We start from the raw sequence: 57058 nt of genomic DNA, 5'->3' as shown, positions 1-57058 counted from the left end.
TCACTGCTCGTATATCCGCCGCGAGCCCCTGGGAGTGTGCGCTCAGATGGCGCCGTGGAACTACCCGCTGCTGATGGCGGTGTGGAAGAGCATTCCGGCCATTGCCGCAGGTAACACGGTGGTGCTCAAACCGTCCGAACTCACCCCGGTAAGCGCGATTCGCTTCGCCGAAATCGCCGCGGAACATCTGCCGCCGGGCGTGCTGAACGTAGTGTGCGGAGACCGCGACACGGGCCGGTGCATGGTCGAACACCCCATTCCCGCAATGGTTTCGCTGACGGGCAGTGTCCGTGCCGGCCGGGAGGTAGCCGCAACGGCGGCGCTCGGGATCAAGCGGGTGCACCTGGAACTGGGCGGTAAAGCACCCGTGGTCGTCTTCGACGATGCCGACGTGGACCGGGCCGCCGCCGGTATCGCCGAGGCCGGATATTTCAACGCCGGCCAGGACTGCGCCGCGGCTACCCGGGTGCTCGTTGCGTCGTCGGTTCACGACGAATTCGTTGCGGCACTGGCCGAATGCGCCGAGGCGATCGTGGTCGGCCCACCGGACCGGACGGAGGCGACCTGTGGCCCGCTCATATCGGCGGGGCAACGGCAGCGGGTGGAGGGATTCTTGGAGCGGCTGCCCGAGCACGCGCGGGTCCACACCGGAGGCAGCCGGGTCGGCCGGACCGGTCACTTCTTCGCACCGAGCATCGTCACCGGTGTTCGGCACACCGACGAGATCGCCCGGGCCGAGGTTTTCGGCCCGGTGATCACGGTGGAGCGGTTCACCGAGGAAGACGACGTCATCGAGAAGGCGAACGGCGTCGAGTACGGGCTGACCTCATCGGTGTGGACCCGCAACCACGGCCGCGCATTGCGCATGTCCGCAGCGCTCGACTTCGGGTGCGTGTGGATCAATACCCATATGCCGCTGCCCGCCGAAATGCCGCACGGCGGGTTCAAGAAATCGGGATACGGGAAAGACATGTCGATCTACGCCCTCGAGGACTACACCTGGATCAAGCACGTCATGTCCGACGTGCGGGTCTGACCGATGCCCGTATCACCGCGTTTGTCGCCCCGGGGCACGGGTATGCATGAGTCATGCATACTGCTCGCACCCGTAATCTTCTCGGCGCCGCCGCGCTGACGATCAGCGATCTGATGCTGGTCGGCGCGACTGCCGCTGGGAAGACAAGTGCCAGCGGGGCGTCCGCCCTCGTCATCCTGTTCACCGCGCCCGGGCTGTCCGTGACGGAGTTGGGTCGGCGCATCGGCCTGAGCCAGTCGGCGGCGACCCGGATGGTCGACGCGCTGGCGGCGCAGGGTCTGGTGTCTCGGAAGGGCACCTCGGCCAGATCGGTGCAGGTCCACCTGACCAGTGAGGGAAGGAGGGCCGCGGAACGAGTGCTGCGCGCCCGTGACGATGTGCTGGCGGGCCTCGTGCGCACCCTCGACGACACCGAACAGGACGCCCTCGCAGAGCTTTTGGGCAAGCTGCTGGCGAGCGCCTACACCCGGTTGCCCAGTGCGGCGCGGCTGTGCCGGTTGTGCGACCGCGCAGGCTGCGTCGCCGACGACCGGATCTGCCCGGTCGGGCAGGCCGCGCGACGAACGGAGGTGACCGGCAATGGGTGAACTGATGGCGCTGTCGGCGGCCGGGTGTTTCGGTGTCACGCACTTCGTCAGCGGCCTGGCATCGCGCCGGGCACCGGGGATGCTGGTATCGCTGTACGCCCAGCTCGGTGGGACCGCGATCGTCATGGTCGCCGCGCTGTGGTGGCACCACAGTTCCGCCTCGATACCGGCCCTCGGCTGGGGAACCCTGTCCGGTGTCGGAACGGGGATCGGGGTGGCGTTCCTCTACCGCGCAATGAGTTCGGGCGCGTTCAGCGTGGTGGTGCCGATCAGCGATGTCGGCGCCGTTGCCATCCCGGTCCTGGTGGGCTTGGTCCTGCTCGGCGAACGTCCCACCGCGACAGGGCTGCTCGGCATCGTGGTGGCGTTGCCGGCGATCTGGCTGATCTCGTCCGGACCGTCCTCGGCCGATCGGAAACGCTCCACCGGAGCTGCGGCATTGCGCGACGCGCTGATCGCCGGGGTGGGATTCGCCGTGCAGTTCCTGGGCATGACACGGATTCCGCTGTCGGCCGGGCCGTGGCCGATCGTGGCCAGCCGGGTGGTGTCGGTGGTGGTGATTCTGTCGTTGGTGTTGGCCACTCGCACCGCGCGACGTATGGAGACGGGGTGGGGTTCGGCGGCCGCTGGTGCGGGGGCGGTCGGCAGTATCGCGATCGTCTTGTACTGGCTGGCCACACATCACCAGTTGATGGCGGTCGCCACGGTGCTGGCCGCCCTGTACCCGGCCATTCCGGTGCTGCTGGCGCTGATCTTCCTGCACGAACGGGTAAACCGGCGCCAGACGATCGGCCTGCTCGGCGCCGCATCCGCCATCACACTGCTGGCCTTGCCGTAAGCGGAAGGCGCGCAGGGGATCCGAGCGTACGGGGACTAGATCCAGCCCTTGTCACGGGCTTTGAGGGCGGCCTCGTAGCGGTTGGAGACGCCGAGCTTGGCCATGGCCGAGGACAGGTAGTTGCGCGTGGTGCCCGGCGAGAGGTGTGCGCGCCGGGCGATGTCCTCGACGGACGCGCCGTCGATGGCGTACTCGAGGACGTCGGCCTCGCGTGCGGTGAGGACGGTGTCGCCGGCGCTGATGGCCTCGGCGGCCAGTTCGGGGTCGACGTATCGGCCACCGCCGTGCACGGTGCGGATCACCTCGGCCAGCGTCGCCGCCGAGGTCGTCTTCGGGAGGAAGCCACGCACACCGGCGGCGAGGGCGCGTTTGAGATAGCCGGGCCTGCCGTGGCTGGTGACGATCAGGGTGCCCGCACCCGGTGTGAGCTGCTGCAGCTGCACGGCGGTCTCGATACCGTCGATGCCGGGCATCTGCAGATCGATGACGGCCACCGCGACAGGCCCGCCATTGTCGCGGTGGCGCCGCCACGCGGCGATCAATTCCTCGCCGGAGCCCACGTGGTCGACCACCTCGATGTCGGCCTCGAGATCGAGCATGGTCGCCAACGCGGCTCGGATGAGCGTTTCATCGTCGGCCAGGAATACGGGGATCATCTATTCTCCCAATGAATTTCGAGCTTGAACTCCTCGCGTGACGCGCTGATGTCGAGAGTCGCGCCGACGGCCTCGAGCCGCTCGGCGACGCCGCGCAGCCCCGAGCGCTCGCCCGGTGCGCCGTGCGGGCGGTCGTTGCGCAAGGACATTCCCGCATCCCCGAGCGCGAGAATCGCCGATGTCGCCGCCGAGTGTTCGACGATGTTCGTGGTGCCCTCACGCACCACCCAGGCGGCGACCTCGTGAAAGCGCGCCGGGACCTTGGCCGGATCGCCCTCGACGTCGAGCCTGCAGCCCACCGCCGACAGTAGCGAGCGCGCGCCCGCCACCTCGCTCATCAGATCGATGCCGCGGTAGCCGCGTACCAGCTTGCGCATCTGCGCCATCGATTCGACGGCGAGTGTTTTCACCTCGTCCATCTCCGTGGCCGCGCGGTCGGTGTCCCCGGACCGCGATAACACCGCTGCGAGTTCGCTTTTCACCGCGATCGCCGAGAAGCTGCGGCCGACGACGTCGTGCAAATCCCGCGCGAAGCGGAGCCGCTCCTCGGCTACCTGTAATTCGGCCTCGACCACCTTCGCGCGTTCCAACTCGTCGATCACTCGCAGTCCCCACGCAGTGAGCAGTGTCATTCCGACGAAGAAGCTGCCGACCATGAAGGTCACCGCGGCCGTGCCCAGTCCCCTCAGCGGTGACAAACCGAGGGCCAGTCCGGTGGCGATGCTGACACCGAGAACTGTCCACCATTTGTGCCGCATGAACGATACGACGGTGAACAGCGCTAGCACTGCCGAGTAGAGGCTGATCAGATATGACTGGGTGACGGTCACATCGTGGGTGGAGGTTCTGGTGACCACGGCGTAGGCAAGCCACACACCCGCCAACATCGCGATGGCGGCAGGTAGCGCCCATCGACGCGGCACCACTCCCGACGACAGGGCGAAGTCGGGTTGCGCTTCCAACGCGACGATGGCCGCGACAACGGCAACCACGATCCCAGGCGCCGACCACGGCGAGCGCGCGGTGGTCACCATTATGATGACCACCGCGACGGTGATGCTGTGGAGTGAGGCCCGTGTGTAGAGCCGGTACTTGGCCGGTCCCGACAGCTCGTTCCACCAGGACGTCCAGCGGCTCAACCGCGGTCGTCCCAGCGGAAGCTCTTGCGGGTCAACACGAGCGCCAGGACGGTCCATATCGCCAGTGTGGCAAACGGGCGGCCGAGTTCGGCGAAGGTGCCTGCGAAGCCGAGCGCCGCATCGGAGGCGGTGGCGGTGGAGGGCTTACCGGACGCCCCGAGGGAGACGAGATCGGACACGGCCGCGAAAGGTGTCCAGTCGGCCAGATCGGCGAACCGATCGGGCAGGACCTTCCGGATGGACGCGAGGCCGAGCATCGCGATCGTGATCACCGGCAGCGAGGTGATCTGCGCGGCTTCGGCATTCTTGGTGACCGCACTGGTCGCCAGGGCAAGCAGTGAGAACAGGACGACTCCGCCGAGGACAGCGAGCGCTATCGCGAAGGGGTTGACCGGGGCGGGTGCGCCCGCGCCGTACACCGCCGCAGCGACGACGAGGGTGCACGAAATCGTCACCAGCGCACCGGGAACGGCCGGGGCGGTCAGGATCTGCCAGTCGGCCGCCTCCCCGGTGCGCAGCCGTTTCAACACGCCCTCGCTGCGGCGTGTGGTGACCATCGACAGCACCGAGTAGTACTGCACGAACAGCAAGGCCGACAACGCGAGCAACTCGAACGCCATCGCCGCCGCAGCCGACGTCGGTGCCTCATCCCCGATGGCGATGAAATACATGGCCAGCGGGATTCCGACCGGAAAGGCGGTCGCCATCCAGACCAGCGTCTTGTTCCGCCGGAACTGCAGATACTCGGCCTTGGCGAGCGCGGCGAGCGGGCGGCGGCGAAAACGTGTGGTAGGTGTCGCGAGGGTGGTCATCGAGATGCTCCGATCAATTCGGGGGTGGCCGCCGACGCGTCGGCCGGATCGTTGGCAATGTCCAGGAAAACCGACTCCAGGGAGGCCGCACGGGCCTCGAGCCCGCCCAGCCGAAGACCGTGCGTACGCGCCCAGCCGAGCAGTTCGAACAGGTGACCCTGCAGGTCGTGTGTGTCGACGGTGACGCGTGCCTGCGCGTCGATCCGCGCGTCGCGCAGCTGCGGCAACGGCAGCCCGGGGTGGTCGAAGACGATCCGCGCCGGATGACCGTCGACGATCTCGCGCAGCGTGCCCGACCGTGCGATCTCGCCCCTGTGCATGATCGCTATCCGGTCGGCCAGCGCCTCCGCCTCCTCCAGATAGTGCGTCGTGAGCACGATGGTCACGCCGGACGAGGTGAGATCTGCGAGCAGCCGCCACGTCGCACGGCGGCTCTCCGGATCGAGCCCCGTCGTCGGCTCGTCGAGAAACAGCAACCGAGGCCGCCCCAGCAGGGCACACGCCAGATCGACGCGGCGCTGCTCACCGCCCGACAGCGCACCGACACGAACGTCGGCACGATCGGCCAGGTCGACCTGTGCGAGGACCGTGTCGGTGGTCGTGGGGTCGGTGCACGTCCCGCGCCACATCTCGAGCGTTTCGAGGACGGTCAACTCGGCAGGCAGCCCGCCGGACTGCAACATGATGCCGACCTGGGCGCGGACCTGGGCGCGGTCCCTGCGCGGGTCGAGGCCGAACACCTCGACGGCACCCGCCGACGGGGCGGCCAGCCCCTCCAGCAGGTCGAGCGTCGAGGTCTTACCGGCACCGTTCGTGCCCAGCAACGCGAAGACCTCTCCCTCGGCGACCCGGAGATCCACGCCTTTGACCGCCTCGAACGCGGTCTTGCCGTGCCCATAGGTCCGGCGCAGGCCGCGTGTCGTGATGATGTCGTCATTGCGCCCCGGACCGCGGAGGTCTTGCGGGCTGCGACTTGTGCTGTTCATGACTTCTACGATCACGGACACAGGTCGGCGCCAGTAGTAAGCCCAGTCACCGAATTCCTATGGGTTACACCATGGTCCGGCAATGACAAAAGTCATTACCGGCACACTCAGCGCTGGCCGATGGGTTGTTGCACCGCCGCGGCGAGCAGGGTTCCCGCGCTCTGGAGCCAGGCCGGCCAGCTCGCGGGGTCCAGGAGCATCGAGCCCTCGTCGCGGATCTCGCACCCGGGGGCGACCGGGACGCCGTCGAAGCGATCCTTGAGCCAGATGAGTTCCTGTGCCACGGCAACGTATTCGGCCGTGATGTGCTCGCTGAAGTGGTCGCGGGTGTACAGCACGCGCGCTTCGGGATCGTGGCAGTAGTAGTCCACCAGGGCGTTGACCGCGCCGATGGGCATGACCCAGTCGGGATTGGCGTTGAACATGAACATCGGCACCTTCGGCACGGCATGGCCCATACTCAGCGCGTCGAAGACCTGATCGGGTACCGGGCCGTGGAAGGGATCGGGGATGTCGAACATCTGCTCGTAGGGCAGGAAGGGGAGAACGGGGAGCGAATACAGGTAGCACAGACCGGATTTAACCGACCCCAGCGCTTTCAAGGCCGGATTCATGTGCTGGTCGAGGTAAGCCGCCAGCTCGTCGTATTCCCGTGCGGCACCGAATATTCCGCTGAGCAACAGTCCGGAGGCCAGATTGCCGTTGGCCAGCTCCACCACGGCCCGCAGGTCTGCGGCGATGCCTCCCTCCGCGACCCCGACAATATTCAGCTCGGGCGCGTAGGACGGATGCATTTCGGCGGCATGGCCGGACGGGATCGCACCGCCGGAGTATCCGGCCAGGGCCACCTTCGTATCCGTGCCTCGCAATCCCAGCGGCAGGAAGTTCTCCGCCGCGCGCACGCTGTCGAGCGTGATACGCCCGTTGAGCGGTCCCGCGCCGAATGCCATGTTCGGTCCGTCGAAATCGGGCATGTTCACCACCCACCCGGCACCGACGGCCGTGATCGGGAAGAGGAACTCGGTGCCCACGAGGAGTGAGCCGGTCAGGGGTGGGGGCACCGCGCCTTGCTGGAGCGCGTAGGACGGTGAGCAGTACCGTGGGCCATCGGTGTCCACCGCGAACTGATAGGACAGCAGGTTCCACGGTTGGCCGCCGTCGCCGCCGCGCGGTTTCATCACGGTCGTCACGGCCGCGATCGGCCGGTCCAGATGGTCGGTCGAGCGAAACGACAGCTGCCAGGCGTCGACATTGATCGGCAGCAGCGCTTCGAACCCCACGTGCACCTCGCGCGCGGCAATGATCTCCCCGGGCTGCTTCGCCGCGACCACCTCGGCGGGCGGGTTGTAGAAGGCGGGATCGGACTCCGGCGGGGCGGGCAGCACCCCGAACGGCAGGACCGGCTGTACCGGCACCGGCGTCGGTTCCGCGGCGACGGTTCCGGTCGTCGCCGTCCCGACCGCGACCGCGACGATGGCCCAGCGCACTACTCGCGAAGCCAGATATCCCATGGCAACCTCGTATTAGTGGTGTTGAGGGGACAATTTGTCGAGAATTCCAGCTGAGCAACAACACCATAGCTAACTCGAGGTATGGGTGTCCGCTGCGGACGCCGCATGTCGCCCGCAGCCTGGTGCGCCCACGCTGCCGAGTGAGCGGGGGGTAGCAGGTTTTCGGAAGCGCGCGGGGCTCGCTCAGGGGACCGAAATCAATATGGGCCCGTAGGGAATTCACCGGCCGAGTGGTAAAATATCTGCTGCTCGGGGGGCATAAGGAGAAGCCATGTCAGCCGATCACACGAGGCACGATCGGCGTCGCTCTGCCCGCCCGATCCGGGCCGCTACAGTTCTCGCGGCGCTCACCGCCCTGACCCTGACTCCCGCCGACGCCTCCGCGCAGCCTTATCCGATCTACGGAGCCATACGGGTCGAATACGACGAAGTCGGTGGCTACGCCTTCTTCGGCTATCCGATAAACCCGGAGTCCGATGCCGCCCGCGGCGGCCGCTGGCAGGCATTCGAGAGGGACAGCTCGATCTATTGGCATCCCCTGGTATCCGGTGGGCACGCCAATCAGATCGGCGGTGCGATTCGAGCCAAGTGGGGCGAACTCGGCTGGGAGAACGGGGCGTTGAGATACCCGACCACCAGAGAGCTCGCGACCCGTAAGCCGGGACGGTTCAACCACTTCGAGGGCGGGACGGTGCACTGGTCCCGCACGACCGGAGCACACAACACCTGGGGAGCGATCCGCGACAAGTGGGCCACCCTGTCCTGGGAGGACGGCAGGCTCGGCTTCCCGGTCATCGACGAGTTCCGGGCCAGGGACAACGGGGCAGGGCAGCATTTCGAAGGCGGCTCGATCTACTGGTCGGCCGGCACCGGCGCCCGCGTGGTAGTCGGCGCAATCAGAGACATCTGGGCGAGCCAGAACTGGGAGAACGGGCGGTACGGATACCCGATCAGCGACGAGTACGACTACAACGGCGGCAGAGCGCAGGATTTCCAGGGCGGCCGCATCGAATGGTATCCGTCACCCCGCTGACCCGGTCTCGCCGTCAGCCCGCCAGCTGAGCCAGTTCGTCGGGAGTCAAGGGCAGGCCCACGCGCCGGGTGATTATCGAGCCCAACTGGTTGCGTCCGATCCGGGTGACGATGTCGCGGTCGGGAAACTTTTCGACCAGGGTGTCCCGGGACAGGATCAGGCGGACGTCGGCGCCGCGTCGTTGCACCACCGGTTGGGTGACGAACGGAGACCGCGGGTGGGTGGAGGTCCAGTGGCTGGCCACCTCGAAGTCGATCGGCAGCGACGGTTCCTCGGTGATCCGATACATCGGGCGTGCCTGTTCATTCGGCCGCCGGACGGTGAGCTCCCAGGCGTCCGGATGGCGCCGGATGCCGTGCAACCAGCCGTCCGGATCGGCATATTCACCCTCGCGCCAGGGCACCGGATCGACCAGGCCCTCCGCGCCGAGCCCGACATCGGCGAGGTACACCGCGTCCCCTGCGGCGACTCGCAGCGCGATATGCGTCCGGGGCTGGCGCCGCGCCGCATTTCCGCTCAGAATCCGGGCGCTGAGCCGAGTGACGGTGAAACCGAGGCGTTCCAGCGCCGCCGCGAGCAGCAGGTTGTGTTCGTGGCAGTATCCGCCGCGGCCGCGCCGCACGAGTTTGTCCTGGAGAGAGTCGATATCGAGCCGGATACCGCGACCGAGCAGAATGTCCAGGTTCTCGAACGGGATCGATAGGCTGTGCGCGCGATGGACGGCTCGCAGCAAATTCTCGTCCGGCGCAGCATCTTTCAGGTCGGTGCAGCCGATTCGGTCGAGGTAGGCAGCCACGTCGAGCCGCTCGATTTGGAACTGATCAGATGACAAGGCAGGCCTTCCCTGAGTCGACTTCCGTGAGGTCCACATGACCGTAGAACCTCAACTTCGATTGAAGTCAACCGTCGGTTCGGCTATCAGCTCAGCAGCACCTGGCCCTCGCCGAACTCGATGGAGTGGCCGTTGATACTGCATCCGAAGCGGCCGGTGTGGAACTCGATGCTGCTGCAGGTGGCGCCGCCGAAATCGAGTTGATGGCTCATCGGGCCGCGCTCCTGAGAGACCGAGTACCAATCCGGGTTGCCGCCCGGCAGCGTATGCGATGTCCCGGGGCCGAGCGTGGGATGCGCGGGCAGGGCGGGCGAATCGATCACCACTTCCCGGACCTTGAACGGATACGGCAGGTTGAATTCGGGTGCGCTCCCGGAGTCCAGCGCCGGGATGCGCTGCGACACGTAGCTGACGTTATCGCCGAGATCGCACCCGACGACACCGGCGCGTGTGATCGAGCAGTTCACATCGCCGTAGCGGAAGAAGACCGCGTCCGGGGTGTCGGCCTGGGCCGAACCGGCCGACACGAGAGGCGCGACCGTGGCGACACCGATGATCCCGATACATTTGGCGAGCAGGCGACCAGACATTGCGCGCATAAGGGACTCCTTTGCAGTCGGACGGTTGTGCACACGCTTGGTGTCATTACTCCGACCCTATCGGATGGCAAATCTTCAGCGTTACGCCTTCCGGCCGGTGAAAATCGAGCAAGCGGCCGTATTCGACCCGCATTCGGGTCGACACTCAGGCGAACTCGAACAATGGGCAAATACTTGGTTACGCGGAAGCCCGAAGTTCCTCTGGCGAAGGTCCTCCCGTGTCGACGCCTTCTCGATTCGCTGTTCCGTCGGAGTTCAGGCTCGCGGCAGTGAGGTTCCGGGCGGCGAAGCGGGCGATGCTACGCGCTTGGCGCGCATAGGCTTCCGGGTGCGCGGTGCGCTGCTCCAGCACGGCGCGGATCCGATCCAACGATGCGGCGGCATCGCTCGCCGCGCGGAGAAGCAGGGTGTGCTGGTGGTCGAGTTCGTGATAAGCAAGGTCGATGTCGCAGCAGCGGCGCCGTAGGTCGGCTATATGGTTGAGCAGGTCTGCAACCTCGCGCGTGGTCAGGGTCAGGGTGGGATGCTCCTCTCCCGAGAGGACCGCCTCACCCGCGACCTCGGCGCAGCGAGAGTGCAGCACATCGAGAATGTCGGCCACACAGATCACCTCCCCTACTGCGGCATTCCCACGATACGTGCGAGTAACACCCGCACGCCGTGCACGGACGTGGAATGAGGGTGCACACTACGCGGTGCCGGGAGTCGTCAACCCATCGCCCGACCGGGCCAGTGCTGTGGAATGGAAGGAGCTGGCGAGTGTTCAGCCGTATCGCCATCGTGAACCGGGGTGAGGCCGCTATGCGCCTCATTCACGCCGTCCGGGATTTGGCCGCGGAGACCGGACAGCCGATCGAAACCGTAGCCCTGCACACCGACGTCGACCGGAACGCGACGTTCGTGCGGGAGGCCGACATCGCCTACGACCTCGGTCCGGCGTCCGCGCGCCCGTATCTGGATCTGAAGGCCCTCGAGCGCGCGCTGAAGGCCACCGAGGCCGACTCCGCCTGGGTGGGCTGGGGTTTCGTCGCGGAGGATCCGGCGTTCGCGGAGCTGTGCGAGCAGATCGGGGTCACCTTCATCGGCCCGAGCCCGGAGGCCATGCGCAAGCTCGGCGACAAGATCGGCGCGAAGCTGATCGCCGAGGAGGTCGGCGTGCCGGTGGCGCCGTGGAGCCGCGGCGCGGTCGAGTCCGTGGAGGCCGCCGTGGCGGCCGCGAACGAGATCGGCTATCCGCTGATGCTGAAGGCGACCGCGGGTGGCGGTGGCCGCGGCATCCGGGTGATCACCAACGAGGCCGAGCTCGTCGACGCCTACGACCGCACCAGCCAGGAGGCCGCGCGGGCGTTCGGCAGTGGTGTCGTGTTCCTGGAACGGCTGGTCACCGGCGCCCGGCACGTCGAGGTCCAGGTGATCGCGGACGGCCAGGGGACCGCGTGGGCGCTCGGTGTGCGCGACTGCTCGGTGCAGCGGCGTAACCAGAAGGTCATCGAGGAGTCGGCGTCACCGGTGCTGAGCCCCGAGCAGGTGGCCGAGCTGAAGGCGTCGGCCGAGCGGCTGGCGGTCGCGGTCGGGTATCGCGGTGCGGCAACCGTCGAATTCCTCTACCACCCCGGTGAGAAGCTGTTCGCATTCCTCGAGGTCAACACCCGGCTGCAGGTCGAGCATCCGATCACCGAATCCACCACCGGTTTCGACCTGGTCCGGGCGCAACTGCTGGTGGCGTCCGGGGGCCGGCTCGAGGGTGCGCCCCCGGCCGAGCGTGGGCACGCCATCGAGGCCCGGCTCAACGCCGAAGACCCCGACCGCGACTTCGCGCCCGCCCCGGGCCGCATCGCGCGGCTGGACCTGCCGGCCGGACCGGGCATCCGCGTCGACACCGGTGTCAGCGAGGGCGACACCATTCCCGCCGACTTCGACTCGATGATCGCCAAGATCATCGCCTACGGCCGTAACCGCGACGAGGCGCTGGGCAGGCTGCGCCGCGCGATGGTGCAGACCCGGGTGGTCATCGAGGGCGGCGCCACGAACAAGAGCTTCGTGCTCGACCTGCTGAACCAGCCCGAGGTGATCGACGCCAGCGCGGACACCGGCTGGATCGACCGTGTCCGCGGCGAGGGACGTCTCGTCTCGCACCGCCACTCCGCCGTCGCCCTGGCCGCCGCGGCCATCGATGCCTACGAGGAGGAGGAGCGGGTCGAACAGCAGCGGCTGCTGTCCACGGCATCCGGTGGGCGTCCGCAGGTGCAGCACAAGAGCGGCCGTCCGCTCGACCTCAAGCTGCGCGGGGCGGGCTACCGCGTCCGCGTCGCACGCGTCGGCGCGCATCGGTTCCGGATCGGCATCGAGGCGGGCGGCGACATCCGCGCCGCCGATGTCGATCTCGAGCGCTTCGACCACCACACCGCGCAGATCGTGGTCAACGGCACCCGGTACCGCTTGATCACCGGCACGCACGGGCCGATCCACCTGGTCGACGTCGACGGTGTGACCCATCGGATCAGCCGCGACGAGGGCGGTGTCGTCCGCGCACCCGCCCCCGCGCTGGTCGTGGCCACGCCGCTGCAGATCGGCGCCGAGGTCGAAGCCGGTGCGCCGGTGCTGGTGCTGGAGAGCATGAAGATGGAAACGGTGCTGCGCGCGCCGTTCCGGGCGCGGTTGAAGGAATGCAGTGTCTCCGTCGGCACTCAGGTGGAGACCGGTGCGCCGCTGCTGCGGCTGGAACCGCTCGCCGAGGACGGCGCGGCCGCGGAGGGCGCGGCGGTCGGCTCGGTCGAGCTGGACCTGCCCGACGAGCCCGCCCCCGTCCAGCCGCACGAGCGGCTGACCCGCTGCCTGCAGGGACTGCGCAGCCTGCTGCTCGGTTTCGACGTCGACCCGCACGACGATCGCCGCGTGGTCGAGGACTACCTCACCGCGCGCCGGGCGGCCATCGCCGACAACCATCGGCCCCTCGCCGAGGAACTCGAACTCGTGCAGGTCTTCGCCGACCTCGCCGAACTGAGCCACAACCGGTCGTGGGACGAGGACGGCAGCCACGGCCATGTGCACAGCGCCCGCGAGTACTTCCACACCTATCTGCAGAGCCTCGACGTCGAGCGGGCCGGGCTGCCGGAGTCGTACCGGGCCAAGCTCGCCAAGGCGCTCGGACACTACGGCGTCACCGAGCTGGACCGCTCGCCCGATCTCGAGGCCGCGGTCTTCCGGATCTTCCTGGCCCAGCAGCGTCCGTCCGACACCGCCGCGGTCATCACGACACTGCTGCGGGAGTGGCTGGGGGAGCCGGTGCCGGACCGGGCGCTGCGCGAGCCGGTCGGCCTGGCGCTCGAGCGACTGGTGGCCGCGACGCAGGTGCGCTTCCCGGTGGTCGCCGATCTCACCCGCGGCCTGGTGTTCGCATGGTTCGGCCAGCCGTTGCTGCGGCGCAACCGCGCCCGCGTGTACACCAACGTCCGCAGGCACCTGCGCCACCTCGACGCGCACCCGGACACTGCCGATCGCGCCGAGCGCATCTCCGACATGGTCCGCAGCACCGAGCCGCTGGTGCGACTGCTCGGCCAGCGCCTGGTACGCGGCAACCCGGACAACACCGTCATGCTGGAGGTCCTGACCCGGCGGTACTACGGCAACAAGGGACTCACCGGCGTTCGCACGCATGAGGTGGGAGGCTGCACCTTCGTGATCGCCGAGCGCCGCGGCTTGACCCTGGTGTCGGCCGCGGTGCGTTTCGAGGCACTCGACACCGTGCTGCGCGGGCTCACCGAGCTGGCGAGCGGCGCGATGTCCATCGAGGCCGACATCTACCTCGGCTGGGAGAAGCAGCCCGAGGACCACGACGCGATGGCCGCGGCCCTGCAGGATGTGCTCGGCGCGCAACGGCTCCCGAATCAGGTGCACCGGATCACCACCACCGTCGCGGGTAGCGGCGGCGCGGTGATGCACCACCACTTCACCTTCCGTCCGTCGGCCACCGGTATGGCCGAGGAGCGACTGATCCGCGGCCTGCACCCGTACATCGCCGAGCGGATGCAGATGAAGCGGCTGCGCAAGTTCGACCTCACCCGGCTGCCGTCCTCGGACAACGACGAGGTCTACCTGTTCCGGTGCGTCGCGAAGGAGAATCCGTCCGACGAGCGACTGGTCGCGTTCGCGCAGGTGCGCGACCTGACCGCACTGCGCGAGCAGGACGGCCGGCTGCTGGCGCTGCCGACGGCCGAGAGCACCATCGCCACCTGCCTCGACTCGATTCGCCGGGCACAGTCGCGGCGGCCGTCGTCGGCCAGGCGCTTCAACACCAACCGCATCGTCATGTACATCTGGCCGCCGATCGACATGACCCCCGACGAGTTCGAGACCATCGTCGAACGCGTGGAGCCGACGATCGCGGGTGCCGGGCTGGAGGAGATCCTGATCATCGCGCGGCAGCGCGACCCGAAGACCGCCGGTTGGTCAAGGTCGCCGTGCGCATCCGTTTCGACGCCACCGGCGGCACCGAGGTGATCGTCGGCGAGCGGTCCGACGATCCGGTCGAGCCGCTCGACGAGTACCGGCAGAAGGTGCTGCGGGCCAGCAGCCGCAACACCGTGTACCCCTACGAATTGACCGGTTTCCTCGGCGAGTTCACCGAGTACGACCTCGACGCCTCCCACGCCTTGGTCCCCGTCGACCGGCCCAAGGGGCGCAACACCGCGGCAATCGTCGCGGGCGTGGTCACCACGCCGACCGAACGGCATCCGCAGGGCGTCACCCGGGTGGTGCTGCTCGGTGATCCGACGAAATCGCTCGGCGCCCTGTCGGAACCGGAGTGCCGCCGCGTGATCGCCGCACTGGATCTGGCCGAACGGATGCGGGTGCCGCTGGAGTGGTACGCGCTGTCCTCCGGCGCCCGGATCTCGATGACGTCCGGCACGGAGAATATGGACTGGGTGGCGGCGGCGCTCAAGCGGATCGTCGAATTCACCCAGGACGGTGGCGAAATCAACATCGTGGTGTCGGGCATCAACGTCGGCGCTCAGCCGTACTGGAACGCCGAGGCCACCATGCTCATGCACACCAAGGGCATCCTGGTGATGACCCCGGATTCCGCGATGGTGCTCACCGGTAAGCAGGCGCTGGACTTCTCCGGCGGCGTGTCGGCCGAGGACAACTTCGGCATCGGCGGCTACGACCGGGTGATGGGCCCCAACGGTCAGGCGCAGTACTGGGCGCCGAATCTGACCGCGGCCCGGGACATCCTGATGTCGCACTACGACCACACCTACATCGCGCCCGGCGACCGATCGCCGCGGCGGGCGCAGACCAGCGACCCCATCGATCGCGACGTCTCCGACTTCCCGCACGTGATGGCGGACAGCGACTTCACCACGGTCGGCGAAATCTTCTCCGCCACAGCCAATCCGGATCGCAAGAAACCCTTCGACATCCGGATCGTGATGCGGGCGCTGGCCGACCAGGACCACCCGGTGCTGGAACGCTGGGCGGGGATGGCCGATGCGGAAACCGCGGTGGTGCAGGACGCGCATCTCGGCGGCATCCCGGTGTGCCTGCTCGGCATCGAGTCACGGGGTGTGCCGCGGCGCGGCTTCACGCCGACCGACGGCCCCGAAACCTACACCGCGGGCACGCTGTTCCCCCAGTCGTCGAAGAAGGCCGCGCGGGCGATCAACGCCGCCAGTGGCAATCGGCCGCTGGTCGTGCTGGCGAACCTGTCGGGCTTCGACGGCTCGCCGGAGTCGATGCGCAAGTTGCAGCTCGAGTACGGTGCCGAGATCGGCCGCGCGATCGTGAACTTCCAAGGGCCCATTGTGTTCTGCGTGATCTCCCGGTATCACGGTGGCGCGTTCGTGGTGTTCTCGAAGGCGCTGAATCCGAATATGACCGTGCTCGCGCTGGAGGGCTCGTTCGCGTCGGTGCTCGGCGGTGCCCCGGCCGCTGCGGTGGTGTTCGCCGGTGAGGTCGACACCCGCACCGCGGCCGATCCGCGGGTGCGGGAGCTGGAGGCACGTGCCGCGAACGCCTCCGGTACCGGCCGCGCGGCCCTGATCGCCGAACTCGACGAGCTCCGGTCCTCGGTCCGCACGGAGAAACTCGGTGAGGTCGCCGCGGAGTTCGACCGCGTGCACAATATTCAGCGCGCCGTCGAGGTCGGCTCGGTCGACGCCATCATCCGACCCGCCGAACTGCGCCCGCGCATCATCGAGGCCATCGAGGCCCGCCTGCACGGCTGACGCCGCCCGCGCGGAGCCCCTCGCTCGTAAAAGATCGGAGCGAGGGGCTTTCGGCGTTATGCGGTTACGAGGCGACCGCGGCCGCCGCGTCGACGATGCCGAAGCCGTACACGGGGTTGTAGAGCCCGCGAATGGCGCCGCCGAGGAACGGCAGGCGTGCGGTTCTGAGGATCGCGCTGTAGATCTCCGTCCGGCTCCGTCCCTGAGCGGCAAGCAGGGCCGCGACACCGGAGACATGCGGGGCCGACAACGACGTTCCGGAGAACGCGTCGTAGTCCGGTTGCCCGCAGGCGGCCGAGCCGGTGCCCTGCGGGACCGCAGACCACACGTTGTCGTCGCAGTTGATCAGGCCCGCACCGCCCGGAGCGGAGACGATCTTCAGATCCGCCTTGAGGCCGAACTGTGAGTACCAGCTCTTGAGCTCGTAGCGGTCGGTGGCGACCACGCAGATCACGTCACGGGTGAACGCCGGATCCGAGCACAGCGGGATCGCGGTGTTGCCCGCCGCGGCCACGACCGCGACATCCTGGCTCAGCGCGTACGCGATCGCGTCGGACAGGCGAGTCTCGAGCCCGAGCAGCGTCAGCAACTGGTCGTTGGGGAGGCCTGCGAGGCTCAGGTTGACGACGTCGGCGCCGTGGTCGGTGGCCCACCGGACACCATCGGCGACGTCCTCGTAGGTGCCGGTCTCCTCCAGCACCTTTACCGGCATGATCTTCGCGTCGGGCGCGACACCGGCAATGCCGATCCCGTTGCCCGTCGCCGCGGCCGCAATGGCCGCAACGTGGGTGCCGTGCACATCGACCGCGTCCCCGATACCGTCGGTTCCCTTCCAATCGCCGTTGCCGCACGGCCGCTGCCCCGGGGGACAGTCGGTGAAGGTGGCGCCTGGGACGAGTTTGCCCTGCAGATCCGGGTGAGTCAGATCGACGCCGGTGTCGACCACCGCGATCACGGTGCCGACCCCGGTGCTCATCGGCCACGCTTGCGGCGCGTTGATCTGGGTGAGCCCCCACTGCTTGCCGATCAGGGGGTCGTTGGTCGCGGCGTTCGAGGGCGTCGCCAGGGCGACCACCGCGGCGGCAACCGTACCGAGTGTCAACCCGGCCGTCAGAGAGGTCCGGGTGCGCGAGATTCGCATGATGTGCTCCACAAATCGAGCCCAGCGGCCAGAACTGAGCCGTGTATCGGTTATCCCGATACGGCGGCAGCCTGTTACCAGGTCATTGCCAGCCGCAGGTGGAGATTTGATAAATACCTTGTGGCTAGCTGTTACTTCCGCACCGCACGGGTTGCTGCGCGGAGCTACTCGCAGCTTGTGGGCTCAGTGCGGGCTTCGGCGAGCACGAGCCCGGTCCAGGCGGCGGCGCGGTGGGCGGCGACGTTGAAGACCCGGCGGGTGGTGAGGTTGACGGCGTAGACGGTGCGCTCGGGGACGCCGCCGTTGTAGGAGCCGAACCAGGCGACCGGTCCCGATCGCGGAGTGTCGCAGCGCTGGATGTCGGCGAATGCGTCGGCGGGAAAATTGAGCTGGTCGACGGTGGCGGAGGTGAGGGCGGCCAGGGTGCCGCCCGCTGCGGCGGCCGCCGCGGCCGCCGCGGCTTGGGTCACACACTCGGTGACGACGAAGAAGCGGCCGTTGGCGCTGGTGACTGTGGGCATGCGGATGCTCCGATCGGGACTATCGGGCGGGCGGCTCGAAGCCGTCTATACCGAGCTTCTGGCCGATGGCCGAGATGGCGTCGACGAGGGTATAGCCACCCAGTTGAGGCCAGCCCTCGCCGTTGGGACCCAGCATCTGGATCCATTCGTCCCGGATGCGTCCCTGGGTGTCGTGGGGCATCGGCACCTGGGTCGGCCCCGGTGGGGGTGCGAACCCGGGGATGTCGAGTTTTCGACCGACCGTAGCGACCCCGTCGACGAGGGTACGGTCGGCCAATTGGGGCCAGCCGTTGCCGCCCGGGCCCATGAATTGGATCCACATGTCGGCGACCGGATCCACCGAGACCGTCCCGACACCGACGTCGTTGGCGAACCTCTCGGGCGTGTATCCGTAGGCGATGTTCATATCGCAGTTGCCGAACGGCGGGGCGCCCTCGGGCAGGCCACCACCGTAGCCCTGGCCGTTGGTGTACTGATGGGCGATCTGGCCGGGCAGGTTGGGATTTCGGCCGTACCCCGCCCCGATTACGCGAAGTCCCTCCGGGCGAACCGGCCACATTTCGAAGAAGTCGGACCTATTGGCGTAACCGATCACCCGCAGGGTCGCGCCGAGCCAGTCGGCCAGCCTCCAATAGGCGCGGTTGATGCCGTCGGACTGATCCCCGCGAGGGTTTCCGCCGGATTCCACATCGACCATGGAGACCATCTTCGGGTGCGGACCACCCGCCCGCCCGACCATATCTCTGTGGGTGTCGACGGTGTCGCGCCAGTTCGGCCGCCAGTACATGTAGACGATGAAGCAGGAGATCCGCCCGGTGTTCGCGGCGTTGGCTGCCCAGGCGTAGTTCTGATAGAAGTTGCGGTCCCGGTAGGTGCCGTCGTTGGATCGGAACGAGAAGATTTGATACGGGTACGAGTCGTCGACCGGCACCCGCTGCCATTCGGATACGTCCGCGAAAAGCGAATCGACCATTGCTGCCTCCGCTGAGGTCTATGTCCCTCGATTTTCCTGCCGCCGCGGTGGTTACGGACCGGTAAGTGCACGACCTGTGATGGCGTCGTGATGTGCGGCTCTAGGGGTTCGGACTACTGGCCGGTGGGGCCCGCCACGATCGCGCGGACCCTCAGCTGGGTGGTGCTCGCCTGTTCGAGGCTGCAGGCGGTTCCGTCGTGCTCGAGGTACAGCGACGCGGTGTTGTCGGGCGGGTAGATGCGCAGCCCGGGCACCGGCACCGGCCGACATTGCTCCTCCGGAATGTTGCCCACGTCGGTCGCGAAGACCAGCGCCGACGCCTGCTCGCCGGGCGACAACAGGACCGGGCCCGACGCGGCACCGTCCCGCGCGGCGGGCGCACCGACCGGTGCACTGTCCGGACCGGTCGCGTAGGAGACGCCCGGGAATCCCTGGAGTACGCACGGCCTCGATCCGGCGTTGGTGAACACGATCGGGAACGCCATCGTCCCGGCGGCGCCGGTTGCCGGACCGAATCCGACCGTGAGATCCGATGTGCGGCACAGCACCTCGGCCCTGTCGCCGGTCTGCGGGACCGACGGTCCCGGTACCAGCGGCACCGTCGCCCCCGTAGGCAAACTCGTGCCGGAGGTCGGCGGGGGCGAGGTCGGCGGGGCCGACTGTTCGGAGCCACACCCGGCAGCCACCGTCGTCCCCCAGACGCCAAGCAACACCCACCCGATCCATCGTCGCCTCACATCGATTCACCGTACGCCGCCGCGGCACGTCTGGATCGTGGTTCGCGCTGTCGGTGCCCGTCGATATTCTGCGCGCAACAACGGCGGAACGGGTGGGCGATGAATCGAACGGACCGGCTGTATGCGCTGGTGGAGCATCTGCGGGCGGTGGCGCCGCGACGGCGCACAGCGCGGGAGTTGGCGGCGCACTACGAGGTGAGCGTGCGCACCATCGAACGGGATATCGCGGCGCTGCAGCAATCGGGGGTGCCGATCCACGCCGATGTGGGGCGCGGCGGCGGCTATGCGCTCGACAAGCGAATGTCGTTGCCGCCGTTGAACTTCTCGCCCGCCGAGGTGGTCGCGGTGGGCGTGGCGCTGCGGTACATGCGCGGCACCCCGTTCGCCGCCGCCGGTGCCGGTGCGCTGGCCAAGATGGTGGCCGCATTGACGGATGAATCGGCAGGTGCGGCACGGGATCTCGCTGCACGCGTGCAATTGGTGGAGGCGGTGGAGGAGCCGGATTCCGCCGCCTGCTCGGGCGTGGTGCACGAGGCCGTGGTCGAACGCCGGGTGATCCGGATGTCGTATGCGGACCGCTTCGGGGCCGTCACCGATCGCTGCGTGGAGCCCATGGCGCTGATGTGGGGTGCCGAAGGCTGGTATCTCGTCGGCTGGTGCCGGCTGCGGGAGGACGCGCGGGTGTTCCGGCTGGACCGGATCGTGCACGCGGAATTGGGTGAGCGGGCCGTGGCGGCTCGCCGACTGCGCGAAATCGACCACCTGCCGGCGGATCGGGTGGTCCGGACGGTCGGCTTGTGACGCTCGGCGGGTCCGTTGGAAAACACCGACATAGGGTTGTCGCCCCGGTATCCGAGGCTGGACGAGTGCAGCCGCCCGGGCTGCACTGCGATTCGAGGAGGCCCCTTCCATGACCCCAGCTTTCGACACCGTGGCCTGGTTCCAGATCGGCACCCCCGATCCCGCTGCCGCCCAGCGGTTCTACGGCGAGCTGTTCGGCTGGACCTACCGCACCGATCCCGGCAGCGGCGACGGCTACCAGCTGATCAGCTATCCCGGCGCCACCGTTCCCTCCGGCGGAATCGCCGAGGAGCAGCCCGGAACCGGATACGCGGTGTTCTGCGTGATGGTCCGCGATGTGGCAGCCACCTGCGACCGCGCGACGGAACTGGGAGGCAAGGTGCTCGCGCCGCCCGCCACGACACCGGACGGCTTGGTCTCCGCCGACCTGCTCGACTCCGACGGCAACCGTTTCATGGTGTTCACCCCGGCGCCGCGGTAAGCAGAGGGCAGATGTGGGGAGCGGCAGCGTTCGGGTTAGGGCCAGCACCACCGGAAAGAAGGGGGGTTGCCATATGGGAGAGGTGTTCGGGCTTCTCGTAGCGTGACTGATTCGGCAGCAGAAAGGAATCACCTTGCGCACCAGGGCATGTCATCGATCGTGGGCCACCGTGTTGGTGGCCGGAGCACTGATGGCCGTCACGGCGGGTTGCAGTGCCACGGGGACCGATCGGGGCGAGCCGGTCGCTGTCGATGCCGGATGGGTGGAGGTTACCGAGGCCCTGGGCCGTTTGGTCTCGGAAGACCACCTGCCCGGTGCCCAGGTCGTGGTCACTGATCACGGGCGGGTCCGGACCGCGAGTGCCGGAGTGGCCGATCTCGAACAGGGCACACCCTTCCGGGACGACGCCCGGGTGCGGATCGGCAGCAACACCAAGACATTCGTGGCGACGGTGATGCTGCAGTTGGCGGGTGAGGGCAAGGTCGAATTGGATGCGCCGGTGGAACGGTATCTGCCGGGAGTGGTGCACGGGCCGGGTATCGATGGGAATCGGATCACTATCCGAAATCTGTTGCAACACACCAGTGGACTGCCCGAATACGCAGCGGAGTTCGGGGCGCCTCCTAAGCCGGGTCAGCTCGACTTTCACTCCCAAGGCGTGCGGTGGGGGACCACGGATATGGCCGACGTGGTGCGCAATGCCCTGACCGCGCCCGCCGATTTCGAGCCCGGGTCACGGTGGGCCTATTCCAACACCAACTACGCACTCGCCGGGATGGTGATCGAGAAGATCACCGGAGGCTCGGTCGGTGCGGCGATCGCCCACCGCATCATCGAGCCGCTCGGCTTGCGCGATACCTACTATCCGGACCCTGACGAAACCGATATCCGCGGTCCGCATCCCCTCGGCTACAGCGAGGTCGGCGGCGAACGGGTCGACTACACACGCCAGAACGTGTCGTCGGCCGGTGCGGCGGGAGCGATGGTCGCGACCGGCGCGGACCTCAACCGTTTCTTCACCGCACTGCTGTACGGAAAGCTGCTGCCACCCGATCAGCTGACGGAGATGAAACGCACTGTCGCCCTGGAGGTGCCGGGGCCACCGATCGGCTACGGCCTCGGCCTCATGCACCGCCAACTGTCCTGCGGCAAAGACAGCTGGGGCCACGGCGGCGACATCGACGGATTCGAGACGCGCGGCGGCGTCACCGCTGGCGGCCGCTCGGTCACGGTGAGCGTCAACCAGGTCCCCGAGGCATCGGAGGCCGCAGACCACGTCATGAAGGTCGTCGACGCCGCCCTCTGCTCCACGAACTGACGTGACTGTCATCACACGATTCCGATGTCACGGTTGTCGGTCGGGCGGTGTCCACGAGGTGTGGGTCCAACTGATCGGAGCTGGTTGTGGTAGCGCGAGTGGTGGTTGTCGGCGCGGGTTACGCGGGTGTGATGGCTGCGAACCGGCTGGCGGCCGCGGGGCGGTCGGATGTGCGGGTGACAGTGGTCAATCCGCGGGATGTGTTCGTGGAACGAATTCGGTTGCACGAACACGCCGCGGGTGCCTCGGATGCGGTGCGGCCGTTGAGGGGTCTGCTGCACCGCGACCTACGGCTGCGGGTGGCGACGGTGGACGCGATTGCCGAGCGTTCAGTGCAGCTCGACGACGGTGGTGCACTCGGTTTCGACTATCTGCTGTATGCGGTGGGTAGCACGGCCGCCCGTGGCTCGACCGGCTCGGAGAATGCCTACGGTATCGCCGATCTCGAGGACGCCGACGCATTGCGCACGCGGCTGCGGCGGCTACCGGCCGGGGCGCGTGTCCTGGTGGTCGGTGGCGGGCTGACCGGGATCGAGAGTTCCGCCGAAATCGCCTACCGGTACCCGTCTCTGACGGTCGAGTTGGTGTCGCAATCGGTCGCCGGGTGGCTGCCCGCGTCGAGCCGAGCGGATATCGAGAACAGGCTCGCGAACGCCGGGGTTCGGCTGCGTACGGGGCGGCGGGTCATCGGCGTCCGTCCCGACGGCGTCGAGACCGACGTGGGTCGCCTACCCAGCGATTGCACGGTGTGGGCGGGATCGTTCGGCGTGCCGGATCTGGCCCGGCGCAGCGGCCTGCCGGTGGCGGAAGACGGCAGGCTCCGCACCGACGATACGTTGGTGTGCGTGGAAGATCGACGGATCGTCGGCGTCGGGGACGCTGTGGCGCCACCCCGGCATGTCGGGGCTCACCTGCGGATGAGCTGTCAAGCGGCGATCCCGATGGGCGCGCACGGCGCCCGCACGGTGCTCGCATTGATCCGGGGCGAACGACCGGCGCCGGTGTCGATCGGCATGGCCGGACAGGCGATCAGCCTCGGGCGGCGCGACGGTTTCATCCAGGCCACGCACCTGGATGACACCGCTCGAGAATTCGTGGTGACCGGACGGGCGGCGGCGGTGGTCAAAGAACGAGTGTGCCGCTTCACCATCACCTCGATGCGTTTCCCGCGGGCCTACCGGTGGCTTCCCGGCCCGACACCGACAGTGCCCGCGGCGACCCCGATCGCAGTCCGATGAGCGAGCGCAACGACCCGAAGACGTTCGACAGGTTGCGTCCGCTGCTGTTCACGATCGCCTACGAGATCCTGGGCAGCGCGGCCGACGCCGAAGATGTGCTGCAGGACAGCTATCTGCACTGGCGTGACACTCCTCCGGACGAGGTGACGTATCCACGCGCCTACCTGGTGCAGATAGTCACGCGACGAGCGCTCAACCAGCTGCGGTCCGTACGCCGCCGCCGCGAGGATTACGTGGGCACCTGGCTGCCCGAACCGATCCGCACCGAACACGACGCCAGTCATGACGTCCTGCTCGCCGAATCGGTGTCGATGGCCATGCTGCTCGTCCTGGAAACCCTCGGCCCGACCGAGCGGGCCGTATTCGTGCTGTCGGAGGTGTTCGGCCACAGCCTGGTCGAGATCGCCGGCATGATCGGCAAGACCGACACCGCCGTGCGCCAGATCGCGCACCGGGCCCGCGAGCACGTTCAAGCTCGGCGCAAACGCTTCGAGCCCGACACCGATACCAGCCGGGTGGTGATCGACCGGTTCCTGCTGGCCGCCCGCACCGGTGACGTCGGCACCCTCATGGACGTGCTCGCCCCGGACGTCGTCCAGATCTCCGACGGTGGCGGGCACGTCAGCGCCGCCCGCCGGCCGATCATCGGCGCCGAGCGGGTAGCCAGATATGTCGTCGGGCTCGCCCAGAACAGCATGGCGGACATGGACTTCGAGTTCGGCAGCTTCAACGCGCTGCCCGCGATCCTGTTGCGGTCCGGCGCCGACAAGCGCCTGGATTCCGTCGTGATGATCGAACTGACCGGGGACCGCATCACCGGGCTGTATGCGGTCCGCAACCCGGACAAGCTGCGCACCGCCGACGTGACGCGCCCTCTCGACCGGCCGAGCGGTCGAGAGGCCTGATCAGTACCGCACCGAAATCGAGCAAAGGAGCATCCTTATGAAGGCCATCATCGTGTGCGTCTCCGTGTCGCACGGCAACACGAAAAAGGTCGCCGAGGTCATCGGCCAGGTCCTGGGGGCCCGGGTCGTCGACCCCGAAGAGGTCGATATCGCCGAGCTCGCCACCTACGACCTCGTGGGATTCGGGTCCGGCATCTTCAACATGGCCTTCCATCCACGGCTGCGCCAGTTCATCCAGTCCCTCCCGGAGGGGCAGCGGCAGCGAGCGTTCGTGTTCAACACCAGCGGATTCCCCGAACCGCCGTTCCGGCGCTACATCCGTTCCCTGACACGGCTCCTGAGCCGTAAGGGCTTCGAGGTCGTCGACACCTTCTCGTGCCGCGCCTTCGACACGTGGCTTCCGCTCATGGTCGTCGGCGGCGTCCAGAAGGGACGCCCCAACGCCGCCGACCTCGAGGCGGCACGCACGTTTGCCGAAGGACTGCGAACTCGAATCGGCACCGCGTCCTGAGCGCCGATCCGGATACCGATCGTCGGCTCGGCTACCGCGGCAAGAAGAATCGGGGAGATGTCGACACATGAGCCGACGTTTCGGTTCTCCGTGGCTTCGCGCAACAGGGGCGTCGGCCAGGTCGGCGCGCGAGGGTGTATCGGCCGGGAATGCTCGACGGTGCCACAAGGGAATTTCTGAACCGTGTGGTACGCCTATCGGGCGGTAGCCGTTTAGGATGCTGGGCGTGAGCGAAGAGCGCATCGACGGTCGCAAGCTGCGGTATCAGCATCGTCGCCCGGAGTTGCTGGAGGCGGCGACGGAGTACGTGCTCGATCACGGCGTGAGTGATCTGTCCCTGCGTCCGGTGGCGCAGGCACTCGGAATCAGCCACGCTTCGCTGATTCGGCACTTCGCTACGAAGGATGCGTTGATCACCGAGGTCGTGCAAAAGATTCGGACCGATGTCCAGGCGCGCATCCGGGCGGTGGACTCGAGCGAAACCGGCACGGGCGCAGAGATGTTGCGCGCGGTGTGGCGGCGGCTGTGCGAGCCCAAGGAGCGGCGCCAGTTCCGGGTGCTGTTCGAGTTGGCGGCAGCACACGCCTCCGGCGTCGGCGCGACCGATATGGCGCAGGCGCTCGTCACCGACTGGTTCGATGAGGTCGAGCAGGCGCTGATCCGCTACGGCTGGCCGCCGGATACCGCGACGCAGGCAGCGACCTTCGTACTTGCTCAGATGCGGGGACTGCAGATCGACTTCGTCGCCACCGGCGACCGAAATCGCGTGGACCAGGCGTTCGAGATGATGATCGACCTGCTCGAACTGACGGGGTGGGGCGCCCCGGTCGAGTAGGACGCAGAACCCGCACGGGCCGAAGGCGAATCGTCGCAATCTCGACTCGACAAGATGCCTTTTTGCTACAAAGGTATCTTGTCGACAACGGGATCCCGAGCAGGAAAGAGTTCGATCGATGCAGTTGCACGACAGCGTCGCCGTGGTGACCGGGGCGGCCTCCGGACTGGGACTGGCCACCGCGCGCCGACTGGCGGCCGGCGGGGCCAAGGTGGTCGTGGTGGATCTGCCGGATTCCGACGGCAAACATGTGGCCGAGCAGATCGGGCCCGCGGCCGTGTTCGCCCCTGCGGATGTGACCGAGGAGGACGAGGTCGGCGCGGCGCTCGATGCCGCCGAATCGCTCGGACCGGTGAGGGTGGTGGTCAACTGCGCCGGAATCGGGCTGCCCGGTCGCGTGCTCAGCGGGGACCGGGTGCTGCCGATGCATGCCTTCCAGGTGGTCGTCGAGGTCAATCTGCTCGGCACCTTCAATGTGCTGCGGCTGGGTGCCCAGCGCATCGGGCGCACCGAACCCGTCGACGGTGAGCGCGGGGTCATCGTCAATACCGCGTCGGTCGCCGCCTTCGACGGGCAGATCGGGCAGGCCGCCTACTCCGCCTCCAAGGCCGCCATCGCCGGGATGACCCTGCCGCTGGCGCGCGATCTGGCCGAATACCTCGTTCGCGTGGTGACCATTGCGCCCGGCATGTTCGATACTCCGCTGTTGGCCGCGCTGCCACCGGAGGCCAAGGCCTCGCTCGAACAACAGGTTCCGCATCCGCGACGACTCGGCGATCCGGCCGAGTACGCGGCGCTGGTCGCGCACATCATCGAGAATCCGATGCTCAACGGCGAGGTGATCCGGCTCGACGGTGCCATCCGCATGGGTCCGCGCTGAGATTTCGGTTCCCAGTTGGCGAGTGGGACGCCGCGGTCTTCCGCGGTGAGTGGAACGAGTTATAGATTGTCCCCATGTCTGCCACCGCATCCGCCGCCGAGTTGTTGGCGGCCGTCGAGCAGTCGCCGCAGGCGATCGCCGTGCACGATCGTGCCGCGTGGCTGGAATTGTTCGCACCCGGAGCCCGAGTGGAGGATCCGGTCGGGTCGCGACCTCATGTGGGCGAGGAGGCGATCGGGCGCTTCTACGACACCCTGATCGCCTCCAGCGACATCGCGTTCCGCTCCGCACACGATGTGGTGTGTGGCACCAGCGTGTTTCGCGATCTGGCCGTCGAGACCCGCATGGCCCCCGGGGTCACGCTGCGGGTGCCGATGCATCTGCGCTACGACCTCGCCCACCTCGGCGGCGAGTGGAAAATCCGGCAGCTGCGCGCACATTGGGAGCTGCCGGTGATGAGCGCCCAACTGCTCGCGGCCGGTGTGCCCGGTGTCCTGGTGTCGGCGAAGCTGGGCCCGCGACTGCTCGCCAACCAAGGTATCGGCGGCGCACTGGGTTTCGCGCGTGGCTTCATCCGGGTGAGCGCCGCCGGTAAACGAGCAGCGACCGGCCTACTGGAATCCGCAGGCCGCGGCAGCACACCCGCCGTCCGAAACGCCCTCGCCCCCACCGCCACCCTGGAATGGCCCGCCGGAACCCGAATCACCCCCGAAGAATTCGTCACCCGAGCCGCCGGAATCCAAGTAACCAAGCCCATCTCCGCAGGCCGCTACGTCACCACCTCGGTCGAAACCACCACCGGCCGCGGCATAGCCGAACTAGAGCTATCCCGAGGCAGCAAACTGATCACCACAGCCCGCCTCTACGTCCCCGACTAACCCACCCCCTCGCGCCGCCCAATGCGTTTGCGTCCCCGAACAGAGGCCGAGGCCGCCCTGCCGTCCAAGGGTGCAACCCACCAACCGCCCGTCGACAAACCCAGCCGCACCCTTCGTTGGCAGCCGCACCCCTTCCGGTGTGCCGCAGTGGGTGCGTCCGTGAACAAGAGGTGCGGCTGTGTTGACGTGCGACGGGGAACCCGTCGACCTGCTGTGGGCGGAGCCCTAGCCGCACTCTTTGTTGGCAGCCGCACCCCTTCCGGTGTGCTGTAGAGGGTGCGTCTGCGAATAGGGGTGCGTCTGTGTTGGCGTGTGGTGGGGGCTCTAGCGCTTCATCGTCCTGCTTGGGGTCCCGGTAGAAACGGCGCGGAAAACAACGAGCAGGAGAACGAACGGCAGCGCGAGGGCCGCCAGGCCGAGCAGCACCGGACGCGGGCCGGCCAGGTCGATCAACGCACCGGCGCCGGCGAGGGCGAGCATGCGGACGGTGGCCGTCGCCGCCGTGCTCGCGGCGATCACCCGGCCGCGCACGGCATCCGGTGTGATGCGCTGCCGCGTCGTAGCCATGACAATGAACCCGAGCGCTGACGCGCCGTCGAGCACCAGCACCGTCGCCGCCAGCCACAGCGGAGCGTCGAACAGGGCGAGCACGCCGACCGCACCACCGTTGACCGACAGCGCCGCTGCCAGCAGGAGCGGCCACTTGGTGGTGTCGCAGAATCGGGCAAGCACGAAGCTGCTCACGAGGCCGCCGATGCCCGCCGCCGACACGATGAGACCCGTGGTGAGCGGCGTCAGGCGCAGCTCTTCGTTGGCACGTACCAGCAACGGCAGCAACGCCGCCGCCGCGAGCAGGTGCAGGTAGCACGCGCTCGCCAGCAGCACAGCCTGCGCCCGGTCCTGCCGCACCAGCCGCAGCCCGGCCAGCACGGACTCGTCGCCGCCGGATTCCCCGGGTGCTGGAACGTTCTTCGGCAACCGGGCCAGCAGCATGGCCGACGCTACGAAGCTCACCGCGTTGACCATGAACGTCATCAACGGCCCCAGCGACTGCAGCAGCCAGCCACCCGCAGCCGGTCCCGTCAGCGTCGCCGCAGCGTCCGAGCCTTCCACCAAGCCGTTGGCGCGCATGAGGTCTCGGTCTGCGACGAGGTTCGGCAGGTAACTGCTCGCCGCCGCGTGGAACACCGCGTCGCCGACGCCGGTTACCAGCGCGAGCAGCACCAGCGGCACCAACCGAGCCCCGCCGAGCATCACCTCCGCTCCGATCGCGACGAACGCGACTGCCCGGACGACGTCCACGGTCACCATCAGGCTCTTGCGTTCCCGGCGATCCACCACGGCGCCGACGTGCAGCGCCGCCAGGACCTGCGGCAGCTGGGCCGCCGCGCCGACGACGCCCGCCGTGACCGCGGACCCGGAGGCCGCGAGCACCGCCAGCGGCAGCACGACGTCGGTGACGCGGTCGCCGAGGATGCTCAGCGCCCGTGCGGCGAGGAAATACGGCAGCGGTTTTCGCATAGACAGCGGCGTCCCTGCAGGGCTACTGGCAGGACCTCGGCCTGGAGCCGCACGACGAGAAGACGCGCTGGCCGACAGCCCTAGCCACCCGCGACAACGCGGCCGACGCCACTACCCGGTGGCTGGACACAGAACCCCACGTCGCCATAGTTCTCGGCTGAAGGTGCTGCGTGGTGCCGCGAGCTGATGTTCCCAAGCCATGGGGTTCCCGGCTATTGATGCACCGAGCCTGGCCGATTTTACAGTTGAGTACGCACAAGGAAATCGAACTTTCGGGTTTCGGTTAGTGCGAGGCCATGTTGTCACGTACGGCCGTCGCAGTGACCTTGGGCGTATGGCGGGTGGTTGGCACTGATCGGAGTGTCGGGCTGGGACGTATCGTACGAGTCGCGAAGTGGTGTCGAATTTCGCCTGTGCAAACCGTGGTTCGAGGCACCAAGTGACGCCGGAATCCACCTGCGGCCGATGCCGGATTTCACCTATCTGGCCAGCACCCCTTGTGGTGTGCCGTAGAGGTTGCGTTTGCGAACAGGGTGCGGCTGTGTTGACGTTCGGTGGGAGCTTGCTGGCCGAGTGTGGGCTGAGCCCTAGCCGCACCCTTTGTTGGTAGACGCACCCCTTGTGGTGTGCCGTAGAGGGTGCGTTTGCCAATAAAGGGTGCGGCTGTGGGTGTGGGGTGGGTCCGCCTTCTTGTTGCCTGGAGTCCGGTGGGCCGGTGTTGGGGAGTGGGGGCTGGTTTGGGCGGGTGACCAGTGGGGTTGGGGTGGGTTGTGGGGGCGGGATGGGGGTGGGGCGGGCAGAATGCCGGGTGTGGATGGCTGGGGCGGGCAGGCATCGGGGAGCCGGCGGGTCGATAGGCCCGGCGGGGGTGGTGCGTGGCTGGCGGAGGGGGGTGGGGAGCGGGCGCGTAAGCGGCATGGGCGGCATTACACGCCGCAGCGGCTGGCGCGGTTCCTGGCGGAGCGGTTGTTCGAGCATGTGATGCCACCCGGGGATACGGGGGAGTTGCGGATACTGGATCCGGCGTGTGGGGACGGGGAGTTGTTGGTGGCGGCGAGGCAGGTGGCTGCGCGGCGATTTCCGGAGGCGCGGTTGCGGTTGGTCGGGTACGACCTGGATGGGGAGGCGGTGCGGGCCGCGGCCGCGCGTGATGACGGGGTGGGTATCGAGTGGCGGGTCGGTGAATTCCTCGGTGCCGCGGCCACCTTGGCGGACGGCGAATTCGATGCGATCATCACCAATCCGCCGTATGTGCGCACCCAACAGCTCGGCGCCGCCACCGCACGGCTGCTCAGCCGTCGCTTCGGATTGCAGGGGCGGATCGATCTGACCCATCCGTTCGTGGCCAGCGTCCCGCGCCTGCTGCGGCCCGGGGGCGTGCTGGGGCTGTTGTGCGCCAATAGATTTCTCACCACGAAGGCGGGCGCGAACCTGCGGGCCCTGCTGCGCTCGCAACTGACTCCCGTCGAACTCTACGACCTCGGTGACACACGCCTGTTCGAGGCGGCGGTGTTACCCGCCGTCACCATCGCCGTGCGGGGCGAACCGGCCATGCAGTGCACGTACGTCTCCGCCTACGAGACAGAAGGCGTCGAACCCTGCTGCGATACAAACCTTTTCACCATCCTCACCGAACCGCGCGACTGCGTGATACGGCACGACGGCCGGTGCATTGCCATCGAGGTCGGCACCCTGGCGACCGAGTCCATTGCGCCGCAGCAGAATCCAGCCGCTAGTCGGCTTGTCTCCGCTACAGCCGATTTCACCGTCGCCGATCATCGCGGCGCGGATTCCACGGTGCCCTGGCGGATGTCACGGCCCGGCACCGACGCCTGGTTGCGGCGGGTGAGCGAGGGGACATGGCGCACCTTCGGGGAGCTGGCACGAATCCGGGTGGGTATCAAAACGACCGCCGATCGAGTATTCATCTCCGATCGCTGGGAGGAGCGCGAACCCCGGCCCGAAACGGAACTACTGTTCGATCTGCTCACTCACCACGACATGGCCCCGTGGCGGGTCGCCCGAGAACGCGCCACCCGGGTGCTCTACCCCTACGACGTCGCCCGCCCGCGCCGCACACCGGTGGATCTGTCGCAATTCCCCGGCACGGCAGCATATCTGGCCGAACACAAGGACACCCTGGCCGCCCGCGACTACCTCACCGCGAGCGGGCGGGAATGGTTCGAGATCTGGGTGCCGCAACGCCCGCACCTGTGGCGCCAGCCCAAGGTGGTATTTCCCGACATCAGCGTACGCCCGAGGTTCGCCCTCGACCGCAGCGGCGCCATCGTCAACGGCGACTGCTACTGGATCTCGCTGCCCGATATCGGCGACGACACGCTCGCCTATGTGCTGATGGGCGTGGCCAATTCGACCCTGGGCCTGCGCTTCTACGATGCCGTCTGCGGTAACCGGCTCTACGCCGGGCGCCGCCGCTGGATTACCCAGTACGTGGCGCGGCTACCCGTCCCGGATCCGCGCACCCCCGCCGCGGCGGCGCTGGCCGACTGGGTGCGCGCGCTCGTCGAGGGCGGCGATCCCGACCCGATCATCCTGGACGAGCGAGTGGCCGCGGCATTCGAACTGGGTTCGCCCACAGTGGCATTCGGCCCGCGGTAATCAGCCGCGCTGCCCGCCCACCATCGGCAGTAAGGTGCGGCGCGCGAACTCGCGGGCCGCCTGCTCGTCCCCGAGCGGGATCAGCCCGTCGGGGGTCAGTGCCAGCGACTGGGCCAGCCGCGCCATGATCTCGGCCACCAGATCGGCGTCGAAATCCAACTCCGCGTTGGTCTTCTGCAATCCGCGTAACTTGTCGGCCAGATAAGCCCGGCCCACCGCCAGGATCGGACCGGCCTCGGTGGTCAGCCGCGGCAGGATTATATCCGGCTCGGTGCGCAGCAACCGCTGCAGTAGTTCGTTGCGCGCCAACAGCGTGATGAACGCGACGAACACCTCGACCAGTTGGTCCTCGCTGTCGTCGATGGTGCCGACCCGCTCCTCGATCTCGGCGACGAACAGCTGCGCCTCCCGCACGCCCACCGCCTCGACCAGGTCGTTCTTCGACTCGAAGCGCCGATACAGCGTCGCCGGGCTGATCCCGGCGCGGCGGGCGATCTCGCCCATGCTGGTGCGCTTGATCCCGAAGTCGAGAAACGCCGACAGGGCGCTCTCCAGCAACTGTTCACCGTCGGCCCGTGGTTTCTCCAGAATGCGGGCGAGGATGGGAGGGACGGATGGCATCGAGTCTCCAGTCGAATCGGCGGGATACCGCGTCGATGCGGAAGGCGGACAGTCATTATCTCATCGAATCGAGCGGCGGCCGGCGAATGCGGCGTGTCGCGGACCGGAGACTCGCCTATCTCACCGTAGATTCAGCGCGGCCATCTCCTGTTCGATCGCGTTGGCGGCGAAATCGACTCCGCTGGAGCGTAACTCGTGGACGCGGCGCTGCAGCGCCTCGATTCCCCCCGGCTGGGCCGCGATATCGGCCACACTGATCCGCCCCGTGGGTCGGTGCATACCGGACTGCTCGCACGACACCGTGAAACCTCCTGCTTGCCCACTTCGCGTGCCCGCCGTCCGGCCGGGCTCGCCTGCGCTACCAGCCGCACGAATTAATGTGTCGGCGGGAGGTCCGGACCCCGGGCACGCTGGGAGAATGCTAGCAAGGGTTGAACCTGGACGGCCGTCCAGTGTGGCCTGGATCACAGTTGGATCCCGTCGCGGTGGACCCCGAGATTGTGGACGTAGACCGCGGCATTGAGCTTGATGCGCTCCAGTTCGGCCTCGCCGAGTTCGCGGCGCACCTTGCCGGGCACGCCCGCGACCAGGGAGCCGGGCGGGATCTCGGCATTCTCCGGGATGAGCGCATTGGCCGCGATGAGGCTGCCCGCGCCGATCACCGCGCCGTTGAGAACCGTGGCGCCCATGCCGACGAGCACATCGTCGCCGACCGTGCAGCCGTGCAGAATCGCGTTGTGCCCCACCGACACTCCCGTGCCGACGGTGAGCGGGAAGCCGGGGTCGGCATGCAGGACGCACCCGTCCTGAATATTGGTGCCGGCGCCCACGCTGATGTCCTCGATATCGCCGCGGAGCACCGCGCCGTACCAGACACCGACCTGTTCGGCCAGCCGCACCCGGCCGATCACCGTGGCATTCGGCGCCACCCATGCGCTGTCATCGATATGCGGCGCGTGTTCACCCAGCTGAATCCTCATGATCGTGAACTTAGTTGTTGCCGGGGCCCACACCTCGTTTCGGGCCTCTATCATAGATGTATCGCCTGGTCAGCGCAGCAAGGGATACATCATGGCCAAGATGACCGTCGCCGAGCTCCTCGACGTTTTCAAGTCGATGACACTGCTGGAGCTGTCGGAATTCACCAAGGCTTTCGAGGAGGAATTCGGGGTCAGTGCCGCCGCCGCGCTGATGACCGCGCCCGCCGCTGCGGGCCCGGTGGCCGAGGCGGCCCCGGTCGAGGAACAGGACGAGTTCGATGTGGTCCTGGAAACGTTCGGGGACAAGAAGATCCAGGTCATCAAGGCGGTGCGGGAGATCGTCTCGGGTCTGGGTTTGAAGGAGGCCAAGGATCTGGTCGAGGCCGCGCCCAGGGCGATTCTGGAGCGTGTCGACCGGACGGCGGCCGAGTCGGCGAAGGACAAGCTCGAGGCCGCGGGCGCGCGCATCAGGCTGAAATAGGCGCGATTGCCCTGGGGGAGGGCGGGATTCGGTCAGCTGTGCAGCTTGTTCAGCAGCGGAACCCTGTTGTTGCCAATTGATTGCCACATTGCGAATCGCCGATGCCGGATTGTGGCGATCGGACCGGGCTTACTTCACGATGGCGATATGAGAATTGGGGTTCCGTGGGAGATCAAACCGCAGGAGAAACGGATCGCGCTCACCCCCGCCGGGGTTGCCGAACTGGTAGGTCACGGGCATCAGGTGCTGATCGAGGCCGGTGCCGGTGACGGGTCCGGATTCGGCGACGCCGAATATCTCGGCGCGGGGGCACGCATCGTGGCCTCCGCCGACGAGGTCTGGCAGGATGCTGAGCTGTTGCTGAAGGTGAAGGAGCCGATTGCGCCGGAGTATCCGCGCATGCGCGAAGGCCAGATCCTGTTCACGTTCTTACATCTGGCGGCCTCGCGGGACTGCACCGATGCCATTCTGCAATCGGGGATCACCGCGATCGCCTACGAGACGGTCCGTGGTCCGGACGGGTCGCTGCCGCTGCTGGCACCCATGAGTGAGGTGGCGGGCAAGCTCGCGACCCAGGTCGGGGCGTATCACCTGATGGCGCCCGCCGGGGGCGCGGGTGTGTTGCTGGGTGGCGTGCCGGGAGTGCGCCCGGCCGAGGTCGTGGTGCTGGGCGGCGGCGTCGCCGGGTCCAACGCGGCGAGTGTTGCCGTGGGTATGGGCGCGCGGGTGAGCGTATTCGATACCAATCAGACGCGGTTGCGCGAACTCGATGTGCGCTTCGGCGGGCGGTTGGTCACCGTCGCCTCGCAGGCAGCGGAGGTCGAAAAGTCGGTGCTGGCAGCGGATCTGGTGATCGGCTCGGTGCTGGTGCCGGGGGCGCGGGCGCCTCAGCTGGTGCCCGACAGCCTCGTGGCGCGGATGCGTCCCGGGTCGGTGTTGGTCGATATCGCCATCGATCAGGGTGGCTGTTTCCAGAGTTCGCATCCGACCACGCACGCCGAACCCACCTTCCGCGTGGCGGATTCGCTGTTCTACTGCGTCGCCAATATGCCCGGCGCGGTGCCGCGCACCTCGACGATCGCCTTGACCAACGCGACCCTGCCGTATGTGCGTGCGATCGCCGATCAGGGCTGGCGGGCGGCCTGCCACGCCGACCCGGGGTTGGCCCACGGGCTGACCGCCGATGGGGGACAACTGTTTTCGGCGGAGGTTGCGCAGGCGCACGGGCTGCTGGCGGTGGGGGAGCCGACTCGGATCTGACCGGTTCGGCTGCCGCGCCGAGGATTCGGGCACGGCAGCCGAACCGGGTTGTCACATATACCACTCGGGCTCGGTGTCGGGCGGAAGTGCGCGAAGCTTGTCGGGGTTGCGGACCACGGCGATCCCGGTGATCCTGCCGTGTTCGACGATGAAGGAGAACACCCCGAGATGGCTCCCGTCGAACACCATGAGTCCCGGGCGGCCGTTGATCAGAACCGACCGGCCCCAGGCGCCGTTGCCCGCCCGGTACCAGCCCAGGAACAGCTTGGCGACCAGTTCGGCGCCCGAGACCGGCTGCCGGATCGCGGGGACCTTGCCGCCGCCGTCGGCGGTCAGGGTCACCTTGTCGTCGAGAATGCCGAGCAGTGCGCTCAGATCACCGGAGCGCCAGGCCAGCGCGAAGGCCGAGACCGCCTTGGCGTGTTCGTCCGGGCTGGCCGGAAACCGCGGGGTGCCTTCCTCGACGCGCTTGCGGGCACGGGAGGTCAACTGCCGCACCGCCGCCGGGGTGCGGCCGACCACCTCGGCCACTTCCGGCCCGCTCATGCCGAACACGTCCTGCAGGACGAAGGCGGTGCGTTCGGCCGGTGACAACGACTCCAGCACCACGAGCAATGCGGTGGTGACCCGCTCGTCCTGGGTGACCCGGTCGGCGGGATCCTCCCAGCTGGTCACCTCCGGCTCCGGCAGCCATTCGCCGACATACTGTTCCCGCCGCGCCCGCGCCGAACCCAGCTGATCCAGCGCCAGCCGCCCGGTGACGGTGGTAAGCCAGGCCCGCAGATTGTCGATCGTGTCGCCGGGGGAGCGGGTTTCGTGCCACCGCTGCAACCGCAGCCAGGCCTCCTGCACGATGTCGTCGGCATCGCCGAGGCTGCCCAGCGTGCTGTAGGCCAGCCGCCGCAGATACTGCCGGTGCTCCTCGAATTGCCGGGCGAGCTCCACCTGGTCGATCTCATGGGCGCGCTGCTCGCTCACCACTACCGCCTTCCTTCCACTCCGCCCGAGCCTATCGGTTCCTGCTCCCGAGACGACGCCCCCGGAACCGCACCTGTGACAACGCCCAGCACGACACCCCGTGCGAAACGGCAAGTGGCATTCCGGCTGGCCTGGCACCCCGTGCGAAACGGCAAGCTGCATTCCGGCTGGCCTGGCACTCCGTGCGAAACGGCAAGTGGCATTCCGGCTGGCCCGGCAGCCCGTCCGAAACGGCAAGCTGCATTCCGGCTGGCACGGCAGCTCGTCCGAAACGGCAACCCACGTTCCGCCTGGCACGACAGCCTCTGTCCGCCAAGGCGAAACTCTCGGTTCCCCGTCGCCCGGCCGCCAGGCCGGGCGACGGGGACATTGGTGGTCGGGACGGTGGTCGTTAGGCTCGGCCGGTGCGTATCGGGACGTCGCGGGCCGTGGGGCTGGGGCTGGGATTTGTGCTGGATCGGGTCTTGGGGGATCCGCGGCGGGGGCATCCGGTGGCCGGGTTCGGTTCGGCGGCGGCCGCATTCGAGACGGCAATTTATCGCGATCGGCGGGTGGCGGGGGTGGTGTATGCGGCGGTGCTGGTCGGTGGGGCCGTTGCGGTGGGGGCGGTCGCGCAGCGGGTGGTTGGGGGAGCCCGCCGCGTGGAGTGGGCGACGGTTGGGGTGACGGCGTTGGCGACGTGGACCGTTCTGGGTGGGCGGACGTTGGCGCGGACCGGGCGGGCGATGGCCGATCGGCTCGAGGCCGGGGATATCGACCGGGCGCGGCAGTTGTTGCCGTCGCTGTGCGGGCGTGATCCGCAGGTGCTGGATGCGGACGGATTGGCCCGTGCGGCAGTGGAATCCATAGCCGAGAACACCTCCGATGCCACTGTCGCGCCACTGTTCTGGGGCGCGGTCGCCGGGGTGCCGGGGTTGCTGGGGTATCGCGCGGTGAACACCCTCGACGCGATGGTCGGATACCGCAACGAACGCTATCGCCACTTCGGGTGGGCCGCCGCCCGCGCCGATGATGTGGCGAATCTGATTCCGGCCCGGTTGAGTGGTGCGCTGACCGCGCTGCTGGCTCCGGTGGTCGGCGGTCGTCCTCGCGCGGCACTGGCCGCCTGGCGTCGCGATGCCGCCGACCATCCGAGCCCGAATGCCGGTGTGGCCGAAGCCGCGATGGCGGGTGCGCTGGGTGTGCGGCTCGGCGGCCGCACACAGTACCGCCACGGCATCGAGCAGCGCCCCACCCTCGGCGACGGCCCCGCTCCGCGAGTAGCCGACCTCCGCCGCGCCGTCCGCCTCTCGGAGTCGATCCAAGCGGCCGCCGCACTCACAGCGATGGCGCTCGCCACCATCGCCCGAAGACGCTGAAGCCCTTCCATCGCGCGGGCTTGATGGTCGTGCCTTTGTCAAGTCCGACCTAACTCTGGCTCTGGCACACATTTCGTGATCGGTTCTTCCCGGTGGGTCAACATAGCCACGTTCCCGGGTCAACCTCCTGGCATCATGACACCTCCGGAAAGCCTTGCTTCCCGGCCGATCCGAGCCGTATGGGCCAGCGCGAACGACCGACCAGCGGCAGAAGCGTGCGATCCGTATGGTCTTGCCCAGCGAAATTGGTTCGCTCGTGATCAGTTGGGGTGTGATCATCGTCAGGTGAGCGGTCAGCCCTCAGCCCGTGAAATGCGGAACCGACTCCGGGAAGCCATTGTCTGGCTTGGAGATCGCACCGACGAGTATCTCTATCCCGATGCGGCGGGATGGTGGCGTGAGCCTGCCTTGCTGCAGGAACTGGGCCCGTGGCTGGGGCGTCTGTTCGAGCAGGAACGCCCAACTGTCGTCCTCGGACTGGAGTCCCGCGGTTGTCTGCTGGGGCCCCTCGTGGCGCTCAGCCTCGGCGTCGGGTTCGTCGAGGTGCGTAAGAATCGCAGTCCCGCCAGCGACAGCGATGCCTGGCTGCGGCGGACGACTCCACCGGATTACCGCGACCGTCACCTGGTCTTGGCTTTTCGCAAATGTCTCGTAGGCGCCAAAGACCGTGTGGTGCTCGCCGACGACTGGATCGAAACCGGTGCACAAGCGCTCGCTACGCGTCACCTCGTGGAGGAAGCCGAGGCCACGTGGATCGGTGTTGCTGTCGTTGTTGACGGACTGCAGAGCAACGAGGTTCGCCGTCGACTACATGTCCGGTCCTTGCTCAACGTCAGAGACCTATGAATCGGCAGGATCGACGGCGTGATGGTACATTCGCCTGTCCTCGGATCGCCCCATCCTGAAATCGGCATTATCGTGCGTTATCCGTCGGTCGGATTCGGGTGAAATGCGGTTTGCTGCTTGATGTTTGATCATGGTTTCGGTGTGCCGATCTTGGTTTGGTGGCTGTCGTGTTTCCGCACCTGGCCGCGCTGAGGATCGATCGTGTCTACCAGGCCGGTGCGGGAGTGCGGATCCACGCGAACACCCAGGCCGGGGTGTCGGCGTGTCCGGACTGTACTGCGACCTCGGTGCGTGTACACAGCCGATACGAGCGGCGGTGGTCCGACACCGCGGTCGGTGGCCGTGAGTCGTGATCGGCCTTCGGGTGCGCCGGTTGTTCTGTGACAACTCCGACTGTGGCAGAAAGACTTTCACCGAGCCCGTACCCGGGGTGGCGCCTCGGTACGCGCGCCGCACGACCGGCCTGCACCAGGTGCTGGACGCGGTGGGATTGGCGTTGGGTGGTCGCGCCGGGGCGCGCCTGACACGGCAGTTGGCTGCGACGGTCAGCCGGATGACATTGTTGCGACAGATCCGCGCGATGCCGGACCCGGAACATGCCACAACGCGCGTGCTCGGCGTCGACGATTTCGCGCTGCGCCGCGGGCACCGCTATGGCACGATCCTCATCGACCTCGAGACCAGGCGACCGATCGATGTGCTCGCCGATCGCACCAGCGCTACCCTCACCGCCTGGCTGCGTGCCCACCCCGGTGCCGAGGTCATCTGCCGCGACCGCGCCGGTGCGTATGCCGACGCGGCGGCCACCGGTGCTCCCGGCGCGGTCCAGGTCGCCGATCGCTGGCACCTGTGGCACAACCTCGCCGAAGCAGTCGAACGCACCGTGACCCGACATGCGAGGGCCTTGAATCGCACCAATGAAACTGTTTCCCAGGAGGTTTCGCCGCCCGCTGACTCCGGGCCACTCCAGCACCAGTCCGCGGCAACGGCAGCCACCGTCGAAGGTCGAGTTGCGCAACGCATCAGGCACCGCCACAACGCGGTCCACTCCCTGCTCAGCCAGGGGGTGGGTATCCGAGCGATCAGCCTCCGACTGGGCCTCGCCCGCGCCACCGTCCGTCGTCTGGCTCGCGCGTCCACCCCTGACGAGCTGATCCGCGACTCCGCCGGCAAACAACGACCGAGCGTGCTGGACGAGTTCAAACCCTATTTGCTGCACCGCTGGAATGAAGGCTGCACCAATACGCCTGAGCTGCTGGCCGAGATCAGGGCACGCGGATATCGCGGCAGCCGAACGATACTGTTCAACTTCCTCCAGCCCCTGGGTACCGGCGAGCGAACACCACGGATCCCGGCCAAACCGTTGTCGGTCCGCCGCTTCGTCACCTGGTTGATGAGCGACCCCGCCGCACTCGACCCCGACGATCGACAACGCCTCGACACCGTACTCGACGCCAGCCTCGAACTGACCGCCCTCGCCGGGCACGTGCGCGCTTTCGCGGTGATGATGCGCGAACGCCAGGGTGGCGACCTGGACACATGGATGACCGCAGTCGAATCCGACGACCTACCCGCACTGCGCTCCTTCGTCCGCGGTCTGCGCCGCGACTACGACGCCGTCCGCGCGGGTCTCACCCTGCCTTGGAGCAGCGGCACCGTCGAAGGCCACGTCAACCGAGTCAAGATGCTCAAACAACAGATGTTCGGCCGCGCCAACCCCGACCTACTCCGGAAACGAATCCTGCTGAGCAACTGAACACCTCGCTCGCCCGCATCACGAAATGTGTGCCAGATCCCTAACTCTGACCCCTGGTCCGGTTCAGTCGTGACCTACCGGTGGGTGCGAACATCCCATAATGCCTGCGGCTTGTACTGGCCCGAGCTACGCACCGTGCGGGCGTCGGGCTACGAAGACATATTCGCGGCTGTCCTCGGTGAACGGTTCGCCAGCGAACCCGCCATGGAGTGACTCGAGTTCCAGGCTTGCCACGTCGAGAAGTCCGAGCCACTCGTTCTTCGTTGCCCACCACATGGAGCTCACGGCACCATCGTCGCAGACCAGGTCAATCCGGTTGTCGCCCATCGTGTATCGGATTGTGTGTGGGACCGGTCCGAGCTGGCGAGTGCCGTCCAGGCGAGCTGCGGTGTGGTGATCGAAGGCGAACGCGTTCCACGCGAATCGTCCGCCGGGCCGCAGGGAGGCGGCTACACGCTGGAAGACCCGGCGGCGGTCAGCCCAGGTGTTCAGGTGCAGCAGCGCCCGGAACGGGCAGTAGATCAGTGCAGCCGGCTGATCGATGTGCAGGTCGCGCATGTCGGCCTCGCAATTCGAGCCGCACGCCAGCCTCAGCGGCCCGGATCATGGCCTGCTCGAGCATTCGAGGAGAGGTGTCGACACCGATTACGAGCTGCCCGGTGGCTCGGGCAACCGGGATCGCCACCCGGCCGTTGCCGATTGCGAGTTCGACCAACGGCCCGTCGGCGCGACTGGCGAGCTCGACATAGAAAGCGATATCCGCCGTCATATCGGCCGACCATTCGTCATAGTGGTCCGCGAATGCCTCGTTCCAGCTCATACGACCAAGCCTGCCCGCCCCACCCAAGGAAGGCCGCAGCCCGGTAGTGACAAAGCCGAGGGGCCGTTCATCGGATTCTTCGTCCGGCGCGGCCGCGCTGCCGCTGGGTCGTGCGGCCGCTGCCGGGGCGGGTCAGCGTCAGTTCGCAGGGCGAGAACGCCAGCGTGTCAGTCGACCCGGTGGGCCGCACACGCAGATAGTCGGGTTCGGACGGGTCGGCCATACCGACGATCCTTCCCGATCGCCCTTCGTCGATGCCGACCGCAGCAGCGGTGAAATAGACGGTAGGCTTCTGACCCGCGTCGATACGAGCAGCGATCTGGCGGATCTCACTGTCCGACAACGATTTCGGTTTGGTGCGGTGAGACGGCACGGTGCACTCCGGACAAGATTGTGAAACGTGGTCTACTTACGAGCATGCCCGAGAACGGCCCGGTTCCTGCGCCTCCGGCTGGATGGACCCTGCCACAGATGGTGATGCACTAGATGCGACCTGACTCGAACACATATTCGAGTAGGGTAGCTCACTCGCGTGGCGGCGCATAGCCATGTGCGGACGTCGTCGGTAAGGTTCACGTTCTGGTCTGGGCGATCCCGCCCGGCTCTGCAGCGCCCTGCGCGGCGAGAACCCCACCGTGCTCCGCCGACTCGACGCCGGCTTCGCGGTGATAGGCGATGTTCAGTTCCTTCCCGGCTACTCGGTGTTGCTCGCCGACGATCCCGCTGTCCAGCGGCTGTCGGATCTTCCGAGGACCAAGCGCATCGTGTTTCTGGCCGACATGGAGTGCCTAGGCGAGGCCGTCGAGCGAGCCTGCAGCAGGCTCGATCCCGCCTTCCGACGGGTGAACCTGGAGATCCTGGGAAACACGGACGCATTTCTGCACGCGCATATATGGCCGCGATACGACTGGGAGCCTACCGATCTGGTGTGCGGGCCGGTCTGGTTGTACCGGCGCGAGCATTGGATCGATCACCGACATGCACTTGGCCCGCAACATGACCCGGTGCGGCAAGCGATCGCGAGGAACTGGATCGTCTGGCCCGCTTTCGCTGGTCATAGCCCCGACTTCACCGACAACGGACAGCTCAGGCGTTGTCGGCCTGTCAACAAATCGGGAAGACTGACCCCTAACCGATCTGTGAATGTTGCCCCCGGGCCAGTCTTCCCGAATCGCGCCTACGATCCTTCCGGTGGGCCCGACCGGCTGCAGCGCACCCCCATCGCGCATGCCGAGATGAACGCCCTGGCCAGCGTCGAAACCACGACCGATTTGGGCAACCTCATTCTATGGTCATCACATCGACCGTGCCTGATGTGTGCGGCGGCATGTGAATTCACCGGCGTGGGCGACGTTGTCTTCATCGCTCCTGACCCTTCAGACGCTGCGGCTGTCAGAGATCCGGAGGGGATCGATCCGGAATGGGTGGTGGTTGCCAACCTGCTGTTCCTGTCCGCCGTGGCCGCTCGTTCGGGTCCGTCGTCGCCGACGATCGCGCGTGCCCAGTGGAGGGAACCGGAGGTCGTCGCCCTGATGGGGACCGACACTGACACAGCTCTTCGGCGGCAGCAACTTCACGATGCCCTGATCCCGCTATGGCCGGGCATAACGACAGCAGCGCAGGAGCGCCTCAACCGGCCATAGCAACGGCGTTGTCGGCGACCGGGTTTCGATTCCGCCCCATCGTGGCTCCCTCTAGACGGTGGTGAAGACATCAATTCTCAACATATCGGCAGGCGTGGAAGCCAGTCAGTCGCCGAACATCTCGAGCATCGGGAACTCGGCTATTCACCGTTCGAGCTGGGCAGCCTTCCCGCTTTCGCGTGGGCTTGGTGGCCGTGCATTTCGGCTTCGCGCGAGCCTGCTGGTCTTGCACTCTGCTTTCGCGCAGCCCGTGTGGTCTTGCTTTGCTTGCCTGTGCGCGCAGGGCCTGTGGTCTTGCTTCGTTGTTTGTGGGTGTGCCCGCTGGTCTTGCTTTTCTGTTGCCTCTCGCTCGTGGCGTCCTAGTTCCCTGTCGTCCGGCCGCCAGGCCGGACGACAGGGTCAGCGGCGGGTGTTGCCGTAGCGGTCGGCGAGGCGTTCGGCGGTTGTGGGGACGTTAGGCGGGGTGGGGGGCGTGGATTCGGTGGGGGACGGGGATTTCGGGTCCGTGGAGGGTGGGTCGGTGGGGGATTGGGGTGTGGTTGCGCGGCCCTTGCGGCGTTCGCGGAGTTCGGCGTAGACGAAGTAGCCGAGGCCCAGGGGAGCCATGATGCCGAAGGCGATCCATTGCAGCCCGTAGGACAGGTAGGGCCCGGCGTCCAGCTGAGGCAGGGGGCGCGGGGTGAATCCGCCCGGTTGTCCCTCGGTGAGTTGCAGATAGCCACCCGGGCCGCCGGTCGGAATATCGGTCATCGGGGTGCCGAGAACCGTCGACACCTGGCCGGTGTCGATCGAGTACACCTGCCGGAAGCCGTCCTGGGTCATCGGGTCCTTGCCGGGCGTGATGCCCTCGGATTTGCGGACCCGCGCCTCGATCCGCTGCGGACCGGCGGGTGGCTCGGGAATCTGCGGCAACCGGACACCGGCCTCGGCGGCGAGCAGTCCGCGGTCGACGAGCACGAGGCGGCCGTCGTCGAGCCGGAAGGCGGCCAGCACGCCGTAGGCCGGATTGTCGTTGAGTCGCTGCAGCCGTTCGACCACGGTCGAGCCGGGCACATAACTGCCGGTGGCGATCACCCGCCGCCATTCGGTGTCCTTCGCTGCCGGATCGTTCAGCAGGGTGGTGATGTCGACGGGCGCGGCATCGACCGAGGCGGCGATCAGGTCGTTGCGATGCGAGGTGGTGGAATTCTTGCCCAGCTGCCAGGGCGCCAGCACCGTGAAGCACAGGTAGGCGAAGGCCACGACGACCGCGGCCAGGATCACCCAGCTGGGGCGCAGCAGGAAGGTCAGCCGGCGCAGCACGGTCATCACGCGCGTCCGGAGGTTTCGGGCATGCCGGTTCCTTCCTCGCGCACCGCGAGCTGTTCGCGCACCCAGTCGAGCAGGCCCGGGACGGCGGCTTCCACCTGTTCGCGGACCAGTTCGAAATCGGAGTCGTCGCCGTAGTACGGGTCGGGGACGTCGCGATCCTCGGCGGCCGGATCGAAACTGCGCAGCAGGCGGCGGCGCGCGGCCGGAACGCCCAGGCGCATCAGATCGCGCTCGTGCGAGGTATCCAGGGCGACCAGCAGATCCGCGTCGAGATGATCGGCTCCGACCATGGCGGCGACGTGGCCGACCGGATAGCCGTGGCGGAGCAGCAGCGCGGTGGTGCGCGGGTCGGCATCGGAGCCGGCATGCCAGGCGGTGGTGCCGGCGCTGCTCACCCGCACCCGGTCGGCCAGCCCCGCGCGCTCCAGTTGCGCGGCGAAGATCTTCTCGGCCATCGGTGATCGGCAGATGTTGCCGGTGCAGATGAAGGTCACATGCAGTTCGCCCACGACAGCCATTCTGTCGGGTCGCCCCCGCCACGGCCACGTAGGGTGTGAGGCTGTGCCCGAGGACACCACGGCCCACCCCCTCACGGCGAGCAGCAACACTCCGCCGCCGCGCCGTGGAGCCCCGCATGCGGAGCGGGCTCCCGGGTCTCCGACCGAAGTTGCCGGGGCCGCTGGGCCGGACCTGCCGGAGCAGGAAACCTCGGGCCGGAAGATCTCCACCATGACGGGGATGGCTGCGCGTGCGGCTGGATCTCCGATCCGAGGTGCCGAGGGCGATGGATCGCGGCTGTCGGGGCAGGGAATCTCGGGCGGGAAGGTCTCCACCATGACGGGGATGGCTGCGCGTGCGGCTGGGTCTCCGATCCGAGGTGCCGAGGGCGATGGATCGGAGCAGGCGGATCCGGGTCGGGCGAGGGCCGACATCACGGGGATGGGTGTGCGGGCGGCCGGGATCGAGATGTTCGGCTCCGGGGCCAGCGGGGTGGACGAGGTCGATCGCGGGAAGTTGCGGCATCACGGGGATGTCGAGGTGAGGCCCGGGATGGTGGATTTCGCGGTGAATGTGCAGGGTGGCGGCCCGCCGGAATGGTTGCGGGACAGGCTGGCGGCGCGGTTGGGGGAGCTCGGGAGGTATCCGTCGGAGGCGGACGAGCGGCGCGCTCGCGCGGCAGTGGCGGCCCGGCACGGTCGCGCGCCCGAGGAGGTCTTGCTGCTGGCCGGGGCGGCCGAGGGGTTCGCGCTGCTGCCGCGGCTGGCGCCGAGGTTGGCGGCGGTGATCCATCCGTCGTTCACCGAGCCGGAGCTGGCGCTGCGTGAGGCCGGGGTGGCGGTGGTGCGGGTGGTGCTTCAGCCGCCGTACGTGCTGGATCCGGCGCTGGTGCCGGAGCAGGCCGATCTGGTGGTGGTCGGCAATCCGACGAACCCGACCTCGGTCCTGCATTCGGCCGCGACGATGCACGCGCTGCGGCGACCGGGCCGCGTGGTCGTGGTCGATGAGGCTTTCGCCGACGCAATTCTGGGTGAGCCGGAATCGCTTGCGGCGCAGACATTGCCGGATGTAGTGGTGCTGCGCAGTCTCACCAAGACCTGGGCGTTGTCCGGCCTGCGCTGCGGATATGCCCTGGGCGCACCCGAACTGCTGGCCCGGCTGCGGTACGGACGCCCGCACTGGCCGCTGGGCACCCTGCAGCTGGAAGCCATTGCCGCGACGTCCGATCCCGCCGCTGTCGCCGAATCCCGTTCTCGCGCCGAACGAATCGCGTCCGATCGAGAGGCGATGATCCCGCGCTTGCGCGCCCTCGGCATCCAAGTACACGGACCTGCCCACGGCCCTTTCCTGCTCGTGCGTGTTCCCGACGCCGACCTGCTCCGAAACCGTCTCGCCATTAAGGGCATCGCCGTCCGCCGCGGCGACACCTTCCCGGGCCTACCACCCAACCACCTCCGGCTGGCCGTCCGCGCCCCCGCCGAAGTCGACCACCTGATCACAGCCATCCGCGAGGTCGGCCTGTGACCCCGAGCCCACCTAGCCGCACCCCCTGCCTGCATCCGCACCCCGTGCGGAGCCTGGACGGGGTGCGGATGCAGGCACGGAGTGCGGCTGGCCTGCCGAACTTGGCACAGGGGCGGCGGTTTTCGCCGGATTTTCGTGCCGACTGCGAAACCATGTTCGGGGCTCTCGTAGGGTCGACTGGGCTTGGCGTGGTGGGTGCGACGGGATCGAGATCGAGGAGGTTCGGTAGGTGACCGGGTCGACGGGTGTGCGGGTGGGGGAGTTGGTGGCGGTATTGGATGCCGCGTATCCGCCGCGGTTGGCCGAATCGTGGGATTCGGTGGGGCTCGTGTGCGGGGATCCGGGGGAGGCGGTGGAGCGAGTGCTGTTTGCCGTGGATGCCACCGCTGCGGTGGTGGACGAGGCTGTGGACTGGGGCGCGCAGGCGTTGGTCGTGCATCATCCACTGCTCCTGCGCGGGGTCGACACGGTGGCGGCCAATACGCCCAAAGGGGCGTTGGTGCACAAGCTGATTCGGCATGGCTGCGCGCTGTTCACCGCGCACACCAATGCCGACTCCGCCGATCCGGGAGTCTCCGACGCGCTGGCCCATGCGCTGGGGCTCACCGTTACCGGTCCGTTGGAGCCCAAGCCGACTGCGGCGATGGACGAATGGACCGTCCGGGTGCCGCAGTCGCACACCGAGCGGGTGCTGTCGGCGCTGTTCGCCGCGGGGGCCGGTGGCGGCGGCAATTACCGCGAATCCGGCTGGCGGGTATCGGGAACCGGGCAGTTCCGGCCGCTGGCCGGTGCGAGTCCCACGATCGGTGAGGTGGGTTCGCTCGAGGTCGTCGAGGAGGACCGGATCGAGGTGGTGGCCCCGCCCTCGGCGCGCGCCGACGTGCTCGCCGCGTTGCGGGCCGCCCATCCGTACGAGGAACCCGCATTCCACGTGACCGAGCGGGCCCCCTTGCTCTCCGGCCTGGGATTGGGCCGAGTGGGTGAGCTGGCAAAGCCGGAATCGTTGCGCGAGTTTACCTCTCGCGTGCGGGCATCGCTGCCCGGAACCGCGTGGGGCGTGCGCGCGGCCGGCGATCCGGACCGGACGATCCGCACGGTCGCCGTCTGCGGCGGCGCGGGTGATTCCTTCCTCGGCACGGTCTCCCGCCTCGGCGTCGACGCCTACGTCACCGCCGACCTGCGCCACCACCCCGCCGACGAACACCTGCGCGCCGGTGGCCCGGCCCTCATCGACGCCGCCCACTGGGCCACCGAATTCCCCTGGTGCGCCCAAGCCGAGGCCATCGTCCGCACGTCCCTCCCCACCCTCGACACCCGCATCTCCACCCTCCGCACCGACCCCTGGACCCTCGGCGCCGCCGACCCGTAAGCGCGACCCGCCCGCGGGCGCAGGCCACACAGCCGCACCCGCTATTGGCAGCCGCACCCCGTGCAGGCCCTGGAAGGGGTGCGTGCGCGAATAAGGGGTGCGGCTGGGTCAGGGCGCGGTGACGGTGGGCTCGTGGTCGACGGGGAAGTTCATCGAATTGGCGATGAAGCAGCGCTTGTGGGCCTCGGCGTGCAGGGCGCGAGCCTCGTCTGTGCGTGATGGATCAGTGATGGTTACGCGGGGGCGCAGGGTGACCCGGTGGAACCGCTGGTTGTCCATCTCACCCTCGGCGGCGTCGCGGTAGTCGGTCACCACGATCCCGGCTTCGGTGCATAGATGCAGGTACCAGAGCATGTGACACTCGGACAGGGCGGCGACCAGCAGCAGCTCGGGATTCCACCGGTCGGCGTCTCCCCGGCCGACCACCGGGTCCGCGCTCGCGGCCAGCGGCGGCCGACCGAGTGCGTGCACCTCGTGGTTACGGGAATAGGAGCGGTAGCCGGTGGTCGCGCCGCTCCAGACGACTTCCACCTCATAGTGATGCATACCGATGAGATTGCCACGGCGTTCCGGCCAAAAGCATGCCGGAACAACGAAAGAGCAGCTCTCGTCTTCCCGGCACGCTTTTGGCCGGGGGCGAATGGGTGGGGTTGGGGCGCAACGGGCCGGGGGCGGAGTACGGTTGAGGGTCTGTGCTGGGCGCCCGACCGGGCCCCGAACCGTCCATAGCGTCGAGGAGTAAGTTCCGCGTTGAATGTCGAACCACCGATCCAGGCCAAGCTGCTCGATCTAGCCGCCGTCGACGCGGAACTGACGCGGATCGAGCACCGCCGCAAGGTTCTGCCCGAACAGCAGGAGGTGCAGCGGCTGGAGGAGGAGCGCACCGGTCGCAAGGACGCGGCGGTGAAGGTCGAAATCCTGCTCGACGACCTCGACCGCGACATCCGCAAGCTGGAGAACGAGATCGACGGCGTCCGCAAGCGCGAACAGCGCGACCGCGGCATGCTCGACAGCGGCAGCGTCGGCGCCAAGCAGCTGTCCGAGCTGCAGCACGAACTGGGCAGCCTGGAGCGCCGCCGGTCGGTGCTCGAGGACGATCTGCTGGAGGTGATGGAGCGGCGTGAAGCGGCCGCCGCCGACCATCAGCACGCCGGCGCCAACCTGAGCAAGGCCGAACAGGACCTCGCCGACGCGCAGCGCCGCCGCGACGAGGCGCTGGCCGATCTCGATGTGGCCGCCCAGCGGTGTGCCACCGACCGAGAGCGGCTGGTCACCGCATTCCCGGGCGAGCTGCTGGCGATCTACGACAAGCAGCGGGCTCAGCACGGGGTGGGCGCAGCCCTGCTGCAGGCCCGCCGCTGCGGTGCCTGCCGCATCGAATTGGACCGCGGCGAGATCGCCCGCATCGCCAAGACGGCCCCGGAGGTCCTCGTCCGGTGTCCGGAGTGCGGCGCAATTCTGGTGCGCACCAAGCAATCCGGGCTGTGACGGCGATGGTCGCCAAGGTGATCGTGGAGGCCGACGGCGGGTCGCGGGGCAATCCGGGCGCGGCCGGTTACGGCGCGGTGGTGTGGGACGCCGATCATGTGCAGATGCTCGCCGAACGCAAGCAGGCGCTCGGCGTGGCCACCAACAACGTCGCCGAGTACCGTGGCCTCATTGCGGGTTTGGAGGCGGCGGCGGAGTTGGGCGCGCGCGAGGTCGATGTCCGCATGGACTCCAAACTCGTCGTCGAACAGATGTCGGGCCGGTGGAAGGTCAAGCATGCGGCCATGATTCCGCTCGCCGACCGCGCCCGCCGCCTGGTCGCCGGTTTCGACCGGGTGAGCTTCGAGTGGATCCCGCGCGCGGAGAATTCTCATGCCGATCGTCTCGCCAACGAAGCGATGGACGATGCCGCCGTGATTGCCGAGGTGCGCGACGCCGAACTCGCCGGAGCGGACCAGAACGGCGGCACGGGTGCCCGGACTCGTGACGAGGTCGAGAGAGTGGAGATCGAAGGGCCGGGTATTGATCCGGTCGTATCGGGTGAGGCGGCCGCGTCGGATTGGTCGGGGCATCGAGTCGAACCGAATGTGGGCACCGAGCCCGCTGGGGGACAGGGGCATGCGACCGGGGGTGATATCGCTCCGGCCGCGACCGGTGGGTCGATTGTCGGCATGGGGTCGGGCCGGATCGATGAGGCCGATGCGCGGGCTCGTAGCGAAGGGGGCACGGCGCCAACGGCTCCCGGCTGGACCGGCGCTCGAGGCCGTCCGACCCGCCTACTGCTGCTGCGGCATGGACAGACGGAACTGTCGGTGCAGCGTCGGTATTCGGGCCGGGGTAACCCGCCGCTGACGCCGCTGGGCCGGGAGCAGGCCGCACGAGCGGCGAAATACCTTGCCTCCAAAGGGGATATCGCCGCCGCGGTGACCTCGCCGCTCGGACGCGCGCGCGAGACCGCCGAGGCCGTCACTCAGGCCCTGGACGTTCCGGTGCGCGTGCTGCCCGGCCTCATCGAGACCGACTTCGGCGAATGGGAAGGCCTGACCTTCACCGAGGCGCAGGAGCAGGATCCGCAGTTGCACGCGCGATGGCTGAGCGATCCGGCCGTATCCGCACCCGGCGGGGAGAGCTTCGATGAGGTGCGTGAGCGTGTGGAAGCGGTGCGCCGCGACCTGATCGCGCTCTACCCGGGCCAGAACGTCGTGGTCGTCAGCCATGTGACCCCGATCAAGATGCTGCTGCAGCTGGCGCTGGGCGTGGGCCCGTCGCTGCTGTACCGGTTGCATCTGGATCTGGCCTCGCTGTCGATCGCGGAGTTCTACCCCGACGGCGGGTCCTCGGTGCGTCTGGTCAACGACACCTCATATCTGTAGGCGGCGCGAATCAGCGGAGGGCGCAGGCCATTTCGATCTCGGTATCCGGGCTGTGGGCGGCGGTCACCCGTGTCCGTCCGGTCGGCACGAAACCCTGTCTGCGGTAGAGCTTCTCGGCGGGGGCATTGTCGTCGAGCACCCACAGCCGTAGCTCCGGATGGCCTTGTGCGCGTACCCAATCCACCACCGAGCCGATCAACAGATCCGAGGCCCCGGTGCCGCGCACGACGGGCGACACCCACACCGACACCAGGTACGGCCGCCCGTCCTCGAACAGCACGCCCGCACAACCCACCGGCTGTCGGTGCGATTCCACGACGAACAGCGTCCTGAGGCCGAGCCATCGCCGCCACCGCTGCTCATCCCACACCGCCGCCTCGGCGAATGTCGAGGAGAATCGGCCGGGCGGGGATGTCGCCAGCGCGTTCAGCCGCGCGGTGCGAGCAGTCCGCCACTCTTCACTGCCCAGCTGCCGCACGATCATTCGCCGATGCTACGGCCGCAGCACCGAGACCAGGAATTCGGTCTGGTCGTAGACGGCCTTCTCGAACCAGTCGTCGAAGTAGATGTCGAAGTGACCGATGGGGTAGCGCTTGACGATGGCGTGTTTGGTGCGTTCGGCGGCCTTCAGTGTCGGACCGACCGGGGCGACCGAATCGTTGTCGCACACCGCATACATCACGGGCACCTTGATGGCCTTGGTGCGCCGCCAGGGTGAATCGAACATGGCCGAGAAGCCGAAGCGGGCGGCCACCTTCGGTTGGTAGCGTTCGCTTTCCTCGGCGAGGCGACCGAAGCCCTCGGGCACGTCGGGAGCGCTCATCAGCGCGGCCGACCGTTTGCGCCCCGCCAGCCGCACGCCGACCGGTTTGCGCCGGATCGGGCCGATCAGAACGTCGGTCATCGCGAGGGTGCCCGTCTTCGCGAGGCTGATCGGCCCCTTCGCCAGCGCCGAGGCCCGCCCGCTGGTGAACGGGCACTGCGCGACGACGGCGGCCAGGTAGTCGTCCTCGTGCGCGATCGACAGCACGTGCCCGCCGCCGAAGGAGCTGCCCCACAACGCGATCCGGGTCGCGTCGAAGCCCTTGAGGGTGCGCGCGAAGGCGATGGCGGCCCGCCAGTCGTCACGCTGATGGCCGATGTTGATCACCTGCCGTGGCGTGCCCCCGCTGGCCCCGAAATGCCGGTAGTCGAATGCGAGCACCCCCATCCCGGCGGCCGCGAACCGGCGCGCATACCGATCCAGCCCCATCTCTCGATTGGCCCCCAGCCCATGGCCCATGACCACCAGCGGCCGCGGCTTCGGCGGACCGTCCGGCAGATAGAGCCACGCTGCACACTGATCGCTTCCCGACGGGAACCCCACCTCGACACGCTCCATGGCGAAATACTGTATTTGATAGCGCCGCCTCCGGCGTCGCGGGTTTGCGGCGCCCTGGTGGCTCGGCTTTCGAGGGTCGCTGCTTGCTCCTGCGTCGCGTACGCAGCGACCCTCGAAAGCCGAGCCGCGCCGCAAACCGTAAGGGGTGACGTAAGAGGCCCCGTCACCTGCGATTTCGGGCGTCGTCGCGATGATCGCCAGCGCACCGACGTGACTGTACGCCCCGTACGGCATAATGAATCCGCGAGTTGGTTGGGCGGTCGCGTCGACAGGAACGGGCATGGATGTGTCGTCGCCTGTCGCCGAGGAAAGTCCGGACTCCACAGAGCAGGGCGGTTGCTAACGGCAACCCGGGGTGACCCGCGGGACAGTGCCACAGAAAACAGACCGCCGGCGCGCACGCGCCGGTAAGGGTGAAACGGTGCGGTAAGAGCGCACCAGCGCCCCGGGTGACCGGGGCGGCTCGGTAAACCCCGCCCGGAGCAAGGTCGAAGGTCGCACTCTCCGGAGTGCGGCTGCGCAGGTGCCCGAGGGCTGCTCGCCCGAGCCTGCGGGTGGACCGCTCGAGGTGCCCGGCAACGGTGCACCCAGATGGATGGCCGCCCCCCGGTGCACAACCGGGGACAGGATCCGGCTTATAGACCGACTCGCTCCTCTCTACCGCAGGGCGGTGAGGCCTCCAGGCCTCACCGCCCTGCGTCTATTTGAAAGTGATTCCGGTCGCTGACGCTCTCCGCTGCACACTATGTCTGGTAGCTTTACATTTTGTTAGATCAGTTGTCGGTATGGCAGTTGAGCTGGCGGAATGTTGCTCATAACCACCTCCGGCCTGCTCAGGGCGGGTGGGAGGACATGTGAAGGAGATGGCCAGTGGGTGAGCAGCGGTTGAGTGTGCGGGAGGAACAGAAGCGGCTGACTCGGGACAGGCTGCTGGATGCGGCCGTCGAGGTGTTCGCCGAGAAGTCGTCGATGGACGCCACGATGGACGACATCGCCAAGGCGGCCGCGGTGTCCCGGGTGACGGTCTATGCGCACTTCCCGAGCAAGACCGATATCGTGCTGGCCCTGGCGGATCGGCTCTACACCCTCGGCGACACGGTCTACGCCGACCTTGCCGAGCGTCCGGTGTGGACCCGAGCCACCGTTCGCGACTGGCTCGACGTGGTCGAGACCCGCTGGCGCGAGCAGGCGGCCTCCATCCGCGTGCTCACCATGGCCGGACCCCCGGCCTCCATCGCGGGCACGCTCGCCGCACGCGAGCGCTACGTCGCCCGCTTGACCGCCGACCGCAGCCGCTGGCGGGCGGTCACTCCGGGCCAGGCCCGGCAGCGGGCGCTGATGACAGCCCTGCTCATCGAGTCGTTCTTCGCCGCCTGGATCGCCACCGGCTGGCCGACCGACACCGGAGATCCGTTGGAACTGCTCACCGACACGATCTGCCATCTCCTGGCGCCCGCACTCGCCGCCGAGCCGGGCTAGCGAAGAAAGGAACACCCTTGCGCGCCTCGATTTTCCACGACGGTGAATTCACCGTCGGCGACTTCTCCCTCCCCGAATTGCGGGCCTGGCAGATCCGGGTCCGCCCGATCGCCAACGGCATCTGCGGCGGTGATCTGTCGGCGTGGGCGCACACCGACGAATTCCTGGCCTCCAATGCCGAGGCGAAACAGGAGACCTATCTGTTCGACAAGAATCGTCCCGTGGTGTTCGGTCACGAATTCACCGCCGAGGTCACCGAATTGGGGCCGGAGGTCACCGAATACGCGGTCGGGCAGAAACTGTTCGTGCTGCCCTGGGTCGCCGACGCCGCCGGTGTGGTCCGCTGCCTCGGTTACGCCAACGACTACCCGGGCGGCATGAGCACCGCGACCATTGCCGGTGCGAGCATGCATGTTCCGCTGCACGACGATGTCGATCCGGTGCTCGCCGCGACCCTGGAGCCGGTCGCCACCGGCACCAACGGCGCACGCCAGACCGGCATCGGCGCGGGCGAGGGGGCACTGGTCACCGGGGCCGGGCCGATCGGGCTGGGTGCTGTCGTGGAACTGGCTGCGCGAGGGGCGAATCCGATCGTCGTCTCCGATCCCTCGGCCAAGCGGCGCGAGATCGCCCTCGCCTATGGTGCGCACGTCGCCGTCGATCCCCGCACGGCCGACCCGGTCGCGGTCTGGCGCGAGCTGGCCGAGGCCGGGTCGCGGTTGTACGTGGTCGAGGCCTCCGGCGCCCGGCTGCTGTCGGAATTGATCGCGACGGTGCCACCGCACACGGTGATCAGCGTCGTGGGCGCCAATGCCCGGCCGGAGTCGATCCGCTCGATGACCGCTGTCGTCAACAACATCACCCTGAAATTCGTCTGCGGCCCCGTCCACGGCGAGACCCGCTACGAGGGCGTGTGGCGGGCCTACGAACACCTGCGCGAGGGCCGCTACGACCCGGCACGCATGGTGACCGCCTATACCGGATTGGCCGGCGCGCAAGCGGCTTTCGATGCGCTGCGCCCCAGCGACGGCGCCACCGAACAGGTGAAGATCCTCATCGTGCCCGACCTGGACACCGACGAACTGCTCACCCCCGAGCAGGCGGGCTTCGCGACCGTACCCGCGTAGGGGCGCTCCCCGGTCACCCCGCCACGAATCCTGCTCGCAGTGGTGCGCCGTGGTGGCATGATCGATGGACAGGCCCGGATCTTCCCGTGCGCCGGGCGTTTTCGCATGGCGGTGCGATATGGACATGGTGATGCTCGTCGGAGTCGCCGTCGCGATGGGCGGGGTGCTGGGCGCTCTGGTGGCCCGATCGAGTATGCGGGTGGTGGAGCAGTTCGAGCGGGGCCTGGTGTTCCGGTTCGGGCGGGTGCGGGCGGTCCGGGAACCGGGTCTGCGGCTGCTGATTCCGTTCGTGGACAAGATGCGCAAGGTGCCGATGCGGATCGTCACCATGCCGGTGCCGGGGCAGGAGGGGATCACCCGCGACAACGTCACCGTGCGTGTGGATGCGGTCGTGTACTTCCGCGTCATTGATCCGGTGCAGGCCGTGGTGGAGGTGCAGGATTATCTGTTCGCCGTGGCCCAGGTCGCCCAGACCTCGCTGCGGTCGATCATCGGCAAGAGCGATCTGGACGATCTGCTGTCGAATCGGGAGCAGCTCAACAAGGGCCTCGAGATCATGATCGACAGTCCGGCGCTGGGGTGGGGTGTGCACATCGATCGGGTGGAGATCAAGGATGTGGCGCTGCCGGAATCGCTGAAGCGGTCGATGTCGCGGCAAGCGGAGGCCGAACGGGAGCGGCGTGCCCGCGTCATCACCGCCGAGGGTGAACTGCAGGCCTCGCAGATGCTGGCCGACGCGGGTGCGAAGGTGGCGCAGGCGCCCGCGGCGCTGCAACTGCGGCTGTTGCAGACGGTGGTCGAGGTTGCGGCGGAAAAGAATTCGACGCTGGTGCTGCCCTTCCCGGTGGAACTGCTGCGTTTCCTCGAGCGGTCGACGCCGGGCGCGGACGAGCCGCGCGACGAGGCGGGAATCGAGGAGGCCGACGCGGGCGGCTGAGTCCGGCTATGACAACGGCGGCACCCGAACCGGGTGCCGCCGCGTGATGCCGGGATGGCGAAGAGAGTTCGTCAGCCGGCCGGGGAGATGACGAGGATCTGGGCCCAGTAGGCGGCCTGCTCGGGGCCGAGCAGCGGCAACAGGTAGTCGTAGACGATGGACGACATACGGTGCGGAACTCCCTTGTTTCTCGACAGACGGATATTTGCGATCGGGACCGACGGCCCCGCGAACACCCGGCCACAGTAACAGCGCCGAGCGCGTCCCGCAGGCCAGCGGCGGGAGAATCGCGCCGCGAGAATGTTTTCGGATGAAAGTTGCCGTCATGGCACTGGAGGTGTGCCCGTGCGCTCGCCGGGCGGCGGGATAGTACTCCCATCGGCGGTTCGCCCCATAGGGGAGTTATGTTCATCGGCTCTTGGTCGGGCGGCGCGGGGTGACGGGTGCGGCGCGGTGGCGTGCGAGGAAACCGGCAAACGGGACGACTGTGACGGGTCGTGGTCGCGCCCGGTGTGAGTCATCGGCCGCGCTGTCGGTCGATGGCACTCGGGCTCGAGAAATGCCGAGGCACCAGAGGTCTCGAGGGGAATTGGGCGTGGCCCTTACCACGTTTGAAAGGCGGCCGGGCGGAACGGTGTGCGACGGAAATCGAGAGGGGGACACGCGTCCGGCGCGGCGATCGTTCTGTAACTGGCCCTACCCGTGACAGACGTCATAGAGTGTTGCGCGTTGGAAAGTTCCGTTGCTGGGGGGCAGCAACGGAGCTGTGGGTGTCAACAACGTCGGAAAGCAGGTTCTGTCTCTATGCGAGTAGTTCGCAAGTTGGTTGCCGGTGCGTTGGTTGCCGGGGCTGCTTCGGTTTTGGCTGTGCTGGGCGCCGGGTCCGCATCCGCGGTTTCGGTGACCCCGCTGCCGGGTGGGGTACAGGTCGACCTCACCCCTGGGGACACCCAGTGGGTGCACCAAACTCACATCGGGCAGGCCATCGCCAACCTGCCCCACCCGTCGGCGGCGTCGTTCGGGCAGGCGCTCGATTCGGCGGCCGGTCTGTCCTCGCAGTACCCGGACGGGCGGGTCGTGTTCACGGTGTACGGTCCGTTCGATCAGTTGAACGGCACCATGCTGGCGCTGCAGTAATTCAGCGCCTTTCGCGTGGAACTCCATCAGCGGATCGTGTCGGCGCCGGTCGATTTCGGCGTCGTGCGAACCGAATTCGGACTGGCCTCGGACTATCCGTCCGAGGCCGTCTCGGAGGCCCGCGACGCGGTCGACGCGTTCGCGGGCTCCCGGGCCGATCGCCGCGATATCCCGCTGGTCACGATCGACCCGCCCGGCGCCATGGATCTGGACCAGGCGCTGTATCTCGAACGCACCTCCACCGGCTTCCTGCTGCAGTACGCGATCGCGGACGTGGGAGCCGTCATCGCCCCCGCCGGGGCCCTCGACCGGGAATCGACGTCCCGGGGCCAGACTTTCTATCTCCCCGACGGCACCGTGCCGCTGCATCCGCCGGTGTTGTCGGAAGGATCGGCCAGCCTGCTGCCCGATCAGGATCGCCCCGCCGCGCTGTGGACCATCGAATGCGACGAAACCGGCGAACCGCAACGCTTTTCGGTGCAGCGGGCGCTGGTGCGCTCGCGCGCCCGGCTCGACTACGCGGGTGTGCAGGCCGACGCCGACGCCGGCCGCCTCCATCCCTCGATCGCCGCGCTGCCGGATTTCGGGCGGCTGCGCATCGAGGCGGGGCTCGCGCGCGGCGCGATCGGTCTGCGACTGCCCGCCCAGACGGTGGCGCGCGACGAGGACGGCGAACCGCAGTCGCCCCAGCACTGGCAGCTGATCGTCGAACCGCGCACCGCCGCCGACGATTGGAACGAACAGGTCTCCCTGCTGACCGGCATGTGCGCGGCTCGAATCATGCTCGGCGACGATCAGCCCTTCGGCCTGCTGCGCACGATGCCCGCGCCGCCGCCCTCGGCCATCGACTCCATGCGGCGCACGGCGGCCGCGCTGCGCGTGGACTGGCCCGCCGACGAATCGGTGGGCCGCATGCTTGCCCGGCTGGATCCGGCAACGCCTGCGGCCCTGGTCCTGATGTCGGAGGCGACCGGACTGCTGCGCGGTGCCACCTACACCGTGCTCGACGGTGATATTCCGGACACCCTGGCGCACAGCGGGATCGGCGCGCCCTACGCCCATGTCACCGCCCCGCT

At 67.9% G+C, this 57058-nt stretch carries 54 protein-coding genes, 1 other RNA gene and 1 pseudogene (2 of these 56 running past the window's edge); 31 read left to right on the top strand and 25 right to left on the bottom strand.

What is annotated here, in order from left to right:
* The 3 genes in view from IU452_RS17780 to IU452_RS17770 are tightly spaced (at most 53 nt apart) and all read left to right on the top strand, a layout consistent with a single transcriptional unit that may run on beyond the window.
* A protein-coding gene (locus tag IU452_RS17780; RefSeq protein WP_324192686.1) for an aminobutyraldehyde dehydrogenase crosses the window boundary here: on the top strand, positions 1–1036 show its 3' portion. Its footprint begins 395 nt before the window's first position; 1036 of the gene's 1431 nt are visible here — the last part of the coding sequence; the start codon falls outside the window, past its left edge; the stop codon is at positions 1034–1036.
* Between the two features lie 53 nt (positions 1037–1089).
* Entirely contained in the window at positions 1090–1623 is a 534-nt protein-coding gene (locus IU452_RS17775) for a MarR family winged helix-turn-helix transcriptional regulator (RefSeq protein ID WP_195110155.1), read from the top strand.
* Positions 1616–2461 carry an EamA family transporter gene (locus IU452_RS17770; protein ID WP_195110154.1) on the top strand — a complete coding sequence of 282 codons (846 nt, stop codon included), beginning with the start codon at positions 1616–1618 and terminating at the stop codon, positions 2459–2461. Before IU452_RS17775 ends, IU452_RS17770 begins: the two co-directional genes overlap by 8 nt.
* A 35-nt stretch (positions 2462–2496) precedes the next feature.
* On the opposite strand, the gene IU452_RS17765 is transcribed toward IU452_RS17770, so the two are convergent.
* The 5 genes from IU452_RS17765 to IU452_RS17745 all read right to left on the bottom strand — a co-directional run bounded on the left by IU452_RS17765 (position 2497) and on the right by IU452_RS17745 (position 7565).
* On the bottom strand, positions 2497–3117 hold the full coding sequence (locus IU452_RS17765; RefSeq protein WP_195110153.1) for a response regulator transcription factor: 621 nt from the start codon (positions 3115–3117) through the stop codon (positions 2497–2499).
* Positions 3114–4256: a sensor histidine kinase gene (locus IU452_RS17760; RefSeq protein WP_228817978.1), complete on the bottom strand. Its 1143-nt coding sequence runs from the start codon at positions 4254–4256 to the stop codon at positions 3114–3116. The genes IU452_RS17765 and IU452_RS17760 overlap by 4 nt, the downstream gene beginning before the upstream one ends.
* On the bottom strand, positions 4253–5068 hold the full coding sequence (locus IU452_RS17755) for an ABC transporter permease (protein WP_195110151.1): 816 nt from the start codon (positions 5066–5068) through the stop codon (positions 4253–4255). The genes IU452_RS17760 and IU452_RS17755 overlap by 4 nt, the downstream gene beginning before the upstream one ends.
* The gene (locus IU452_RS17750; protein ID WP_195110150.1) at positions 5065–6054 is read right to left on the bottom strand and encodes an ABC transporter ATP-binding protein; all 990 of its coding nucleotides are present in this window, start codon (positions 6052–6054) and stop codon (positions 5065–5067) included. Before IU452_RS17750 ends, IU452_RS17755 begins: the two co-directional genes overlap by 4 nt.
* A 107-nt stretch (positions 6055–6161) precedes the next feature.
* Entirely contained in the window at positions 6162–7565 is a 1404-nt protein-coding gene (locus IU452_RS17745; protein ID WP_228817976.1) for a lipase family protein, read from the bottom strand.
* A gap of 271 nt (positions 7566–7836) precedes the next feature.
* Between IU452_RS17745 and IU452_RS17740 the strand changes: the two genes are divergently transcribed.
* Positions 7837–8598: an LGFP repeat-containing protein gene (locus tag IU452_RS17740; RefSeq protein ID WP_195110149.1), complete on the top strand. Its 762-nt coding sequence runs from the start codon at positions 7837–7839 to the stop codon at positions 8596–8598.
* 13 nt (positions 8599–8611) lie between these two features.
* On the opposite strand, the gene IU452_RS17735 is transcribed toward IU452_RS17740, so the two are convergent.
* From IU452_RS17735 to IU452_RS17725, 3 genes are all read right to left on the bottom strand, one after another.
* The gene (locus tag IU452_RS17735) at positions 8612–9430 is read right to left on the bottom strand and encodes an arylamine N-acetyltransferase family protein (protein WP_195110148.1); all 819 of its coding nucleotides are present in this window, start codon (positions 9428–9430) and stop codon (positions 8612–8614) included.
* Between the two features lie 86 nt (positions 9431–9516).
* Positions 9517–10029: a hypothetical protein gene (locus IU452_RS17730; RefSeq protein WP_195110147.1), complete on the bottom strand. Its 513-nt coding sequence runs from the start codon at positions 10027–10029 to the stop codon at positions 9517–9519.
* A gap of 178 nt (positions 10030–10207) precedes the next feature.
* On the bottom strand, positions 10208–10630 hold the full coding sequence (locus tag IU452_RS17725) for a hypothetical protein (RefSeq protein WP_195110146.1): 423 nt from the start codon (positions 10628–10630) through the stop codon (positions 10208–10210).
* Positions 10631–10788: 158 nt separating this feature from the next.
* On the opposite strand from IU452_RS17725, the pseudogene IU452_RS17720 reads away from it, so the two are divergent.
* Positions 10789–16256: pseudogene (locus tag IU452_RS17720) on the top strand (carboxyl transferase domain-containing protein).
* A gap of 64 nt (positions 16257–16320) precedes the next feature.
* Here IU452_RS17720 and IU452_RS17715 read toward each other — a convergent pair.
* The 4 genes from IU452_RS17715 to IU452_RS17700 all read right to left on the bottom strand — a co-directional run bounded on the left by IU452_RS17715 (position 16321) and on the right by IU452_RS17700 (position 19490).
* Positions 16321–17397, bottom strand: a complete 1077-nt coding sequence (locus tag IU452_RS17715; RefSeq protein WP_195110145.1) for a S8 family serine peptidase — start codon at positions 17395–17397, stop codon at positions 16321–16323.
* A 164-nt stretch (positions 17398–17561) separates the two neighbouring features.
* Positions 17562–17918: a hypothetical protein gene (locus tag IU452_RS17710; RefSeq protein ID WP_195110144.1), complete on the bottom strand. Its 357-nt coding sequence runs from the start codon at positions 17916–17918 to the stop codon at positions 17562–17564.
* A gap of 19 nt (positions 17919–17937) precedes the next feature.
* The gene (locus IU452_RS17705) at positions 17938–18891 is read right to left on the bottom strand and encodes a hypothetical protein (protein WP_416382334.1); all 954 of its coding nucleotides are present in this window, start codon (positions 18889–18891) and stop codon (positions 17938–17940) included.
* 113 nt (positions 18892–19004) lie between these two features.
* Positions 19005–19490 (bottom strand): DUF4232 domain-containing protein, encoded by a 486-nt coding sequence (locus tag IU452_RS17700; protein ID WP_195110143.1) that lies wholly within the window; start codon positions 19488–19490, stop codon positions 19005–19007.
* Positions 19491–19727: 237 nt separating this feature from the next.
* Here IU452_RS17700 and IU452_RS17695 point away from each other — a divergent pair, with 237 nt between their 5' ends.
* The 9 genes from IU452_RS17695 to IU452_RS17655 all read left to right on the top strand — a co-directional run bounded on the left by IU452_RS17695 (position 19728) and on the right by IU452_RS17655 (position 27475).
* Entirely contained in the window at positions 19728–20429 is a 702-nt protein-coding gene (locus tag IU452_RS17695; protein ID WP_195110142.1) for a helix-turn-helix transcriptional regulator, read from the top strand.
* 109 nt (positions 20430–20538) lie between these two features.
* Complete coding sequence (locus IU452_RS17690) at positions 20539–20910, top strand: VOC family protein (RefSeq protein WP_195110141.1); 372 nt, start codon at positions 20539–20541, stop codon at positions 20908–20910.
* Positions 20911–21043: 133 nt separating this feature from the next.
* Positions 21044–22228, top strand: a complete 1185-nt coding sequence (locus IU452_RS17685; RefSeq protein ID WP_195110140.1) for a serine hydrolase domain-containing protein — start codon at positions 21044–21046, stop codon at positions 22226–22228.
* Positions 22229–22314: 86 nt separating this feature from the next.
* Positions 22315–23466: an NAD(P)/FAD-dependent oxidoreductase gene (locus tag IU452_RS17680; protein ID WP_324192685.1), complete on the top strand. Its 1152-nt coding sequence runs from the start codon at positions 22315–22317 to the stop codon at positions 23464–23466.
* Positions 23463–24371 carry an RNA polymerase sigma-70 factor gene (locus IU452_RS17675; RefSeq protein WP_195110138.1) on the top strand — a complete coding sequence of 303 codons (909 nt, stop codon included), beginning with the start codon at positions 23463–23465 and terminating at the stop codon, positions 24369–24371. Before IU452_RS17680 ends, IU452_RS17675 begins: the two co-directional genes overlap by 4 nt.
* A gap of 37 nt (positions 24372–24408) precedes the next feature.
* A complete protein-coding gene (locus IU452_RS17670) occupies positions 24409–24882 on the top strand; it encodes a flavodoxin family protein (RefSeq protein ID WP_195110137.1) in 474 nt (157 codons plus the stop codon).
* A gap of 226 nt (positions 24883–25108) precedes the next feature.
* On the top strand, positions 25109–25717 hold the full coding sequence (locus IU452_RS17665) for a TetR/AcrR family transcriptional regulator (protein WP_324192684.1): 609 nt from the start codon (positions 25109–25111) through the stop codon (positions 25715–25717).
* Positions 25718–25835: 118 nt separating this feature from the next.
* Positions 25836–26597: a 3-hydroxyacyl-CoA dehydrogenase gene (locus IU452_RS17660; RefSeq protein WP_195110135.1), complete on the top strand. Its 762-nt coding sequence runs from the start codon at positions 25836–25838 to the stop codon at positions 26595–26597.
* Between the two features lie 74 nt (positions 26598–26671).
* A complete protein-coding gene (locus IU452_RS17655; RefSeq protein WP_195110134.1) occupies positions 26672–27475 on the top strand; it encodes a nuclear transport factor 2 family protein in 804 nt (267 codons plus the stop codon).
* A gap of 324 nt (positions 27476–27799) precedes the next feature.
* Here IU452_RS17655 and IU452_RS17650 read toward each other — a convergent pair whose 3' ends face one another.
* Positions 27800–28996: an MFS transporter gene (locus IU452_RS17650; RefSeq protein ID WP_195110133.1), complete on the bottom strand. Its 1197-nt coding sequence runs from the start codon at positions 28994–28996 to the stop codon at positions 27800–27802.
* Positions 28997–29797: 801 nt separating this feature from the next.
* On the opposite strand from IU452_RS17650, the gene IU452_RS17645 reads away from it, so the two are divergent.
* Complete coding sequence (locus IU452_RS17645; protein WP_195110132.1) at positions 29798–31615, top strand: Eco57I restriction-modification methylase domain-containing protein; 1818 nt, start codon at positions 29798–29800, stop codon at positions 31613–31615.
* Here the strand turns inward: IU452_RS17645 and IU452_RS17640 are convergent, their stop codons facing one another.
* The 3 genes from IU452_RS17640 to IU452_RS17630 form a co-directional block, all read right to left on the bottom strand.
* Positions 31616–32236 (bottom strand): TetR/AcrR family transcriptional regulator, encoded by a 621-nt coding sequence (locus tag IU452_RS17640; RefSeq protein WP_195110131.1) that lies wholly within the window; start codon positions 32234–32236, stop codon positions 31616–31618. It abuts the gene before it with no gap.
* Between the two features lie 120 nt (positions 32237–32356).
* Positions 32357–32515: a hypothetical protein gene (locus tag IU452_RS17635; protein ID WP_228817974.1), complete on the bottom strand. Its 159-nt coding sequence runs from the start codon at positions 32513–32515 to the stop codon at positions 32357–32359.
* Between the two features lie 185 nt (positions 32516–32700).
* Positions 32701–33216, bottom strand: a complete 516-nt coding sequence (locus IU452_RS17630; RefSeq protein WP_195110129.1) for a gamma carbonic anhydrase family protein — start codon at positions 33214–33216, stop codon at positions 32701–32703.
* A 91-nt stretch (positions 33217–33307) separates the two neighbouring features.
* Between IU452_RS17630 and rplL the strand changes: the two genes are divergently transcribed.
* Both rplL and ald read left to right on the top strand, forming a co-directional pair.
* Entirely contained in the window at positions 33308–33697 is a 390-nt protein-coding gene (gene rplL / locus IU452_RS17625) for a 50S ribosomal protein L7/L12 (RefSeq protein ID WP_195110128.1), read from the top strand.
* Between the two features lie 147 nt (positions 33698–33844).
* Positions 33845–34957: an alanine dehydrogenase gene (ald, locus tag IU452_RS17620; protein ID WP_195110127.1), complete on the top strand. Its 1113-nt coding sequence runs from the start codon at positions 33845–33847 to the stop codon at positions 34955–34957.
* A gap of 51 nt (positions 34958–35008) precedes the next feature.
* Here ald and sigJ read toward each other — a convergent pair whose 3' ends face one another.
* Entirely contained in the window at positions 35009–35935 is a 927-nt protein-coding gene (sigJ, locus tag IU452_RS17615) for an RNA polymerase sigma factor SigJ (RefSeq protein ID WP_324192683.1), read from the bottom strand.
* A gap of 404 nt (positions 35936–36339) precedes the next feature.
* On the opposite strand from sigJ, the gene IU452_RS17610 reads away from it, so the two are divergent.
* The 3 genes from IU452_RS17610 (at position 36340) to IU452_RS17600 (ending at position 39895) form a co-directional block, all read left to right on the top strand.
* The gene (locus IU452_RS17610) at positions 36340–37293 is read left to right on the top strand and encodes a cobalamin biosynthesis protein (protein ID WP_195110126.1); all 954 of its coding nucleotides are present in this window, start codon (positions 36340–36342) and stop codon (positions 37291–37293) included.
* A gap of 285 nt (positions 37294–37578) precedes the next feature.
* Positions 37579–38139 (top strand): phosphoribosyltransferase family protein, encoded by a 561-nt coding sequence (locus IU452_RS17605; protein WP_324192682.1) that lies wholly within the window; start codon positions 37579–37581, stop codon positions 38137–38139.
* A 349-nt stretch (positions 38140–38488) separates the two neighbouring features.
* The gene (locus IU452_RS17600; RefSeq protein WP_324192681.1) at positions 38489–39895 is read left to right on the top strand and encodes an ISL3 family transposase; all 1407 of its coding nucleotides are present in this window, start codon (positions 38489–38491) and stop codon (positions 39893–39895) included.
* 126 nt (positions 39896–40021) lie between these two features.
* Here IU452_RS17600 and IU452_RS17595 read toward each other — a convergent pair whose 3' ends face one another.
* The 3 genes from IU452_RS17595 to IU452_RS17590 all read right to left on the bottom strand — a co-directional run bounded on the left by IU452_RS17595 (position 40022) and on the right by IU452_RS17590 (position 41058).
* Positions 40022–40453 carry a hypothetical protein gene (locus IU452_RS17595; RefSeq protein ID WP_228817972.1) on the bottom strand — a complete coding sequence of 144 codons (432 nt, stop codon included), beginning with the start codon at positions 40451–40453 and terminating at the stop codon, positions 40022–40024.
* On the bottom strand, positions 40371–40715 hold the full coding sequence (locus IU452_RS38195; RefSeq protein WP_228817970.1) for a class I SAM-dependent methyltransferase: 345 nt from the start codon (positions 40713–40715) through the stop codon (positions 40371–40373). Before IU452_RS38195 ends, IU452_RS17595 begins: the two co-directional genes overlap by 83 nt.
* A gap of 67 nt (positions 40716–40782) precedes the next feature.
* The gene (locus IU452_RS17590; protein WP_195110125.1) at positions 40783–41058 is read right to left on the bottom strand and encodes a hypothetical protein; all 276 of its coding nucleotides are present in this window, start codon (positions 41056–41058) and stop codon (positions 40783–40785) included.
* Positions 41059–41350: 292 nt separating this feature from the next.
* On the opposite strand from IU452_RS17590, the gene IU452_RS38930 reads away from it, so the two are divergent.
* Positions 41351–42358: a hypothetical protein gene (locus IU452_RS38930; protein ID WP_324192680.1), complete on the top strand. Its 1008-nt coding sequence runs from the start codon at positions 41351–41353 to the stop codon at positions 42356–42358.
* 399 nt (positions 42359–42757) lie between these two features.
* Here IU452_RS38930 and IU452_RS17575 read toward each other — a convergent pair whose 3' ends face one another.
* Together IU452_RS17575 and IU452_RS17570 are read right to left on the bottom strand one after the other, a co-directional pair.
* Positions 42758–43657, bottom strand: coding sequence for an SURF1 family protein (locus IU452_RS17575; RefSeq protein WP_195110261.1), 900 nt, complete (start codon positions 43655–43657; stop codon positions 42758–42760).
* Positions 43658–43665: 8 nt separating this feature from the next.
* On the bottom strand, positions 43666–44187 hold the full coding sequence (locus IU452_RS17570; RefSeq protein ID WP_195110123.1) for a low molecular weight protein-tyrosine-phosphatase: 522 nt from the start codon (positions 44185–44187) through the stop codon (positions 43666–43668).
* A 448-nt stretch (positions 44188–44635) separates the two neighbouring features.
* On the opposite strand from IU452_RS17570, the gene cobC reads away from it, so the two are divergent.
* Together cobC and IU452_RS17560 are read left to right on the top strand one after the other, a co-directional pair.
* The gene (gene cobC, locus IU452_RS17565) at positions 44636–45691 is read left to right on the top strand and encodes an Rv2231c family pyridoxal phosphate-dependent protein CobC (RefSeq protein WP_195110260.1); all 1056 of its coding nucleotides are present in this window, start codon (positions 44636–44638) and stop codon (positions 45689–45691) included.
* Positions 45692–45920: 229 nt separating this feature from the next.
* Complete coding sequence (locus tag IU452_RS17560; protein WP_324192679.1) at positions 45921–47060, top strand: Nif3-like dinuclear metal center hexameric protein; 1140 nt, start codon at positions 45921–45923, stop codon at positions 47058–47060.
* Between the two features lie 108 nt (positions 47061–47168).
* Here the strand turns inward: IU452_RS17560 and IU452_RS17555 are convergent, their stop codons facing one another.
* Entirely contained in the window at positions 47169–47606 is a 438-nt protein-coding gene (locus IU452_RS17555) for an OsmC family protein (RefSeq protein ID WP_195110122.1), read from the bottom strand.
* Between the two features lie 204 nt (positions 47607–47810).
* Between IU452_RS17555 and IU452_RS17550 the strand changes: the two genes are divergently transcribed.
* Positions 47811–48548 carry a zinc ribbon domain-containing protein gene (locus tag IU452_RS17550; RefSeq protein WP_195110121.1) on the top strand — a complete coding sequence of 246 codons (738 nt, stop codon included), beginning with the start codon at positions 47811–47813 and terminating at the stop codon, positions 48546–48548.
* A 5-nt stretch (positions 48549–48553) separates the two neighbouring features.
* Entirely contained in the window at positions 48554–49921 is a 1368-nt protein-coding gene (locus IU452_RS17545) for a bifunctional RNase H/acid phosphatase (protein ID WP_195110258.1), read from the top strand.
* A gap of 10 nt (positions 49922–49931) precedes the next feature.
* Here IU452_RS17545 and IU452_RS17540 read toward each other — a convergent pair whose 3' ends face one another.
* Both IU452_RS17540 and IU452_RS17535 read right to left on the bottom strand, forming a co-directional pair.
* A complete protein-coding gene (locus IU452_RS17540; protein WP_195110120.1) occupies positions 49932–50405 on the bottom strand; it encodes a GNAT family N-acetyltransferase in 474 nt (157 codons plus the stop codon).
* Positions 50406–50414: 9 nt separating this feature from the next.
* A complete protein-coding gene (locus IU452_RS17535) occupies positions 50415–51302 on the bottom strand; it encodes an alpha/beta hydrolase (RefSeq protein ID WP_195110119.1) in 888 nt (295 codons plus the stop codon).
* A gap of 244 nt (positions 51303–51546) precedes the next feature.
* Between IU452_RS17535 and rnpB the strand changes: the two genes are divergently transcribed.
* The 6 genes from rnpB to IU452_RS17505 all read left to right on the top strand — a co-directional run.
* Positions 51547–51956: RNase P RNA component class A (gene rnpB, locus IU452_RS17530), an RNA gene on the top strand.
* 216 nt (positions 51957–52172) lie between these two features.
* Positions 52173–52781, top strand: coding sequence for a TetR/AcrR family transcriptional regulator (locus tag IU452_RS17525; protein WP_195110118.1), 609 nt, complete (start codon positions 52173–52175; stop codon positions 52779–52781).
* 17 nt (positions 52782–52798) lie between these two features.
* Positions 52799–53908, top strand: a complete 1110-nt coding sequence (locus tag IU452_RS17520) for a zinc-binding dehydrogenase (protein ID WP_195110117.1) — start codon at positions 52799–52801, stop codon at positions 53906–53908.
* Between the two features lie 124 nt (positions 53909–54032).
* Positions 54033–54845 (top strand): slipin family protein, encoded by an 813-nt coding sequence (locus IU452_RS17515; protein ID WP_195110116.1) that lies wholly within the window; start codon positions 54033–54035, stop codon positions 54843–54845.
* A gap of 804 nt (positions 54846–55649) precedes the next feature.
* A complete protein-coding gene (locus tag IU452_RS17510) occupies positions 55650–55982 on the top strand; it encodes a hypothetical protein (protein WP_195110115.1) in 333 nt (110 codons plus the stop codon).
* A gap of 15 nt (positions 55983–55997) precedes the next feature.
* A protein-coding gene (locus IU452_RS17505; RefSeq protein ID WP_195110114.1) for an RNB domain-containing ribonuclease crosses the window boundary here: on the top strand, positions 55998–57058 show its 5' portion. It continues 379 nt past the right edge of the window; 1061 of the gene's 1440 nt are visible here — the first part of the coding sequence; its start codon is at positions 55998–56000; the stop codon falls past the right edge of the window.

This window comes from Nocardia transvalensis (assembly GCF_015477765.1).
GTDB lineage: Bacteria > Actinomycetota > Actinomycetes > Mycobacteriales > Mycobacteriaceae > Nocardia > Nocardia transvalensis_A.
This window is presented reverse-complemented; position numbering and strand designations above follow the sequence as displayed.

Bases quoted from the DNA above. Each gene is read 5' to 3' on its own strand.
- IU452_RS17540 (WP_195110120.1), bottom strand. From the start codon at position 50,405: ATGATCGTGCGGCAGCTGGGCAGTGAAGAGTGGCGGACTGCTCGCACC.
- IU452_RS17770 (WP_195110154.1), top strand. From the start codon at position 1,616: ATGGGTGAACTGATGGCGCTGTCGGCGGCCGGGTGTTTCGGTGTCACG.
- IU452_RS17750 (WP_195110150.1), bottom strand. From the start codon at position 6,054: ATGAACAGCACAAGTCGCAGCCCGCAAGACCTCCGCGGTCCGGGGCGC.
- rplL (WP_195110128.1), top strand. From the start codon at position 33,308: ATGGCCAAGATGACCGTCGCCGAGCTCCTCGACGTTTTCAAGTCGATG.
- IU452_RS17645 (WP_195110132.1), top strand. From the start codon at position 29,798: ATGCCGGGTGTGGATGGCTGGGGCGGGCAGGCATCGGGGAGCCGGCGG.
- IU452_RS17765 (WP_195110153.1), bottom strand. From the start codon at position 3,117: ATGATCCCCGTATTCCTGGCCGACGATGAAACGCTCATCCGAGCCGCG.
- cobC (WP_195110260.1), top strand. From the start codon at position 44,636: ATGTTCGGCTCCGGGGCCAGCGGGGTGGACGAGGTCGATCGCGGGAAG.
- IU452_RS17535 (WP_195110119.1), bottom strand. From the start codon at position 51,302: ATGGAGCGTGTCGAGGTGGGGTTCCCGTCGGGAAGCGATCAGTGTGCA.
- IU452_RS17715 (WP_195110145.1), bottom strand. From the start codon at position 17,397: ATGCGAATCTCGCGCACCCGGACCTCTCTGACGGCCGGGTTGACACTC.
- IU452_RS17775 (WP_195110155.1), top strand. From the start codon at position 1,090: ATGCATACTGCTCGCACCCGTAATCTTCTCGGCGCCGCCGCGCTGACG.
- IU452_RS17630 (WP_195110129.1), bottom strand. From the start codon at position 33,216: ATGAGGATTCAGCTGGGTGAACACGCGCCGCATATCGATGACAGCGCA.
- IU452_RS17675 (WP_195110138.1), top strand. From the start codon at position 23,463: ATGAGCGAGCGCAACGACCCGAAGACGTTCGACAGGTTGCGTCCGCTG.
- IU452_RS17595 (WP_228817972.1), bottom strand. From the start codon at position 40,453: ATGCGCGACCTGCACATCGATCAGCCGGCTGCACTGATCTACTGCCCG.
- IU452_RS17705 (WP_416382334.1), bottom strand. From the start codon at position 18,891: ATGGTCGATTCGCTTTTCGCGGACGTATCCGAATGGCAGCGGGTGCCG.
- IU452_RS17515 (WP_195110116.1), top strand. From the start codon at position 54,033: ATGGTGATGCTCGTCGGAGTCGCCGTCGCGATGGGCGGGGTGCTGGGC.
- IU452_RS17640 (WP_195110131.1), bottom strand. From the start codon at position 32,236: ATGCCATCCGTCCCTCCCATCCTCGCCCGCATTCTGGAGAAACCACGG.
- IU452_RS17650 (WP_195110133.1), bottom strand. From the start codon at position 28,996: ATGCGAAAACCGCTGCCGTATTTCCTCGCCGCACGGGCGCTGAGCATC.
- IU452_RS17655 (WP_195110134.1), top strand. From the start codon at position 26,672: ATGTCTGCCACCGCATCCGCCGCCGAGTTGTTGGCGGCCGTCGAGCAG.
- IU452_RS17660 (WP_195110135.1), top strand. From the start codon at position 25,836: ATGCAGTTGCACGACAGCGTCGCCGTGGTGACCGGGGCGGCCTCCGGA.
- IU452_RS17695 (WP_195110142.1), top strand. From the start codon at position 19,728: ATGAATCGAACGGACCGGCTGTATGCGCTGGTGGAGCATCTGCGGGCG.
- IU452_RS17510 (WP_195110115.1), top strand. From the start codon at position 55,650: ATGCGAGTAGTTCGCAAGTTGGTTGCCGGTGCGTTGGTTGCCGGGGCT.
- IU452_RS17710 (WP_195110144.1), bottom strand. From the start codon at position 17,918: ATGCCCACAGTCACCAGCGCCAACGGCCGCTTCTTCGTCGTCACCGAG.
- IU452_RS17730 (WP_195110147.1), bottom strand. From the start codon at position 10,029: ATGCGCGCAATGTCTGGTCGCCTGCTCGCCAAATGTATCGGGATCATC.
- IU452_RS17745 (WP_228817976.1), bottom strand. From the start codon at position 7,565: ATGGGATATCTGGCTTCGCGAGTAGTGCGCTGGGCCATCGTCGCGGTC.
- IU452_RS17755 (WP_195110151.1), bottom strand. From the start codon at position 5,068: ATGACCACCCTCGCGACACCTACCACACGTTTTCGCCGCCGCCCGCTC.
- ald (WP_195110127.1), top strand. From the start codon at position 33,845: ATGAGAATTGGGGTTCCGTGGGAGATCAAACCGCAGGAGAAACGGATC.
- IU452_RS17690 (WP_195110141.1), top strand. From the start codon at position 20,539: ATGACCCCAGCTTTCGACACCGTGGCCTGGTTCCAGATCGGCACCCCC.
- IU452_RS17555 (WP_195110122.1), bottom strand. From the start codon at position 47,606: ATGCATCACTATGAGGTGGAAGTCGTCTGGAGCGGCGCGACCACCGGC.
- IU452_RS17635 (WP_228817974.1), bottom strand. From the start codon at position 32,515: ATGCACCGACCCACGGGGCGGATCAGTGTGGCCGATATCGCGGCCCAG.
- IU452_RS17740 (WP_195110149.1), top strand. From the start codon at position 7,837: ATGTCAGCCGATCACACGAGGCACGATCGGCGTCGCTCTGCCCGCCCG.
- IU452_RS17545 (WP_195110258.1), top strand. From the start codon at position 48,554: ATGGTCGCCAAGGTGATCGTGGAGGCCGACGGCGGGTCGCGGGGCAAT.
- IU452_RS17570 (WP_195110123.1), bottom strand. From the start codon at position 44,187: ATGGCTGTCGTGGGCGAACTGCATGTGACCTTCATCTGCACCGGCAAC.
- IU452_RS38195 (WP_228817970.1), bottom strand. From the start codon at position 40,715: ATGAGCTGGAACGAGGCATTCGCGGACCACTATGACGAATGGTCGGCC.
- IU452_RS17670 (WP_195110137.1), top strand. From the start codon at position 24,409: ATGAAGGCCATCATCGTGTGCGTCTCCGTGTCGCACGGCAACACGAAA.